Genomic DNA, 55,895 nt, shown 5'->3' with positions numbered 1-55,895 from the left:
GCGCACAAACATCCTTGCGTCCGGCTTCTTACACCCACAGAGCAGCCAATACTTATTGTGATGCAACGTTGCAAGAAGCTCTTGCGTCTCAAGGCTATCGCGGTTGTCCGGATGCAGGATTATAGACTTCTCGAGACGTCTAATGGGCTGAAGCGTCCCCCCCTTTACAATCCAAACACCCGCCATAAAAACCCCCCTCAAAATTGACAGCCGTTTATTCGTTCTCAGTTGCTAGATAATGCCACAAAACTTAAAGGGGGGTGTTGTGTTGGTTAAAGAGAAAGCGGTGAACCCTTGGGGTGAGTTATACGAATTTCTGACCGGGAAGGACAAACTCAACTTTGCTCTTGAGCCAGAGATGAGAGTCCTTTACACAGCGATCAGAGATTTCTCCGCCCACTGTGCAATTTTTGACTCAGCAACGCCCAGCTCTATGGCCCCCAAAAATGAACTTCCGTTGCTGCTTGTTGCAAGCCATTTGCGTATTCCGGCGAAGTTGAACAGCCATTCCGGCCAACGTGAACACCCTGATCCTTAACGCGCTCACGTCACCCCGTTTCTAACTCGAGTGTTCAGATTGGGTCAACTCACTTCTCCTCTTTCTCATCGATTCTCCCTTCAGTGACAGCCGGTGAGCGTTGTGCATCAGCCGGTCCAGGATCGCATCTGCCAGAGTGTTGTCCCCCAAGCTCGCGTACCACTCTTCCGTTGGCAGCTGACTGACCACGACCGTCGAGTATTTCCCGTACCGATCATCCATGATCTCCAGCAGGGCGTTGCGCTGCTCGGCATTCACCGCTTCCAGTCCCCAGTCATCCAGGATCAGCAGCTCTATCCTTGCCAGTTGACCCAGCAGTCTGGCGTAACTGCCATCTACCTTGGCCTGGCTCAGCTCAAGTAGCAGACGCGGCAGCCGGTAGTAACGAGTGCTGTGCCCCTGCTGACAGGCTTGGTAGCCCAGCGCACAGGCTAGGTAGGTTTTTCCGCAGCCACAGGGGCCGGTAATGAGCAGGTTCTGGCCCCGGCGCAGCCACTCTCCTTGGGCCAGGTTTGCCACCTGTGACCGCTCCAGGTTGCGTGCAGACTGGTAGTCCACCTCTTGCACCGTGGCCTGGAGTTTGAGCCTCGCCTGCTTGACCAGCCGAGCTTGTTTACGCTGCTCCCGGCTCAGTTGTTCGTGTTCGACCAGCAGGCTTAGCCGCTCGATGAAGGGCAGCCCTTCGTAGGTACTTGCCTGTTCCAGTTGTTGTTGCACGGCATCCGCCATGCCGGTCAGTTTCAGGTGTCTCAAGCGGGTCAGCGTTTGTTGGGTCATGGGACGTATCCTCTTTAGTGGAAGCTCTGGGGGCCACGGATGTTCTCGTGCTCTTGCGGTAACTCTGGGTAGCTCAGCGGGCTTGCGGGCAGTTGGTCGCGGCCACTGGTCAGCACCGACTTGAGCTGTTTGAGTCGCACCAGACCTTCCCGGTTGGCCAACTGGCAACAGGCTTCAACCCGTGATGGCGGATACTCCCGGCTAAGACTCAGCAGCCCCAGGCAGAGTCGGTATGCCTGCTCGGCATGGGCTTTCTCTTCCAACCGTTCGCTAACCCAGCACAAGGTGCTCGGTCCGATGTCAGCAGCCCACTGTTTAAGACGCCCTGGGGTCCAGCGTTGCTGCTTGCTGTGACGTTCCGGCATGTGCTCAGGGAGCGTGCTCATCCCCGGGATGGTTTTACGTGGATGGCTCGCGACCAGCTGTTGCTGGTGATAGACCTGAAGCAGTGTGTCGCCTGCATGGAGCTCCAGTTGCTGACCCACATACTGGTGTGGCACCGAGTAATGGTGCTGCTCATAACTGACGTGATAGTCGATGTTGACCTTGACCGTTTTGATGGCGACATAGCGATAGGGATGCACCGGCAGTGGTCCCAGTGCCGGGCGGTCCAACTGCTCAAATGCGTCACGTCGGTTACCGGGCAGTTGCTTGAACGGACGCTCGTTGAGTTCGTTCAGCAAGGCACGGATGCACTGGTTGAGTTCGGCAAGCGAGAAGAAGGTCTGATGGCGTAGACGGGCCAGGATCCAGCGCTCGACGATCTGCACACCCACCTCCGCCTTGGCCTTGTCCTTGGGCTTGTAAGGACGAGCTGGCATCACCGCCACCTGATAGTGCTCGGCCAACTGCTGGTAGCTGGGGTTGAGCTCGGGATCGTATCGGCAAGCCTTGCTGACACCGCTCTTGAGGTTGTCGGGGATCAGCAGTGCCGGTGTCCCGCCGAAAAACTCAAAGGCACGGACATGGCTTTGCAGCCAGTCCGGCAGTGACTGTGACCAGGTGGCCTCGGCAAAGGTGTAGTTGGACGCACCGAGCACGGCGACAAAGACTTGTGCCTGACGGACCTCACCCGTAGTCGGCGACACGATGGGCACCGTGGGCCCGCAGTAGTCGATAAAGAGCTTTTCCCCCGCCTTGTGGATCTGGCGCATGGAGCGCTTTTGCAACTGACACCAGGACTTGTAACGGTCACAGAACTGGGAGTAGCTGTAACAGCTATTGGGATAGCGCTGGGTGTACTCCTCCCAGAGCAGCTGTTTGGAGACCCCCTTGCGCTTGAGCTCCTGATGGACAGAGGGCCAATCCGGCACAACATGGCGGGCCGAGATGGTGGTATCGGCCTGCGGATAGAACAGGGCAGCCAGTCGGCCATCATCAAGCTCGGTAGGTAAGGGCCAGGTAAGGCCGAGCGCCTGGGCACTTTTGAGGAGTTTCTGGATGGAGCCGACACTGACCTTGGTACAGATACTGATTTGGCGAACAGAGAGGTCAGCTTCCAGCCGCAGTCGCAGTACTTCACGAATTTTACGCATTGCAATCCTCTTGGCAGACATAGGCTCTTCCCTGGCAAAAGGGAGAGCGTATCAAAGGTTGTTAAATCAATGCGTTAAGGATGATTCCGGTGAATGTGAACAGTGATTCCGGGATGTTGAACACTGTTTCCGGAAAGGAGGGGCGAAGTGTTCAGGTTGAACCGGAATGAGCGTTCACATTGGTCCGGAAATGGTGTTCACGTTGAATCGGAATTGGTGTTCATGATCGGCCGGAATATGCACCATTGCCTGCAAACCGAGAAAACACCGGAAGCCGCCGCCCATATGGCAATAGCAAGCTGTTCATTAGGGAGGCTGCACTTCTACTGCCAGGGGGAAAGCTGGAACCCTGAAGATGAAGCCCTTCACTCTTTCATCGGTCGAATGTACCCAACCCAAGTCCAGAGAAAAGTGATGCCAGAGGCTGACCCCAGAGTGATCAGTGTTTGGAAGAAAATACTACAAGAAGTGAAGGAGAGGCAGGCGTGCGTAATTGGTGGTTCAAATGGACAACAAGGCAACAAGTCGGACAAATCAATAACAAATCACACGCTGAGCCCACACAGCAAGCAAATGCACTAAGCGGTAGCGCCCTCGTCGCAGAGAGCCCTGAGGCCCTGTTAAAACGCCATATGCCCCTGCTGCAGAACTTGAGTGCGTTCACGCAACTCGATGAGACCCGGTTCAATCAAATTTACATGGAGCTCTTTCGAAATCTTGCTGCCTGGTGCCAGCACCTGCCCGCAAGTGAACGACATCATCATGCTCACCTTGGTGGTCTGTTAGAGCACAGTATCGAAGTGGCTGTGTACTCAGCTCGAATCGCAGGTCGATTCTTATACATATCTGATGGAGAGGAACAGATCTCTCAATGGCAGGCCTTGTATATCTTCGCGATGACTTCAGCGGGTGCATTGCACGATATTGGCAAACTCCTCACAGATGTGGATGTTGTGGTTATGAAGGGGTCAAACATGACGCCCTGGTTGCCACACCTCGGCCCCATGGCACCGGGTACCAAGTATATCTACCGATACAATGACCGCCGCCAGCATGGCGTACACGAAGTCGCGAGTCTTCCACTGATATTCCAGATCATGCCAAAAGCAGCGCTGAGTTGGATCTGGAAAAAATCAATCATCCGCGATGAATGGCTTGCCACTATCGGCGGTAAAGCAATGGAGCTAGGGGGAAATATCGGTCGGTGCGTAATTGAGTGCGACTCGCAATCAACAGGCGACGCCATGGCAGATGCCCCAGTTGCAGTAGCCGCACAAGCCACTGTGAATAGCTCTCTTGCAAAAAGGCCGCAAATCCATGCTCTGGCCATCAAGGGAATTACACTGTCACTACGTGACTTTGAGCCGAACAAGAAAAATTCACCCTATTGGGTATCCCAACACTTCATTGCTTGTGTCGCCCCGCGGTTCGTTGAGTGTATCCGATCTGCGCTCGGTACCGAGAACCAGTTCCTGCCGGATAACACCAGCCTGATTTACGACACCATGGGTGACAACGGCATGTTGATCCTGAACGTGAATGGGAAGGCGATGCACTCGCTGATGTTCACGCCAAATCAAAAGCCACTTGCTGTTGTGCTGGTCAAACGCCAGGTACTAGACCCAGATGCAAAGCTTCCGGTCTACACCGGTAGGCTTCTGTGTCCATCTGTCGATGAACAATATCATCATCAGATCCCTGGAGAAGTTAAGCCGGCCAAAACTGGTTCATCAACAAGCGATGCGAAGCCGATTGCTAAACCTGCTCAATCACAAGTTCGTTCGGAACAGAAGGCTACTTCTACTCAGACGACGCCGAAGATCATCACTGCTCCTGATGCCAAGAATCCGAGCATGGAGTTACAGCCTCAACAGCATCATGAGCAGGTCCAGCCTAACCTCACCGGTGATCAGAGCTTCACTGAAGTTGCCGCCAAAGAAGAAGCAGGTATCGTTGAATACCCATTAACAGTCAAAACTACAAGCGACGAATTCAAAAGGTTTGTTCAAGGAACCGAGGCGCCGGGTGCAAGTCAGGAGACGCAGCAATCCGCGGCACCCTCTATTAAAAAATCGATTTCTGGTCGATCTGATACCGCACACCAATTTATTGAGTGGCTACGTGCACAGATCATGACTGGAGCACTCCAGGTAAATGCAAGAGCAGGCGTGGTACACATCGTTTCAGAACGTAGGCTCTGTTTCGTCAGTCCGGGGCTGTTCTACACCTTTCTAGATCAAAATGGCGCAAACAAGAACCTGGATCCAAAAGCGAGACGAGAAGCGGTATCTAAAGTTCAGCATGCCATTGCATCGGTACTGACGTTCGAGCGTTCTATCTTGGGTAGCACAATGATCACAGCTGAGATTGTTGGAATGCGAAAACGAGCTGATCTTCACGTGATGGTGCTAACAGCACAGGGTACTGAGCAGCTAATGCTTGACCTCGACTTTGACAATGCAAACAGATTCATAACACTAGGCGATATCAGATAGATATCGCAAAAAAAAAAGACACAAAATTTGTGGTGATTGCGGGAGGATAATCAGTGAACGGGCTTGAAGAAGAATTGGATCTTAGAAGGCTTGATGGCGGGGAGAGACTGTTAGCAATTGCAGAGCTCTACGGCAACGAGCAGCTTGAAATCCCAATTGATACACCTAGTAGTTACGAAGAGGTGATGGCCTCATCGAAGCGGTTTATTCGCGACTACCGAGCAAGCTGGAACAGCATCGTTAAGTTTGGTGCGGATAAGCTCCGGTCAGCATCTGCCATGGAAATCAAGAACGTGGCCGCTCTTCTCTCGCAGATTTGCGACGGTCCGGATATGTGGGACAACAATCCTGCAAGTCCCATCGAAGGTTACAGTGTTGGCCAAGCCATTTCACTTCTGGTCGCCAAAATGCCGGACATCACGATCACCACGGCACCAGAACATATCTCTGAAGCACAACAAGACCTCACATTTCTTGATCACGCAATCTATCTCACAGCCGAATCAATTTCCTCAACATATGGAATAAAGCTATCAACGCTCACCCATGGTGGCTTCTGTGTTGATCTGCGTAGCGTCACCACCAGAGTGCAAATGGTCAGAGCAATCCCCCTACTTCTACTCGGGGCACAATCATCACGAAGCGAATCACTGGCGGCCGGCCTGGACAAATTAGCTCTTCGAAATGGATATCGCGATGAAAACGAGATGGCAGAGTCAATTCATATGCGATTCAACCTATCACGATCGTCTTGGGCCAACGCCACAATCATCTCCATGATCGATGAATCAAACGACAACACAATTCACGCAGCTTGTGGCAGACTAATGCGGTTGATACGACGCATGTCGATCAGTGTGGCACTAAACAGCGGAGAGTGTGATGTCGAATAAACGGGACAAATTGATCGCATGCTGTGGCTCACTCCTGGCAGAGATAATCAGGCACGCCATCCTACATCGTTCATATGCGACCCCCTTTTCTCACAACCTAACGGGGTATGGGCTTGAGCAATTTTGCCAGAATGAATTCTGGATAAAGACGCTTCAATTCAAACGCCGAGTGATGGATGACATTCATGATGACCCAAGCGGATGCTTTGGGACTATCGATCTTCGCCCAGTATACAGTGCCATCGCCAATGGTATGCCTGCACGCGACGAAGATGCAAATGCTCAGTTCCCCCGAGCCCTTCTACTGCATCTGATCAGCAGCAGCTTCACAAATTGTGATTTCCTAGCTGATGTATGCCTTCTAAAAAGGGATGAACTTATGTCAGTCGTTCAATACTGCAGGATGAATCCAAGCAGGCTGGGCTCACTTGCAACATTGATACTTCCGGAGCACATAAGGTTGTCGCCAGACATCGCTATGATCATCGGGGAGACATCAGAACAGCATAACGAAGTGATCCGAACTCAACAGCTTCTGTCCATGCTAAAGATTCACAGAAAGAAGATAGGGATCATTACAGGCTCACCAATTTCAGCCATTCAGTGGATGGGGACGCAAAACACCCCCGGGCGACCAACGTCGAAAATAGACCCACGTCTTGAAGGGCTTGTGATCCATACTCTGAATCTCTTCCAACCAAATTTCGATGTTATGGACCCTCTGGATCTTTACACGCAGATCGTCAGGTTCATCGTTGAATTTTACCAAGGCGATGAGCGCGAAGAAATTTCACTAAAGCATGCAGGGCAGCATCTCGGCGTACTTATGGGTAGGATTTCAAAGTGGAATCAGGCTGACGTCAGGAGATGTACCAATGCATGTAGTGGCATGGGACTCAACATCACTATCACACCCAGCATCAAAAAAATGGCTACACAGGTATACCACGCTGTCGACATCATCATTTGATCAACAAACGGAGAAATAGAAAAATGAGCAGCAAACTGATTCTTGGAGCCCTCAGCAATGAAGAGGCCTCGAGCACACCGAACAATCGGGTAACCGAACTGGGCAGACTCAGATCACATATCAAAATCGAGATCCATACCTATGAGGGTGCCGCACTGTTCTCCGGCGTAAAGCGTGAATCGGATCAGGACGGTACTGACGACAATGGTCAGAAGAAAAAATTCACCCCACACAATCTGACCATGTTGGCGCAATCAATGATGATCCTTGAAGGGGATATCCGACTCGACAATCCCTACGCAGACTTCTGGTTTGATTCAATCTGGACAGCAATCACAGAGTTCAGAGAAGAGTTGAAAACTAAAAAGCAGTCACTGATTAGCTACATGGAAGACCGGGTACCAGAGAACTTCACCTCATCTGAATCATTTTCCGTGAAACCCATAGTCTACCAGGTTCGTAGTGGTAGCCAGCTCTACTATCAGTTCCTGTATGCAGTCCTGGAAATTGATTCCTTCATTCGTCTTGTCATGCTTGCAAGCCATGTCGCACTGCTGAGCCCGAGTGCAAGAACCACTTACATTCGGGATGTTATGCGGGGTTGCCGAGCACTCATTTCGCGCGCTGCATCCTATCGACACACCCCTGTCACACGAGATGACGTTTCAGCAAATAACGAGAAAGCTCGCATGGCTGCTGAGCGCTATGAGTCGATTGGGATCTCGCCATCGATTGGTCACATGCGTGGTGAAACCCGGCATGAATTTGCCCCTGAAATCCATAACGTTGCTGAAAGGAAAAGCAACCCTGCGGACGCGTATATCGAACCTGAAATCGTGAAGGAAACAGCAGCCGAAGAGGCATGATGAAAGGAATGGGTGGCCTCTGTCTAAACTCTTTGAAGCAGATGAGCGATGACTATATAGAGGCCGAGATTTCAAATATCGTCAATGAGCTTAATTTGAAGATTCGTAATGTTCTTCCATTAATAATAATCCCACATCGGAGTTACAACAGGATTTACCTCAGATGGAAAATTATCGATGGTAGTAACAGAAGGATATCGAATTACAGTGGTTTCGATCTCCAGCTAGATGAAACAGAGAGCACTCTGGCCATAGAAACCCAAACTCAGCTCGACTATATAAACTCTCAACTAAGCCTGTTCGCCAAGCGAACAAGAAGATAGGAAGGACCCGCAATTATTGCGGGTCTTTTTTATTAGGCGGCACAGTAACAGCACGCCGCCCACGCCATTTGGGGTCGCATGCAACTGAAAAAATATGTGACACAGATCACATTCATTGCACTAATAATCCCAGCCGGTGGGGGTTATCGCCACAAGACAAGCGGCCAATAGCACGGAAGTGATCATGAAGAACGGGCCGGCACACCTCCTCAAGTACGTGTTGGCCTCACAAAGTAGACCCCATTGGGGCCACACGGATTGAGCTAAGCAACCCGCCGATTCCCATTCGGAGCCATTTATTGCATATTACGGTCCGCCAGGCTTCTGGAATGGAAGATCGCCGCAAAGTCGAGAAACACGCATAAAACATTAGAATTCAATATGTTATGATAACACGGCAAGCATTGATCGGTCCGCTTACAAGTGCCGGCGGCAATACAAGCCCAATCCGCCCTGGGGATGTGCAGGCCTACGCCAGCGCATTGGTGCTGGGCCCTCTCATTTCCCCCACACCCCCTTTAATGGTTAAGGGCAGCGCAGCCTGCCCCCTTCCTTTCGCCATTCCCCTTGCTCTTTGGTGGTCGATTAGTTCCCTTGATCAGCCCGGAGTGATCCGATAGCATTGGAATCGTCATGGTGAACATGACCTCAACAACGCCGCGCAGATCGTCGGCAAAAACGATCGGCCAGTTAGTCAGAGTAAATCTGGCCCGACGAAAGGCCCAGGGGGTGCCAGAGGCCGGAATGTAAATTCCTCCCCAACATCAAATAAAATGGCCAGGAAAAGAAACCGGCTTTTTAATTTCAAGATAAACACGAATATTATTAGGGCGCCTGGTGGCGCCTTAACTTTACCTGCAATATTGTCTATCCAGCTTTCCTTCCTATATTACTTGTTTCCCCTCCGTAGAACCCATCTCTCGCAATACCCCACTCTGCTAGATGTCGCAGTTCTTTCCGTCAAGGTTCCTCGTATAGCTCATTGCCTATTGCTGAAAAAATCACTGCCAAAACTGCACCCATTTTCCGGTATCACGTCATGGTAAAATTGGCGACTAAAATCAACCATGGACGCATTGAGATGCAGACAGTAAAAAGTGCGCTGGCAGTAGCGACAATCTGGATGATGATTGCGCAGGGTGTCACCGCGGCAACACAAGAAGATCGGTATGCAATTTCGCGTTACACCACTATCGACACCACTCCTGAAGTGCGCCAATCCAATCCGCTTCTTACCGTTGTGAGCTTTTCATTTCCGCCCACCGTTGAGACAGTAGGGCAAGCAATTAACTACACTATTCAGCAGACCGGGTACACGCTGGCCGAGATGTCTAATCTGCCGGAAAGCACGAAGGTGATGCTTACCTTACCCTTGCCAAGCGTGCAAAGAAAATTCTCATACGTCACGGTCCAAGCTGCGCTAAAGACACTTGCTGGAGATGCCTTCCTGCTTCTTGTCGACCCCGTACATCGCGTGGTCACATTTGTCCCATTACTCCATGATGCAGATCCTTCCATTATTGAAGATAACGGTGCACAACCATGAAAAAGGATAGCAATTTCCTCAGTCGAAAGAGCAGCGAGACAGATAACCTTCTTTCTTCATTTGGTGTTAAACCTACTCTTAAAAACAATCAGGACGACGACATATTGGTTAGCAACAACCAGGTTAATGACGATGCCTATCTCCAAACTGACACCGGCAAAGATAAGACAGATGATATCGATGTAGTCCATGAGATCGACCCGATGGATGTTGCCAGAGAACTTATGGGAGAAGATTCAAGTGCGGGTTGGATTGTTGGGGGAGTAGTAGAGAGCACGGAACAGACAGTCACTGATGAACACACCACAGGTACTGCACAGCATCAAGACATTCAACCTGGCAGTGACGAATTCCTTCCAGAGATTTCCCAGGATGCTTCACTCAAGAATAGTGCCGAAGAGTTAGTAGAAAGCCTTGTGCCCGTCGAACCTTCGTTGGAGTCTATTCATGCAGAGTCTAGTGATAGGCAAAAATCAAATGGCAACATCCTCCGTCGAATGAGAAAGGACAAAAAGCCTACGGTGCATCCACTCACGGAACATGAGCCTGAAAACCAATCGACTCAGGAACGTAATCAGGGACACGTACATGAGAGGTATGATGGTGACCCTATTGGTGGAAGAACCATTGCGGCGGCGTATGTCAGTTTGGCTCTTGGAATTTTCAGTTTTGGCTTAGCCAGTTACACATTTCTATCACTCCCAAAGAATCAAGACACTCAACAGATTTTCGATGATCTACGAACTGAGATGGTCGCGAGGATGGATAAAATCGAATCTAACACCGTAAAGAAAACCAATGAAACAGATGCGGTTGTAGGTGAAATTTCGCGGCATGTGCAGCAACAGGCAGCAGATTTGTCAGCTCTTAACTCAGAGCTTAACTCACTAAAGTCATCTACCGAAAAATTGTCAACGGACACCGATCTTAGTTTGACCTGGGCCAGACAGACTCGTCAGATGGTGGACAATATTCAGGAGTCTGTTGATGCATTGAGGGTTAGTCAGGAGGCCTCTCAGGCAGCCATCAATAAGATTAAGAGTGCCGGTAACCAGACTTTACCTCAAGCAGCACGAGCTGCAGAGTCACATCATACCGCCACAAAACTCCAACCAGTCAGCAAACCTGAAGTAGTCAAGGTCATCGATGGCCACACGCTCTTCGATGTTGATGATTGGGGTGGAATCCTGCTTGTCACCATGATGAATGGTGACGAAGTTAAGCGCCTTCAAATTGGTGATGAAATAGGAATGTGGCGTTTGGAGAGCGCTGAACGTCAATCGAGACAGGCTGTATTTATCCAGGGGGATAAGGTTCTCACGATCGTGGCCAGTGGGGGCTACTGATGCCAAAATGGATTTTACTTTCTGCGACAGTCTTGTTGCTGAGTGGGTGCAGCACTATCCAGAACCTTTCAAGTTCGCTAGCAAAAAGCTTCGAAGAGAAGGCTCCTGAGCCGAAGAAAGTAGCTACCGTCCCCGCTTGCTCACCACAAGACATTGCTGGCCTCCGTTCGCTTTATATTGACTCATCAAGGCCCTACTACTCTGGCGGAGCAATCTTCATTTATGGCCGGGATGGCTCGCGCTGCCTTCTACCACTGAGGTACTTACGATGAAATTTAAGCATGCAATCTTATCCGCCACTTTTGCAGGAACACTCAGCATCTCAGCACAAGCCGTAGAACTGAGGTCAGGAGCAAATTCCAATCTCACAACCATTGGCCAATCTACAACACAGCGGGATTCCGTGCCTGCAGTTAACGAAGTGCCGTCGTATCTGCAGTGGACGAATGAGGATCTGCGGCAATCAAAGGCTTGGGGGATGAAACAATCAGAATGGATGGAGTACAAGGAGTTGATGTCCACCGGACCGAATGCTGCCTATTACGCCAATAAGCCAGAACTGACTCCACCCATGGTCATGGGGATCAACGCCAAGACTGATTATGATCGCACCCGATATGCCAAGCTTTCAGTCGAAATGGAACGCGCCCGCCTGGCAAGGGAGGTTCAGTTTGATGAAGCAGTTAATCAATACATTAAGACGCTGATCCCGAACCACCCGGTTTGGATGTCTGATTTGGAGAGAAGAGCTTGGGCCAAACGTAATGCTGAATCTGGGGTGGACAGCGCCAAGGCCGCGGGCTTAAGCAACAACAGTGTAGCGGTACCGATCAAAGACACGAGAACAGTTGCCTATGCTGACGCAGAAAACTGCGATGTCAGGTGCACCGGATTCATCAAGAATCTTGCCACCCGTTCGAGCAAGCTCAACCGCCTTGATCTTTTCGTCATCAACGCCAGATCCGATGAAAATCTGTTGTCCTTCTCTCGTGCTGTCGGGATCTCAACTCAGATGCTGGCTGATGGTAAAGCGACCGTAAACTATGACAGTGGATACTACGCTCGCCTTAAACCCGCCCCAGGGTTGCCGGTGGCATATAGGGTCCAACTCAACAACACGGTTGAGTTGAAGCCATGAGGACTAGGACGATCAGTGCAACAGTCATGCTGGCCATACTCACCTTTGCCAGCCCCTCACAGGGTAGCGCCTCAACCGATGTTCAAGGCCGCCATGCAACGAAACTGGTAAAGGGAACAAAGCCCCAAGTAGCTCCAATTCCACCAGCCTACTATGAAGTAGCCATGATTAAGCGTGTGCCGGCGGATCTTCTGTATTCAATCTCATTGGCCGAAAGCAAGTTGTCGACAAACAAGGGGCGGATCGTGCCTTGGCCATGGACGGCAAACTTCAAGGGGAAAGGGTATAGGTTCAAAACTCGCGTTGCGCTGTATCAGTTTTGCAAACAGCTAATTGACCAGGGACACCGATCCGTAGACATCGGCATTGCCCAGGTGAATTGGCGTTGGCACTCTGGAAGGTTTGGCGGTGACCTTTGGGCGGCCACGGATCCATGGACGAACCTCAACGCGGCTGCTGAGTACCTATCAGAGCATTACCAAAAATCCCGAAACTGGTGGCAGGCAACCGGCCAGTATCACAATCCAAAGGATGCGGCGAAAGCCGCAGCCTATCGCAATTCGGTGTATAAACAATGGCAATATGTAAAGCAAACCATGCAATAACCGTTGTGGGGATCATGCTGGCGATGATCGCTGGCAGTGCACATGCAGAGGTGCCATCTCCAGGGGTTGTGATCTACCAGAATGAGAGTGCCTTCCCTATCAAGAATTGGGTTGATGATCAGTTTTACTCCGACTTGAAGAAACCGGACTCTCTGGATCAAATCAAGTCTAACCTCAAAACTGCCATGGAGAATTTCAAACCCTCATCTGCAGCACTGCCAAGGATCTTCCCTATTGAACCAAAACTCATAAAGCCGGTAGTTCTTCCCGGTACCCAGATGATCAAAGAGTTGCCGGACCTCCCCCAACCACTGTTCGTCATCGGCACCGACGAGTACAGCATTCGCTGGTTCCAGGCAAACCGAAAGGTGTTGGAGCAGTATGGTTCGTCAGGTGTGTTGACGAAGGTAAGGAACCAAACAGAGTGGGAGTACATGCAAAAGCTGGTGGCTCCCATGCAACTCTGGCCAATGAATGCTGATGCACTGGCCGATCAGCTAGGCGCCCCAGGCTACCCGCTTATGATCACCAAGTCTGGTTTTTTTCAGTAGCTAGTCCGAGATGGCAACCCCCCATCTGCCGCCACCATGCCGGAGCCCCTTGCTCACCGGCGGGATCCCCTCCCCCGATATCTCATATATGGAATGCATCCATGACTGCCAAATTTGAAATCGAATCCCTGCTACGCCCGCCTGTTGAGCTCTATAGCTCTGCGATCATGTCCGGGGGAGCAGCACTGTGCATGTGGGCGCCTCACACTCTCATGATGACGCCATCGGTCAGCTATGCCTGTGGCAGCATATTGGCGGCCGGGGCCCTCAGCAGGTTTCACGACGGATGGACCGTCAGCAAGTATCATCGCAACCTTACGCGCCTCAGTTACTACGAGATGAAGCCCCAGGACGTTCCATGTTCGCAACGTCTCAACTGGATCGGCCGCGGTTTTGAGTGGAAGCCCATTCACACACAACGGATGATTGAGGCGCAATCCATCAAGGCGATGAAGTACCTGGAGCCCAGCAATCTAAGTAAGCTGGCCCGCCGGGCAGAAATTACCTTGGAGGGGAAAGGGCTGTTGGCAGAGTCGATCGCCAAAGCGCTTCGCAAAGACAGTCCATGGAACCCTGTCCGCCCCCTCCCCCCCGTTGGGGGATCGCCGATCATGCATGCAGTTGAGCCTCATGAAAGGGATGTCTACGAAGACCTTGGAGAACGGGTTGCTCACAAAATCGTGATTGGTACAACGCGTGTAGGGAAAACCCGAGCCGCCGAGATATATGTCGCATCAGATATTGCCCGCGGCGACGGCTGCACGGTCTTCATGGACCCCAAATCTGACGCAGGCATCCTTAAGCGCCTCTATACGGAAGCCAAGAGGCATAACCGCCCGTTCTACATCTTCCACTTAGGGTTCCCCGACATCAGCTGCCGCTATAACGCCGTGGGCTCATTCGCCAGGATTTCAGAAGTGGCCACCCGAGCCACCAGCCAACTAGCCAGTGAGGGAAACAGTGCTGCATTTGCGGAGTTCTCTTGGCGATTCGTAAACATCGTTGCACAAGCCAGGGTTGCAATGGGTAGTCGGCCGAGTTATGTGCAGATCCAAGGCGATATTGCTGACATGGAGCCGCTATTCAACGACTACAGCGAGTATTACTTCGAGAAGCACCGGATTGCTCGCTGGCGTGAGGATGTGAGCACTATTGAGTTGAACATGAAGGCTCCACCCCGGCACATGCAAAGCCGGACCAAGCGAACAGCAGCCCTGGAAGCCTACATAAAGGGGAAACGTATCTTTGATCCTGTGCTGCTGGCCCTGCTATCCGCAATTCAGTACGACAAGACCTACTTTGACAAGCTGACTGCATCCTTGCTGCCGTTCGTAGAGAAGGTCACATCTGGCCGGCTGGTTGAGCTGGTGGCCCCAACATACGACGCTAAAGACTCTCGACCCATCATCGACTGGATGACCATCATGCGGCAAAAGGCAGTGGTCTATATCGGTTTGGATGCCATGACAGATAAGACCGTAGCTGAAGCCATTGGCGGTTCCATGCTGTCCGACCTGCTCTCTACCTGTGGCTATCTGTATAAATACGGGATGGAGAAGGGGCTTGTGGACGCAAAAAATGGCGTGTTGCCGAAGGTTTACCTCCACTGCGATGAATTCAATGAATTGGCGACAGACTTCGCTATCCCGATTCTCAACAAGTCCGGTGGCTCTGGCGTGAGGTTTACAGCCTACACCCAGTCAGTGTTCGACCTAGAGGCCAAACTAGGCGATGCTGCCAAAGCCCAGCAAATGCTGTCAAACTTCAATGCGATCATCATGCTGCGTGTCAAGACAATAGAAACAGCTGAGCTTCTCACCAACCAGTTGCCAGAGGTCACGATCAGCGAGTTGGGCGCATTGAGCTCTGCACGTGATAACTCCGACGTGACCAGTACCATTCACTTCGAGTCGAACAACTCGGACACCATCGCTACACGCCAGGTTCCACTACTACAACCCTCCGACATTATTCGCCTGCCCAAGGGGCAGGCCTTCGCTCTACTCGATGGCGCCAAGCTCTACAAGCTGCGTTTCCCGCTGATGGATGACAAGAAAGACAACATACCGATCCCGAAAGACGTGGAAGAGATCTGTGCATTGATGGAATCGAACTATCAGACCTCGGATAGCTGGTATAACAACTTGAGATCCTGGAAGAGCATAGACAGGCCAACCGCGGCCAATAACCCGTTTGGTCAGACTGCAGCTGGCCTCCCCGATGAACTGGCTGCGAGGGTTGCCTGATGGCCACACCGAATGAACGGATCGATATCCTCTCGTTTGTCATCATCTCCATCGGAATGGTGGTAGGGGCCACCGTCACCGGCGTCATTATTGAATGGTGCGGCATGATATGGTTCTGGCCTGAGCAAGGAGCCCAGCACGCCCTCAAAATGGTGATCGATGAGGCGGGATATCTGAATGAAGACTTCGTTAATGCAGCGCTGTTTGGTTGGACACCGACTGAGGCTATCCATTACATCACACAGGCCGTAACCGGTTCCCCTATGGGCCCCGATGTTTTAGACCCCGCGAGGTACCGATGGCTCACCTCTTGGTCTGCTTCGATTGCTGTTTTCGAACAGTACCTGCTCGCGGCCATCTACATCACAATCGTCTGCCTAATCCGTGCGGTGATCTTGCTGTTTACGTTGCCACTGTATGGGCTATTCATGTTTGTGGCCTTCTTTGATGGGTTGATGCTCAGGGATCTACGCAAATACGGAGGTGCCCGGGAGTCTGGGTTAAGGCACCACTACGCCAAGCGTATGATTTTACCGTGCATGTGGTGTGGGTGGGGGCTGTACTTGGCCATTCCATTCACAATCCACCCCAACTGGATATTGGTACCGAGTGCAGTGCTGTCCTCTGTATCCCTCTGGTTGGCTGTAAGGTTCTTCAAAAAGCATCTGTAATGGAGGTACCCATGACCAGATCCCAGGTCGTAGCCATCCTATCCAGGGTGAGCAGTCTGGAGACATCGCAAGCATTGGAGTTGCTTGCTGATAGCCACGAATCATCCCTCAGCATGAAAGAGTTGTTGTTTGTCTGGGACCGAATATCTACGTGCCTTGATCATCAGCATGCAGGGAACGACTCGGATGCCCTTCTGCGGCTAGAGCAACTAGAGCAAGAGTTGGCCGCCATCGGTACCTACCAAATCCTGGACGCCGGCGAATAGCGCGATCCGAAACTCACTGCGGGGCAAAATGCCCCGCCTTCTTCTCACATACGGTGCTTGATAGGGGGGGGGCCTGCCTTTCGTCAACCACCCACCAATGGTGTTACCATGATTGTTCTTCCTTCCCTACCCTCATTCACTGAGCCGCTTTCCTCTCTTCTTCTACACCTGCAGGCCTGGCCGATTCTGGTTCTACTTGTACTGCTCGTCATGCTCGCATTTGTAAACCCAACCCGCAGGCCAAGGGGTAAAAAAGGAAGACATGAGGTACGGATAGAGCAATCGGGTTCTGTACTGGCAAAAATTCGGGGATTATCGACGTGGCAGGCCCAGATAGCCTACCTCCGCAAGATCGACCCATACACATTTGAGGAGCTCATTCTGAGCGCATTGGAACTGAAGGGAATGATGATCATCCGAAACAAAAGCTATTCCCGAGATGGGGGGGTTGATGGAAAGGCGGTCATAAGCGGTGAACTGGTACTAATCCAGGCAAAACGCTACCAAAAATTCATCAGCACAGACCATGTGAGAGCATTTGCTGAGCAATGCCGGCAGCAGGAATGTAAAGGCCTGTTCATTCACACTGGACGAACGCCGAAATCAGCTTGGCACGCGGTCAAGGGATCCCCTGTCACTATCATCAGCGGCCCACAACTCATCGAGTTTCTCACATAACTGCCGGTGATCCATCAACTGAGAGAGCCAGGGATGGTCCACCAGCCCCCCCTTCTTGCTAGACCTCTTGGGGTTGCGTTGTCCAGCATCATGGTAGGTTCATCCCATCGAAATCAGCCTAGAAGAGGTCGGAGATCATGAGACATGGACCAACGAGTAAAGACATCGCGAAAGCGCATGTAGATGTGATTCCCGGGTGGGTCATTACCATCTCTATCTGTATGGCTGCGGCCATAGTTCGTCTTGCCTGTGGCTTGGATGATGTTTGGCAACATGAAGATTTCGTTGGATACTTTTCTCTCTGGTCAATTCCGTGGCTAATAGCTGCGGTTGGGATCTTGGCGAGCTTGTCACACAACGGAGAAATCAATAAGCGGGCCCGGGAAATTTACCGACATAGAAAGGGCCAGGAATTCGCCGCTCGCTATTAATTGTTGACATCGGAGCTGCGTGCTCTGGCGTGTCCCAGCGCAGCGCAAAGCCCCCATCGTAGGGGCTCGCGCCACCGAGACTTTAGGATGGCCACCCATTAGTGGCCCCCCCAACTATCCTTACTCCCCCCCCGACATGATCACGACAGCAGATCCTCATTCGTGATTGCGACCTGTCATTCCTAGATTAACCAAGCCGGGAGCGCACCAGGAGTTGCGTCATTCAGCAATATGGTACATTCAACTAATCGAAATATTATCTATCCGACCAAAGAGAGAACATCATGAGCATCAAAGGAATTCCCAAAGTACGAATGCAAGCAAAGGGTCTGTACCATTCCGGAAATGTCGACGCAGCCCAGACCCTGACTGACATGGCCGATGCTTATGAATACCTGGCAGCTGAGTATGGACGGGTCATGGTGCAGGCCGGGTACAGCGCGTCTCGCGAAGAATGCAAGAATGAAGCTCTGGCTTGGCTAGATCCGACAAAGCGCCCGGTAGTTGAAGAAGGTGGTATCTGAATGGCCACAAAGAACGCTCCGTTTTACAGCCTGCGAGCAGGCAAAGACCGTGATATAAAAAGCCACCGAACCCGTGATGCAGCAATTAATGCCGCTAAGGAACATGGACAAATCTGGATAACTCAAACAGGGACTCAGCGGCAAGTTCACGAAATTTCTGGCGGGGGGTGGAGGACTTTTAAGCCTGACGGCCTTGCCCCTGACCTCCGTGCAGAGCTCGAGCGCCTCGGGCTGATTTAATGAGGGGAATATCATGACTGCTGAAACGGATAAGGGGTCTGACGCTCAGTGGAACGAAAACTCACGTTAAGCAACGTTTTCTGCCTCTGACGCCTCTTTTAATGGTCTCAGATGTCCTTTGGTCACCAGTTCTGCCAGCGTGAAGGAATAATGGCCGAGCATATTGATATGTCCGTGGCAAAGCGGGGAGAGGCGTGCGATATCTTCATCATTCAGTGTTTCACCCTGCGCCCGGAGATGATCCAGGGCTGCCTGCATATAAATAGTGTTCCATAACACGACGGCGTTAGTGACCAGCCCCAGTGTGCCCAGTTGATCTTCCTGACCGTCGGTATATCGTTTTCTTATCTCACCTTTTTGACCGTGACAGATGGCTCTGGCAACGGCATGGCGACTTTCTCCCCGATTAAGCTGGGTCAGAATGCGCCGGCGGTAATCTTCATCATCAATATAATTAAGCAGATACAGCGTTTTGTTGATGCGCCCCACTTCAATGATTGCCTGAGTCAGTCCGGAAGGACGTTCACTTTTCAGCAATGAACGGACCAGCACTGAAACCTGTACTTTGCCCAGCTTCAGGGAGCCAGCGGTCCGGATCATTTCGTCCCACTGAAGGACTATTTTTCGGGGATCTGATTGCCCTCTGGCAATATCATTCAGCACGCCATAGTCGGCATCATGGTCCATTCGCCAGAAAACCGAAGCACCGGCATCAGCCAGGCGTGGAGAAAACTGGTATCCCAGCAGCCAGAAAAGGCCAAAGACAAGTTCGCTGGCACCTGCTGTATCGGTCATAATTTCGGTTGGATTCAGCCCGGTCTCCTGTTCCAGAAGACCTTCCAGCACAAAGATAGAGTCCCTCAGCGTCCCCGGTATAACGATGCCATGAAAGCCGGAATACTGATCGGACACAAAGTTGTACCAGGTGATCCCTCTGTTATTACCAAAGTATTTGCGGTTCGGTCCGGCATTGATTGTTCTGACTGGCGTAACAAAGCGCATTCCATCTGCAGATGCCACTTCTCCTCCACCCCATATCTGTGCCAGTGGCAGCGTTGCCTGAAAATCAACCAGTCTGGCATTAGCGCTGGTGATAGTTTCAGCCCGCAGATAGTTCGCTTTTGTCCAGTTCAGCCGGTGTCGGGTCAGTGCAGGAACATTTGATCTGATCAGTGGTTCCAGACCGATATTGCAGGCTTCAGCCATCAGCACGGCGCTGATGCTGACGGGCAGATCATCAACTCTGGCACTGGCTTCACTAGCATGGAAAAACTCATCAGCAAATCCGGTATGGGCGTTAATTTCGAGCAGCAACTCCGTTAAATCCACCGGAGGGAGTAGATCACTGATCATTTTGCTCAGTCGTTTCAGACTGTCCGGCTCATCAAGACTGGCGAGGGGAGAAATTGTCAACCGGGGCTTCGGGCCAGAAACATCGAGTTCGACAGCCTCATTTTCGCAAAGACGTGCAGCAACCTGTCTGTAACGACTATCAAGCTGATGACCCAGAGATTTTATTGCTTCCTGCGGGTCTGTCGGGTGCCCCAAAGAACGATAAACCTTAATCCGGTTTGCCTGCCAGTCAGCACCCTGTAGTAATCTTGCACGAGGATCTCCCCACCGGTTACTGCCGGTAACGTAGACATCCCTCCGCCTCAGACTATCCTGCAGTTTACTGAGAAAGCAGAGCGTGTATCCCCTGCGGGTGATATGTTTTTCCTTGTTAATCACCAGCCGTTTCCATGACCGACTGATAATTTCCGTTGGTGCGTCGTCAAAAAACTGCCGCCGTGAGCTGAACTCCCGGCTGAGGTAGTCACAGGCATTCAGAGTGGTAACCCCGGCAGGTGCGGATGAAAATTTAACGGTATTCAGCAGATGGGGCAGGAAACGACGAACGCGCCCGTACTGCTCCACCATTTCTTCATGAAAATTATCGTCTGAGGGCCGGGCAATTTCACGGACAAGCGTGATGATTTCAGCCAGCTTTTGCCTTGGGATGTAGCTGAACACCTCAGCACGAATCGATTCGTCCGGTGTTTCTTCTTTCAGCAGGTACGAACATGCGCTGGCGAGCGCCAATGCAGATTTATCCAGATCCTTCAGCGAGCGGAGCCGTTTTTTCTGCCCAATCTTTCTGGCGTCACGGATGATAACGGCCAGCATGGCGTCCAGAACGTCCAATGCATCATCCAGCGCCAGCGTTTCCCATGCAAGGACAAAGGCAACCAGAACCGCCATCCTTTTCTGCGGTGACATCCTGGCAATATTGAACACCGAAGTCATACCAGCATAACGTGCGAGATTTTTCAGGCGCACAGCCGGGAGTGTACTCAGGTTTTCAGCATGCAGGCCAAAATCGTTCAGAGTTTTCCAGCGTTCAATTGCTTCATTAAACGCCGGACCACTGATGGTCACAGGGCCCTTTTTCAGTGATTCCAGTAAAGACAGGCGGCTGCAATCAGTTGGCCCCAGCAGCATCTCCAGCTGTGAACGCTGTTCGGCTGACGGTATCAGTGCCAGTTTGTTCCACAGGCGCAACGTCGCCTTTTCCCTTACCTCTGAAATCAACCGGGTCAGCGTAGTGGCTCCGGGGAGAATAATACGATGTTGCATAAGCCACCCTGTCGCCAGATCGAAAAGCAGGCCAGGACGTTCGTTGCTTATCCAGCTCCGGGTATATAAAAGACGGGTAAGGCGAAATGTCCAGGGCCAGGCAAATTCACGATACTGATAGTGCTGACGTATCAGCGCTGCATGCTCACGGCGGGTATTTTCCCTCTGACCGTATTCTGCAAGAACGGTGATATCACGAATCCCGAGCTGTCTGGCGGTAAAATGCCGGACGCCGGAAGGAATATGATTCATATCGGTGAGGAAGGTGCCCAGAAAACGGACACATCCAATTTGCAGGGCAATGCCCAGACGGTTGTGATCACCTCTGCTTTTTCCGATAAATTCCTTGTCTGCTTCATCAAGGTGAAAATATCGTGCCAGCTGAAGCTCATCCGGTTCACCGGTGAATCTGCCATAGCTTTCAGTCTGCTCAGTGGTCAGAAAGTCAACGGGCATATAGGCCTCCCTGCCTTACGGGCATTTAGTAACATTTTTGCAACCGTCCGAAATGTTATAAATTATCAGACATAGTAAAACGGCTTCGTTTGAGTGTCCATTAAATCGTCATTTTGGCATAATAGACACATCGTGTCTGATATTCGATTTAAGGTACATTTTATGCGAATTTTTGGTTATGCGCGGGTCTCAACCAGCCAGCAGTCCCTCGATATTCAGATCAGAGCGCTCAAAGATGCAGGGGTAAAAGCTAACCGCATCTTTACCGACAAGGCATCCGGCAGTTCAACAGATCGGGAAGGGCTGGATTTGCTGAGGATGAAGGTGGAGGAAGGTGATGTCATTCTGGTGAAGAAGCTCGACCGTCTTGGCCGCGACACCGCCGACATGATCCAACTGATAAAAGAGTTTGATGCTCAGGGTGTCGCGGTTCGGTTTATTGACGACGGGATCAGTACCGACGGTGATATGGGGCAAATGGTGGTCACCATCCTGTCGGCTGTGGCACAAGCTGAACGCCGGAGGATCCTAGAGCGCACGAATGAGGGCCGACAGGAAGCAAAGCTGAAAGGAATCAAATTTGGCCGCAGGCGTACCGTGGACAGGAACGTCGTGCTGACGCTTCATCAGAAGGGCACTGGTGCAACGGAAATTGCTCATCAGCTCAGTATTGCCCGCTCCACGGTTTATAAAATTCTTGAAGACGAAAGGGCCTCGTGATACGCCTATTTTTATAGGTTAATGTCATGATAATAATGGTTTCTTAGACGTCAGGTGGCACTTTTCGGGGAAATGTGCGCGGAACCCCTATTTGTTTATTTTTCTAAATACATTCAAATATGTATCCGCTCATGAGACAATAACCCTGATAAATGCTTCAATAATATTGAAAAAGGAAGAGTATGAGTATTCAACATTTCCGTGTCGCCCTTATTCCCTTTTTTGCGGCATTTTGCCTTCCTGTTTTTGCTCACCCAGAAACGCTGGTGAAAGTAAAAGATGCTGAAGATCAGTTGGGTGCACGAGTGGGTTACATCGAACTGGATCTCAACAGCGGTAAGATCCTTGAGAGTTTTCGCCCCGAAGAACGTTTTCCAATGATGAGCACTTTTAAAGTTCTGCTATGTGGTGCGGTATTATCCCGTGTTGACGCCGGGCAAGAGCAACTCGGTCGCCGCATACACTATTCTCAGAATGACTTGGTTGAGTACTCACCAGTCACAGAAAAGCATCTTACGGATGGCATGACAGTAAGAGAATTATGCAGTGCTGCCATAACCATGAGTGATAACACTGCTGCCAACTTACTTCTGACAACGATCGGAGGACCGAAGGAGCTAACCGCTTTTTTGCACAACATGGGGGATCATGTAACTCGCCTTGATCGTTGGGAACCGGAGCTGAATGAAGCCATACCAAACGACGAGCGTGACACCACGATGCCTGCAGCAATGGCAACAACGTTGCGCAAACTATTAACTGGCGAACTACTTACTCTAGCTTCCCGGCAACAATTAATAGACTGGATGGAGGCGGATAAAGTTGCAGGACCACTTCTGCGCTCGGCCCTTCCGGCTGGCTGGTTTATTGCTGATAAATCTGGAGCCGGTGAGCGTGGGTCTCGCGGTATCATTGCAGCACTGGGGCCAGATGGTAAGCCCTCCCGTATCGTAGTTATCTACACGACGGGGAGTCAGGCAACTATGGATGAACGAAATAGACAGATCGCTGAGATAGGTGCCTCACTGATTAAGCATTGGTAACTGTCAGACCAAGTTTACTCATATATACTTTAGATTGATTTAAAACTTCATTTTTAATTTAAAAGGATCTAGGTGAAGATCCTTTTTGATAATCTCATGACCAAAATCCCTTAACGTGAGTTTTCGTTCCACTGAGCGTCAGACCCCTTATCTGAACATAAAACACTATCAATAAGTTGGAGTCATTACCCCCCGGACGAGTGGGAATCCATGGTAGGGATTTTTACCGAAATGGAAGAACACTATTAGGGGGCACCTCAGAAAACGGAATAAAGCACGCTAAGGCATAGCTGACCTTGCCAGGCCTGCTTCGCCCTGTAGTGACGCGATCAACGGGCAGGAAACATTCCCCTTTCGTGCATGGCAGGCGCACACGAGTTCAGACAGCACGGTTTCCATGCGCGCCAAGTCGGCCATCTTCTCGCGCACGTCCTTGAGCTTGTGTTCGGCCAGGCTGCTGGCCTCCTCGCAGTGGGTGCCATCGTCGAGCCGCAACAGCTCGGCAATCTCGTCCAGACTGAACCCCAGCCGCTGTGCCGATTTCACGAATTTCACCCGAACCACGTCCGCCTCCCCATAGCGGCGGATGCTGCCGTAAGGCTTGTCCGGTTCCCGCAACAGGCCCTTGCGCTGATAGAAGCGGATTGTCTCCACGTTGACCCCGGCCGCCTTGGCAAAAACGCCAATGGTCAGGTTTTCCAAATTATTTTCCATATCGCTTGACTCCGTACATGAGTACGGAAGTAAGGTTACGCTATCCAATCCAAATTCAAAAGGGCCAACGTATGTCTGAACCACAAAACGGGCGCGGTGCGCTCTTCGCCGGCGGGCTGGCCGCCATTCTTGCATCGACCTGCTGCCTGGGGCCGCTAGTACTGGTCGCCCTGGGCTTCTCCGGTGCTTGGATCGGCAACCTGACGGTGCTGGAACCCTATCGACCGTTGTTCATCGGCGCGGCGCTAGTGGCGCTGTTCTTCGCCTGGAAGCGGATTTACCGGCCCGTGCAGGCATGCAAGCCAGGTGAGGTCTGCGCGATTCCGCAGGTGCGCGCCACCTACAAGCTGATTTTCTGGATCGTGGCCGTGCTGGTCCTGGTCGCGCTTGGATTTCCCTATGTCGTTCCATTTTTCTATTAACCAGGAGTTCATCATGAAGAAACTGTTTGCCTCCCTTGCCCTCGCCGCCGCTGTTGCCCCGGTGTGGGCCGCTACCCAGACCGTCACGCTAGCGGTTCCCGGCATGACTTGCGCCGCCTGCCCGATCACAGTCAAGAAAGCGCTCTCCAAGGTCGAAGGCGTGAGCAAGGTCGATGTGGGCTTCGAGAAGCGCGAGGCCGTCGTCACTTTTGACGACACCAAGGCCAGCGTACAGAAGCTGACCAAGGCCACCGCAGACGCCGGCTATCCGTCCAGCGTCAAGCAGTGAGCCAGCAAGCCAACGACAACAGCGAGAGCCGCTTCATGGGACTGATGACACGCATTGCCGATAAAACCGGCGCGCTCGGCAGCGTCGTTTCCGCGATGGGCTGCGCCGCCTGCTTTCCAGCCCTCGCCAGCTTCGGCGCGGCCATCGGGCTGGGCTTCTTGAGCCAGTACGAGGGACTGTTCATCAGCCGCCTGCTGCCGCTGTTTGCCGCGCTGGCCTTCCTGGCGAACGCGCTGGGTTGGTTCAGTCATCGGCAATGGCTGCGCAGTCTGCTCGGCATGATCGGCCCGGCCATCGTGTTTGCGGCCACGGTCTGGCTGCTCGGCAACTGGTGGACGGCGAACCTGATGTACGTCGGCCTGGCCTTGATGATTGGGGTGTCGATCTGGGACTTCGTGTCGCCGGCGCATCGCCGTTGCGGACTGGACGGCTGCGAACTCCCCGCCAAGCGCTTGTGAAAGACGGCTGACCGTGCGACACGGCGGCCCACACGAATAAGGAACGATGGTATGAGCACTCTCAAAATCACCGGCATGACTTGCGACTCGTGCGCAGTGCATGTCAAGGACGCCCTGGAGAAAGTGCCCGGCGTGCAATCAGCGGATGTCTCCTACGCCAAGGGCAGCGCCAAGCTCGCCATTGAGGTCGGCACGTCACCCGACGCGCTGACGGCCGCTGTAGCTGGACTCGGTTATCGGGCCACGCTGGCCGATGCCCCCTCAGTTTCGACGCCGGGCGGATTGCTCGACAAGATGCGCGATCTGCTGGGCAGAAACGACAAGACGGGTAGCAGCGGCGCATTGCATATCGCCGTCATCGGCAGCGGCGGGGCCGCGATGGCAGCGGCGCTGAAGGCCGTCGAGCAAGGCGCACGTGTCACGCTGATCGAGCGCGGCACCATCGGCGGCACCTGCGTCAATGTCGGTTGTGTGCCGTCCAAGATCATGATCCGCGCCGCCCATATCGCCCATCTGCGCCGGGAAAGCCCGTTCGATGGCGGCATCGCCGCTACCACGCCGACCATCCAGCGCACGGCGCTGCTGGCCCAGCAGCAGGCCCGCGTCGATGAACTGCGCCACGCCAAGTACGAAGGCATCTTGGAGGGCAATCCGGCGATCACTGTGCTGCACGGCTCCGCCCGCTTTAAGGACAATCGCAACCTGATCGTGCAACTCAACGACGGCGGCGAGCGCGTGGTGGCATTCGACCGCTGCCTGATCGCCACCGGCGCGAGCCCGGCCGTGCCGCCGATTCCCGGCCTGAAAGACACTCCGTACTGGACTTCCACTGAAGCGCTGGTCAGCGAGACGATTCCTAAGCGCCTGGCCGTGATTGGCTCATCAGTGGTGGCGCTGGAGCTGGCGCAGGCGTTCGCCCGACTCGGAGCGAAGGTGACGATCCTGGCTCGCAGCACGCTGTTCTTCCGCGAAGACCCAGCTATAGGCGAAGCCGTCACGGCCGCATTCCGCATGGAGGGCATCGAGGTGAGGGAACACACCCAGGCCAGCCAGGTCGCGTATATCAATGGTGAAGGGGACGGCGAATTCGTGCTCACCACGGCGCACGGCGAACTGCGCGCCGACAAGCTGCTGGTCGCCACCGGCCGCGCGCCCAACACACGCAAGCTGGCACTGGATGCGACGGGCGTCACGCTCACCCCGCAAGGCGCTATCGTCATCGACCCCGGCATGCGTACAAGCGTGGAACACATCTACGCCGCAGGCGACTGCACCGACCAGCCGCAGTTCGTCTATGTGGCGGCAGCGGCCGGCACTCGCGCCGCGATCAACATGACCGGCGGTGACGCGGCCCTGAACCTGACCGCGATGCCGGCCGTGGTGTTCACCGACCCGCAAGTGGCGACCGTAGGCTACAGCGAGGCGGAAGCGCACCATGACGGCATCAAAACTGATAGTCGCACGCTAACGCTGGACAACGTGCCGCGCGCGCTCGCCAACTTCGACACGCGCGGCTTCATCAAACTGGTGGTTGAAGAAGGCAGCGGACGACTGATCGGCGTGCAGGCAGTGGCCCCGGAAGCGGGCGAACTGATCCAGACGGCCGCACTGGCGATTCGCAACCGGATGACGGTGCAGGAACTGGCCGACCAGTTGTTCCCCTACCTGACGATGGTCGAAGGGTTGAAGCTCGCGGCGCAGACCTTCAACAAGGATGTGAAGCAGCTTTCCTGCTGCGCCGGGTGAGGACAAGGAGGTGTGCGATGAGCGCCTACACGGTATCGCAACTGGCCCATAACGCTGGGGTGAGCGTACATATCGTGCGCGACTACCTGGTGCGCGGCTTGTTACGGCCGGTGGCCTGCACCACGGGCGGCTACGGCGTGTTCGACGATGCGGCCTTGCAACGGCTGTGCTTCGTGCGCGCGGCCTTCGAGGCGGGTATCGGCCTGGATGCCCTGGCGCGGCTGTGCCGTGCGCTCGACGCAGCGGACGGCGCACAAGCCGCAGCGCAGCTTGCCGTGCTGCGCCAGTTGGTCGAGCGGCGGCGCGCGGCGTTGGCCCATCTGGACGCGCAACTGGCCTCCATGCCAGCCGAGCGGGCGCACGAGGAGGCATTGCCGTGAACGCCCCTGACAAACTGCCGCCCGAGACGCGCCAACCCGTTTCCGGCTACCTGTGGGGTGCGCTGGCCGTGTTGACCTGCCCCTGCCATCTGCCGATTCTCGCCGCCGTGCTGGCCGGGACGACCGCCGGTGCCTTCCTTGGCGAGCATTGGGGTGTTGCCGCGCTCGCGCTGACCGGCTTGTTCGTTCTGGCCGTAACGCGGCTGCTGCGCGCCTTCCGGGGCGGATCATGACGAGTTCGCAGCCCGCCGGATGGACGGCGGCCGAGTTGGCGCAGGCGGCGGCGCGCGGACAGCTTGACCTGCATTACCAGCCGCTGGTCGATCTGCGCGATCACCGGATCGCTGGCGCGGAAGCGTTGATGCGCTGGCGGCATCCGAGGCTTGGCCTGTTGCCGCCCGGCCAGTTCCTGCCGCTGGCCGAGTCGTTCGGCCTGATGCCGGAAATAGGCGCGTGGGTGCTGGGCGAGGCCTGTCGCCAGATGCACAAGTGGCAAGGACCGGCATGGCAACCGTTCCGTCTTGCCATCAATGTGTCCGCCAGCCAGGTTGGGCCAACGTTCGACGACGAGGTAAAGCGGGTGCTGGCCGATATGGCCCTGCCCGCCGAGCTTCTGGAGATCGAACTGACCGAATCGGTCGCATTCGGCAATCCAGCCCTGTTCGCCAGTTTCGACGCCTTGCGCGCCATCGGCGTGCGCTTCGCCGCCGACGACTTCGGCACCGGCTATTCCTGCCTGCAACATCTGAAATGCTGCCCCATCACCACATTGAAAATCGACCAATCCTTTGTCGCCAGGCTCCCGGATGATGCCCGTGACCAAACTATCGTGCGGGCGGTGATCCAGCTCGCGCACGGGCTGGGCATGGATGTCATTTTCAGAAGACGACTGCACCAGTTGATTGGGCGTAATGGCTGTTGTGCAGCCAGCTCCTGACAGTTCAATATCAGAAGTGATCTGCACCAATCTCGACTATGCTCAATACTCGTGTGCACCAAAGCGAGGTGAGCATGGCGACGGACACCCCACGGATTCCAGAACAAGGCGTGGCCACTCTGCCTGATGAGGCTTGGGAGCGTGCGCGCCGTCGTGCGGAGATCATCAGTCCGTTGGCGCAGTCGGAGACGGTCGGGCACGAAGCGGCCGATATGGCGGCTCAGGCGCTGGGCTTGTCTCGGCGCCAGGTATACGTTCTGATCCGGCGTGCCCGGCAAGGCAGCGGCCTCGTGACGGATCTGGTGCCCGGCCAGTCCGGTGGAGGTAAAGGTAAGGGGCGCTTGCCGGAACCGGTCGAGCGCGTCATCCACGAGCTACTGCAAAAGCGGTTCCTGACCAAGCAGAAGCGCAGCCTAGCGGCCTTTCACCGCGAAGTCACTCAGGTGTGCAAGGCTCAAAAACTGCGAGTGCCGGCGCGCAATACCGTGGCCTTACGGATCGCTAGCCTTGACCCGCGCAAGGTCATCCGCCGGCGGGAAGGCCAGGATGCCGCTCGTGACCTACAAGGTGTGGGCGGCGAGCCTCCTGCCGTGACCGCGCCGCTGGAGCAGGTGCAGATAGACCATACGGTCATCGACCTGATCGTGGTCGATGACCGCGACCGGCAACCTATTGGCCGCCCGTACCTGACCCTCGCCATCGACGTGTTCACCCGCTGCGTGCTCGGCATGGTCGTCACGCTGGAAGCGCCGTCTGCCGTTTCGGTTGGCCTGTGCCTCGTGCATGTCGCCTGCGACAAGCGCCCTTGGCTGGAAGGACTGAACGTGGAAATGGATTGGCAGATGAGCGGCAAGCCCTTGCTGCTCTACCTAGACAACGCGGCCGAGTTCAAGAGCGAGGCCCTGCGCCGGGGTTGCGAGCAGCATGGCATCCGGCTGGACTATCGCCCGCTGGGACAGCCGCACTATGGCGGCATCGTGGAACGGATCATCGGCACGGCGATGCAGATGATTCACGACGAACTGCCGGGAACGACCTTCTCCAACCCTGACCAGCGCGGCGACTACGATTCCGAAAACAAGGCCGCCCTGACGCTGCGCGAGCTAGAGCGCTGGCTCACATTGGCGGTCGGCACCTACCACGGTTCGGTGCACAACGGCCTGCTCCAACCGCCGGCCGCGCGCTGGGCCGAGGCCGTGGCGCGTGTCGGCGTACCGGCCGTCGTCACACGCGCTACTTCGTTCCTGGTCGATTTTCTGCCGATCCTCCGGCGCACGCTGACCCGCACCGGCTTTGTCATCGACCACATCCACTACTACGCCGATGGGCACTGTTGCAAATAGTCGGTGGTGATAAACTTATCATCCCCTTTTGCTGATGGAGCTGCACATGAACCCATTCAAAGGCCGGCATTTTCAGCGTGACATCATTCTGTGGGCCGTACGCTGGTACTGCAAATACGGCATCAGTTACCGTGAGCTGCAGGAGATGCTGGCTGAACGCGGAGTGAATGTCGATCACTCCACGATTTACCGCTGGGTTCAGCGTTATGCGCCTGAAATGGAAAAACGGCTGCGCTGGTACTGGCGTAACCCTTCCGATCTTTGCCCGTGGCACATGGATGAAACCTACGTGAAGGTCAATGGCCGCTGGGCGTATCTGTACCGGGCCGTCGACAGCCGGGGCCGCACTGTCGATTTTTATCTCTCCTCCCGTCGTAACAGCAAAGCTGCATACCGGTTTCTGGGTAAAATCCTCAACAACGTGAAGAAGTGGCAGATCCCGCGATTCATCAACACGGATAAAGCGCCCGCCTATGGTCGCGCGCTTGCTCTGCTCAAACGCGAAGGCCGGTGCCCGTCTGACGTTGAACACCGACAGATTAAGTACCGGAACAACGTGATTGAATGCGATCATGGCAAACTGAAACGGATAATCGGCGCCACGCTGGGATTTAAATCCATGAAGACGGCTTACGCCACCATCAAAGGTATTGAGGTGATGCGTGCACTACGCAAAGGCCAGGCCTCAGCATTTTATTATGGTGATCCCCTGGGCGAAATGCGCCTGGTAAGCAGAGTTTTTGAAATGTAAGGCCTTTGAATAAGACAAAAGGCTGCCTCATCGCTAACTTTGCAACAGTGCCGGATTGAATATAACCGACGTGACTGTTACATTTAGGTGGCTAAACCCGTCAAGCCCTCAGGAGTGAATCATGACCGTAGTCACGACCGCCGATACCTCCCAACTGTACGCACTTGCAGCCCGACATGGGCTCAAGCTCCATGGCCCGCTGACTGTCAATGAGCTTGGGCTCGACTATAGGATCGTGATCGCCACCGTCGACGATGGACGTCGGTGGGTGCTGCGCATCCCGCGCCGAGCCGAGGTAAGCGCGAAGGTCGAACCAGAGGCGCGGGTGCTGGCAATGCTCAAGAATCGCCTGCCGTTCGCGGTGCCGGACTGGCGCGTGGCCAACGCCGAGCTCGTTGCCTATCCCATGCTCGAAGACTCGACTGCGATGGTCATCCAGCCTGGTTCGTCCACGCCCGACTGGGTCGTGCCGCAGGACTCGGAGGTCTTCGCGGAGAGCTTCGCGACCGCGCTCGCCGCCCTGCATGCCGTCCCCATTTCCGCCGCCGTGGATGCGGGGATGCTCATCCGTACACCGACGCAGGCCCGTCAGAAGGTGGCCGACGACGTTGACCGCGTCCGACGCGAGTTCGTGGTGAACGACAAGCGCCTCCACCGGTGGCAGCGCTGGCTCGACGACGATTCGTCGTGGCCAGATTTCTCCGTGGTGGTGCATGGCGATCTCTACGTGGGCCATGTGCTCATCGACAACACGGAGCGCGTCAGCGGGATGATCGACTGGAGCGAGGCCCGCGTTGATGACCCTGCCATCGACATGGCCGCGCACCTTATGGTCTTTGGTGAAGAGGGGCTCGCGAAGCTCCTCCTCACGTATGAAGCGGCCGGTGGCCGGGTGTGGCCGCGGCTCGCCCACCACATCGCGGAGCGCCTTGCGTTCGGGGCGGTCACCTACGCACTCTTCGCCCTCGACTCGGGTAACGAAGAGTACCTCGCTGCGGCGAAGGCGCAGCTCGCCGCAGCGGAATGAGCGAACGTCGATATAGCCCGCTCGCGACGCTGTTCGCGGCGACCTTTCTCTTCCGGATCGGCAACGCGGTGGCGGCCCTCGCGCTTCCATGGTTCGTCCTGTCTCATACAAAGAGCGCGGCCTGGGCGGGCGCCACGGCCGCTAGCAGCGTCATCGCGACCATCATCGGCGCGTGGGTTGGTGGTGGCCTCGTCGATCGGTTCGGGCGCGCGCCCGTCGCATTGATCTCGGGTGTGGTGGGCGGCGTGGCCATGGCGAGCATCCCACTGCTCGATGCCGTTGGCGCCCTCTCGAACACTGGGCTGATCGCTTGCGTGGTGCTCGGTGCCGCGTTCGACGCACCCGGTATGGCCGCGCAGGACAGTGAGCTGCCCAAACTCGGCCACGTCGCCGGGCTCTCCGTTGAGCGCGTCTCGTCACTGAAAGCGGTGATCGGGAACGTCGCGATTCTAGGTGGCCCGGCCCTTGGGGGGGCCGCAATCGGCCTGCTTGGCGCTGCGCCAACGCTCGGGCTGACGGCGTTCTGCTCCGTCCTTGCAGGTCTGCTCGGCGCGTGGGTGCTTCCCGCGCGTGCCGCTCGGACGATGACCACGACGGCGACTCTCTCCATGCGCGCCGGCGTCGCTTTTCTCTGGAGCGAACCCCTGCTGCGCCCTCTCTTTGGTATAGTGATGATCTTCGTGGGCATCGTTGGCGCCAACGGCAGCGTCATCATGCCTGCGCTGTTTGTAGATGCAGGACGCCAAGTAGCAGAGCTCGGGCTGTTCTCCTCAATGATGGGGGCTGGTGGTCTCCTTGGCATTGCCATTCATGCGTCGGTCGGCGCCCGGATATCAGCGCAGAACTGGCTGGCGGTGGCATTTTGTGGCTCTGCGGTGGGCTCGCTTCTGCTTTCACAGTTGCCAGGCGTGCCGGTGCTGATGTTGTTGGGCGCGCTCGTGGGACTGCTGACCGGCTCAGTCTCTCCCATTCTCAACGCTGCCATCTACAACCGCACGCCGCCAGAACTTCTCGGCCGGGTACTCGGCACGGTCTCGGCGGTGATGCTGTCAGCCTCGCCCATGGTTATGCTTGCGGCCGGCGCGTTTGTCGACCTTGCTGGTCCGCTCCCTGGCCTCGTTGTATCGGCCGTGTTTGCGGGGCTCGTGGCTCTACTCTCGCTCCGTCTTCAATTTGCTACAATGGCGGCGGCAGCCACAGCCTCCGCCCCAACCCATACAGAAGGTGAACACTGATGCCCCGCCCCAAGCTCAAGTCCGATGACGAGGTACTCGAGGCCGCCACCGTAGTGCTGAAGCGTTGCGGTCCCATAGAGTTCACGCTCAGCGGAGTAGCAAAGGAGGTGGGGCTCTCCCGCGCAGCGTTAATCCAGCGCTTCACCAACCGCGATACGCTGCTGGTGAGGATGATGGAGCGCGGCGTCGAGCAGGTGCGGCATTACCTGAATGCGATACCGATAGGCGCAGGGCCGCAAGGGCTCTGGGAATTTTTGCAGGTGCTCGTTCGGAGCATGAACACTCGCAACGACTTCTCGGTGAACTATCTCATCTCCTGGTACGAGCTCCAGGTGCCGGAGCTACGCACGCTTGCGATCCAGCGGAACCGCGCGGTGGTGGAGGGGATCCGCAAGCGACTGCCCCCAGGTGCTCCTGCGGCAGCTGAGTTGCTCCTGCACTCGGTCATCGCTGGCGCGACGATGCAGTGGGCCGTCGATCCGGATGGTGAGCTAGCTGATCATGTGCTGGCTCAGATCGCTGCCATCCTGTGTTTAATGTTTCCCGAACACGACGATTTCCAACTCCTCCAGGCACATGCGTAAACGGAGGTGTGCAGAGTCCCTGCGGCAGGCGACGAACACGACCGTCGTCGATTAGTACCGGTACGGTCGGTGGTATCGAAGTCTTGATCACCACTCAGGTCTACGGCTTACAAATGGTGACCATCCCGATACTTGCGTCAGAGCACCGGGCCGATTCTTTGACAGTGAATCACTCCCGTAAGGTTGTGCCGGTGTGGGTGTCCCGGGTCGAGACGATACTCCGCCAATGCGCCCAGCAAACAACCTGGCCATCGCAGGTGGTGGGGAGCGGTGTGGCGGATGAGTTGGACAAGTTGGTGTAGCAGCACGAGCACGGCGAGATAACATCGCAGGAGTTCGACATGCTCAAGAGACAGCTGATTGCGAATCGCGATGCAGATTCATAACCCGATTGCGGGTTGGCTTCACTCCACCATCACCGAGCAGACTAGCACGGCGGGCTCTGTTGCAAAGATTGGCGGCAGTCAGAGGTAGGCTGTCGCTCTGCGCCGATCAGGCGGCTGCTGCGAAATGGTGGTTGAGCATGCCCATGGCCTCCGTCAGCGCCGAGGGCCCAATGCCAAAAGCTCTCTCCACAAGGCGCACCTCGCCCCTGATGCCGGGCTGCAGGCACCAGGGGCGAGCCTGTCCTTTGCGCAGGGCTCGCATGACTTCGAATCCCTTGATCGTGGCATAGGCCGTGGGGATCGATTTGAAACCGCGCACCGGCTTGATCAGTATCTTGAGCTTTCCGTGATCGGCCTCGATCACGTTATTGAGATACTTCACCTGCCGGTGGGCCGTCTCCCGGTCCAGCTTTCCTTCGCGCTTCAATTCGGTGATCGCTGCACCATAGCTCGGCGCTTTGTCGGTATTGAGCGTGGCAGGCTTTTCCCAGTGCTTCAGGCCTCGCAGGGCCTTGCCCAGGAACCGCTTCGCTGCCTTGGCGCTGCGGGTCGGCGACAGGTAGAAATCGATCGTGTCGCCCCGCTTGTCGACTGCCCGGTACAGGTAGGTCCACTTGCCCCGCACCTTGACGTAGGTTTCATCCAGGCGCCAGCTCGGATCAAAGCCACGCCGCCAGAACCAGCGCAGCCGCTTCTCCATCTCCGGGGCGTAGCACTGGACCCAGCGATAGATCGTCGTATGGTCGACCGAAATGCCGCGTTCCGCCAGCATTTCCTCAAGGTCGCGATAGCTGATCGGATAGCGACAATACCAGCGCACCGCCCACAGGATCACATCACCCTGGAAATGGCGCCACTTGAAATCCGTCATCGTTCCGTCCGTCCAATCTCCGCCAAGCATGCTCAAGCTTCACGATTTTTGCAACAGAGCCCACACGAGTATTGAGCATAGTCGAGATTGGTGCAGATCACTTCTGATATTGAACTGTCAGGAGCTGGCTGCACAACAGCCATTACGCCCAATCAACTGGTGCAGTCGTCTTCTGAAAATGACATTTGGTATCTCTCATAAACGGATGTTTTTGAGAGAACTATCTTCGGCCTTCACACGCACGAAAGGCGGCGAAGCTCCGCCGTTAATCCGTCCGCCGGAGATCTCGCCCAGGCAGGCTGAAGGCCGAGCAAGCCTGACAGGCCCGAAAAGCCCGGCACGGGCGTCGGCGGCGATGACGGCGGCGGCATTATCCAGGGTTGATGATGGAAGTGGAGGATATCGACAACCTCTCGCGCAACCAAGACATCGCGGTCGGACTGCAAGTGATCTTGAAGCCACGGGCCCGTCCCACCCCGACATGGACCTCGATGCCCGAACGGACGTTAGATTTCGAGTTCTAGGCGTTCTGCGATGAAGGTTGGATCCCAGCCGGGATTGAAAGTGTCGACGTGGGTGAATCCGAGCCGCTCGTATAGGCCACGCAGGTTCGGGTGGCAGTCGAGCCGCAGCTTGGCGCACCCCTGCGTTCGCGCGGCATGGCGGCAAGCCTCGATCAGCGCGGAGCTGACACCCCGGCCCGCATGTGTCCGTCGCACCGCGAGCTTGTGCAGATATGCGGCCTCCCCCTTGAGGGCGTCGGGCCAGAACTCGGGATCCTCGGCCGACAAGGTGCAACAGCCGACGATGCCGTCGCTGCAACTCGCGACTAGGAGCTCGGATCTCAGGACGAAGGTCTCCGCGAATGTCCGGTCGATCCGCGCGACGTCCCAGGCGGGCGTTCCCTTGGCGGACATCCACGCCGCAGCGTCGTGCATCAGCCGCACAACCTCGTCGATATCACCCGAGCAGGCGACCCGAACGTTCGGAGGCTCCTCGCTGTCCATTCGCTCCCCTGGCGCGGTATGAACCGCCGCCTCATAGTGCAGTTTGATCCTGACGAGCCCAGCATGTCTGCGCCCACCTTCGCGGAACCTGACCAGGGTCCGCTAGCGGGCGGCCGGAAGGTGAATGCTAGGCATGATCTAACCCTCGGTCTCTGGCGTCGCGACTGCGAAATTTCGCGAGGGTTTCCGAGAAGGTGATTGCGCTTCGCAGATCTCCAGGCGCGTGGGTGCGGACGTAGTCAGCGCCATTGCCGATCGCGTGAAGTTCCGCCGCAAGGCTCGCTGGACCCAGATCCTTTACAGGAAGGCCAACGGTGGCGCCCAAGAAGGATTTCCGCGACACCGAGACCAATAGCGGAAGCCCCAACGCCGACTTCAGCTTTTGAAGGTTCGACAGCACGTGCAGCGATGTTTCCGGTGCGGGGCTCAAGAAAAATCCCATCCCCGGATCGAGGATGAGCCGGTCGGCAGCGACCCCGCTCCGTCGCAAGGCGGAAACCCGCGCCTCGAAGAACCGCACAATCTCGTCGAGCGCGTCTTCGGGTCGAAGGTGACCGGTGCGGGTGGCGATGCCATCCCGCTGCGCTGAGTGCATAACCACCAGCCTGCAGTCCGCCTCAGCAATATCGGGATAGAGCGCAGGGTCAGGAAATCCTTGGATATCGTTCAGGTAGCCCACGCCGCGCTTGAGCGCATAGCGCTGGGTTTCCGGTTGGAAGCTGTCGATTGAAACACGGTGCATCTGATCGGACAGGGCGTCTAAGAGCGGCGCAATACGTCTGATCTCATCGGCCGGCGATACAGGCCTCGCGTCCGGATGGCTGGCGGCCGGTCCGACATCCACGACGTCTGATCCGACTCGCAGCATTTCGATCGCCGCGGTGACAGCGCCGGCGGGGTCTAGCCGCCGGCTCTCATCGAAGAAGGAGTCCTCGGTGAGATTCAGAATGCCGAACACCGTCACCATGGCGTCGGCCTCCGCAGCGACTTCCACGATGGGGATCGGGCGAGCAAAAAGGCAGCAATTATGAGCCCCATACCTACAAAGCCCCACGCATCAAGCTTTTGCCCATGAAGCAACCAGGCAATGGCTGTAATTATGACGACGCCGAGTCCCGACCAGACTGCATAAGCAACACCGACAGGGATGGATTTCAGAACCAGAGAAAGAAAATAAAATGCGATGCCATAACCGATTATGACAACGGCGGAAGGGGCAAGCTTAGTAAAGCCCTCGCTAGATTTTAATGCGGATGTTGCGATTACTTCGCCAACTATTGCGATAACAAGAAAAAGCCAGCCTTTCATGATATATCTCCCAATTTGTGTAGGGCTTATTATGCACGCTTAAAAATAATAAAAGCAGACTTGACCTGATAGTTTGGCTGTGAGCAATTATGTGCTTAGTGCATCTAACGCCGCCATAAACGGCGACAGGGTGGCGCGCCTATTGCGCATAAAATGGCGAAGCCATGCGCAACAGGCGCGGAATCTCTGGCGTCCGGTTTGATGGCTTTGTTATGCAAAGGACTAGTCTTCAATGACGTGTAAACCACGGCGCTTTAAGTCCTCCAACGAATCCAACATTCCCCTTATTAATTCAACAGGATGCCCCTCCCAGTCTTCAACAACGCCAACAATTCTCAAGGGTTCGCAGGTTCTATAGGACTGTGTTGGATTACCGGGAAATCTTTTGTTCGTAAGATTCGGATCGTCTTCGAACGGTCCTGTTGGCTCAACTATGTATATGTAGCCGCGACCCTCGAGGCCAGACAGTGACATAGCAAGTTCAGCTCCCCAAACTGCTGGCTCCATCAAGGCTGAAAAGTAGATGTGCTTAAGAATACGACCGTCCTCGAAATGAGAGATGAACCCTGTGGTTAGCAAGTCACCAATCGCCAAATTGGCTTTGGTTCCATGATAGAACGGTCCTTGCACCTGCTTGTAATTATCATGAGAGATGGGAATCCAATCTTTTACCATTTTAAGACCCTTAATTGTTGGGATTTGGCTGCATAACGTTTGACATGAGGGGCGGCCAAGGGCGCCAGCCCTTGGACGTCCCCCTCGATGGAAGGGTTAGGCATCACTGCGTGTTCGCTCGAATGCCTGGCGTGTTTGAACCATGTACACGGCTGGACCATATGGGGTGGTTACGGTACCTTGCCTCTCAAACCCCGCTTTCTCGTAGCATCGGATCGCTCGCAAGTTGCTCGGCGACGGGTCCGTTTGGATCTTGGTGACCTCGGGATCATTGAACAGCAACTCAACCAGAGCTCGAACCAGCTTGGTTCCCAAGCCTTTGCCCAGTTGTGATGCATTCGCCAGTAACTGGTCTATTCCGCGTACTCCTGGATCGGTTTCTTCTTCCCACCTTCCGTCCCCGCTTCCAAGAGCAACGTACGACTGGGCATACCCAATCGGCTCTCCATTCAGCATTGCAATGTATGGAGTGACGGACTCTTGCGCTAAAACGCTTGGCAAGTACTGTTCCTGTACGTCAGCAAGTGTCGGGCGTGCTTCTTCTCCGCCCCACCACTCGACGATATGAGATCGATTTAGCCACTCATAGAGCATCGCAAGGTCATGCTCAGTCATGAGGCGCAGTGTGACGGAATCGTTGCTGTTGGTCACGATGCTGTACTTTGTGATGCCTAACTTTGTTTTTGCGTTGCTCATGATGTCTAACTCCCAATTTGTGTAGGGCTTATTATGCACGCTTAAAAATAATAAAAGCAGACTTGACCTGATAGTTTGGCTGTGAGCAATTATGTGCTTAGTGCATCTAACTTTGTTTTAGGGCGACTGCCCTGCTGCGTAACATCGTTGCTGCTCCATAACATCAAACATCGACCCACGGCGTAACGCGCTTGCTGCTTGGATGCCCGAGGCATAGACTGTACAAAAAAACAGTCATAACAAGCCATGAAAACCGCCACTGCGCCGTTACCACCGCTGCGTTCGGTCAAGGTTCTGGACCAGTTGCGTGAGCGCATACGCTACTTGCATTACAGCTTACGAACCGAACAGGCTTATGTCCACTGGGTTCGTGCCTTCATCCGTTTCCACGGTGTGCGTCACCCGGCAACCTTGGGCAGCAGCGAAGTCGAGGCATTTCTGTCCTGGCTGGCGAACGAGCGCAAGGTTTCGGTCTCCACGCATCGTCAGGCATTGGCGGCCTTGCTGTTCTTCTACGGCAAGGTGCTGTGCACGGATCTGCCCTGGCTTCAGGAGATCGGAAGACCTCGGCCGTCGCGGCGCTTGCCGGTGGTGCTGACCCCGGATGAAGTGGTTCGCATCCTCGGTTTTCTGGAAGGCGAGCATCGTTTGTTCGCCCAGCTTCTGTATGGAACGGGCATGCGGATCAGTGAGGGTTTGCAACTGCGGGTCAAGGATCTGGATTTCGATCACGGCACGATCATCGTGCGGGAGGGCAAGGGCTCCAAGGATCGGGCCTTGATGTTACCCGAGAGCTTGGCACCCAGCCTGCGCGAGCAGCTGTCGCGTGCACGGGCATGGTGGCTGAAGGACCAGGCCGAGGGCCGCAGCGGCGTTGCGCTTCCCGACGCCCTTGAGCGGAAGTATCCGCGCGCCGGGCATTCCTGGCCGTGGTTCTGGGTTTTTGCGCAGCACACGCATTCGACCGATCCACGGAGCGGTGTCGTGCGTCGCCATCACATGTATGACCAGACCTTTCAGCGCGCCTTCAAACGTGCCGTAGAACAAGCAGGCATCACGAAGCCCGCCACACCGCACACCCTCCGCCACTCGTTCGCGACGGCCTTGCTCCGCAGCGGTTACGACATTCGAACCGTGCAGGATCTGCTCGGCCATTCCGACGTCTCTACGACGATGATTTACACGCATGTGCTGAAAGTTGGCGGTGCCGGAGTGCGCTCACCGCTTGATGCGCTGCCGCCCCTCACTAGTGAGAGGTAGGGCAGCGCAAGTCAATCCTGGCGGATTCACTACCCCTGCGCGAAGGCCATCGGTGCCGCATCGAACGGCCGGTTGCGGAAAGTCCTCCCTGCGTCCGCTGATGGCCGGCAGCAGCCCGTCGTTGCCTGATGGATCCAACCCCTCCGCTGCTATAGTGCAGTCGGCTTCTGACGTTCAGTGCAGCCGTCTTCTGAAAACGACAATGGAGGTGGTAGCCGAGGGGGCACTGTTGCAAAGTTAGCGATGAGGCAGCCTTTTGTCTTATTCAAAGGCCTTACATTTCAAAAACTCTGCTTACCAGGCGCATTTCGCCCAGGGGATCACCATAATAAAATGCTGAGGCCTGGCCTTTGCGTAGTGCACGCATCACCTCAATACCTTTGATGGTGGCGTAAGCCGTCTTCATGGATTTAAATCCCAGCGTGGCGCCGATTATCCGTTTCAGTTTGCCATGATCGCATTCAATCACGTTGTTCCGGTACTTAATCTGTCGGTGTTCAACGTCAGACGGGCACCGGCCTTCGCGTTTGAGCAGAGCAAGCGCGCGACCATAGGCGGGCGCTTTATCCGTGTTGATGAATCGCGGGATCTGCCACTTCTTCACGTTGTTGAGGATTTTACCCAGAAACCGGTATGCAGCTTTGCTGTTACGACGGGAGGAGAGATAAAAATCGACAGTGCGGCCCCGGCTGTCGACGGCCCGGTACAGATACGCCCAGCGGCCATTGACCTTCACGTAGGTTTCATCCATGTGCCACGGGCAAAGATCGGAAGGGTTACGCCAGTACCAGCGCAGCCGTTTTTCCATTTCAGGCGCATAACGCTGAACCCAGCGGTAAATCGTGGAGTGATCGACATTCACTCCGCGTTCAGCCAGCATCTCCTGCAGCTCACGGTAACTGATGCCGTATTTGCAGTACCAGCGTACGGCCCACAGAATGATGTCACGCTGAAAATGCCGGCCTTTGAATGGGTTCATGTGCAGCTCCATCAGCAAAAGGGGATGATAAGTTTATCACCACCGACTATTTGCAACAGTGCCGTTTACTCATATATACTTTAGATTGATTTAAAACTTCATTTTTAATTTAAAAGGATCTAGGTGAAGATCCTTTTTGATAATCTCATGACCAAAATCCCTTAACGTGAGTTTTCGTTCCACTGAGCGTCAGACCCCGTATAGTGTTTTGCAGTTTAGAGGAGATATCGCGATGCATACGCGGAAGGCAATAACGGAGGCGCTTCAAAAACTCGGAGTCCAAACCGGTGACCTCTTGATGGTGCATGCCTCACTTAAAGCGATTGGTCCGGTCGAAGGAGGAGCGGAGACGGTCGTTGCCGCGTTACGCTCCGCGGTTGGGCCGACTGGCACTGTGATGGGATACGCGTCGTGGGACCGATCACCCTACGAGGAGACTCTGAATGGCGCTCGGCTGGATGACGAAGCCCGCCGTACCTGGCTGCCGTTCGATCCCGCAACAGCCGGGACTTACCGTGGGTTCGGCCTGCTGAATCAATTTCTGGTTCAAGCCCCCGGCGCGCGGCGCAGCGCGCACCCCGATGCATCGATGGTCGCGGTTGGTCCGCTGGCTGAAACGCTGACGGAGCCTCACGAACTCGGTCACGCCTTGGGGGAAGGATCGCCCGTCGAGCGGTTCGTTCGCCTTGGCGGGAAGGCCCTGCTGTTGGGTGCGCCGCTAAACTCCGTTACCGCATTGCACTACGCCGAGGCGGTTGCCGATATCCCCAACAAACGGTGGGTGACGTATGAGATGCCGATGCTTGGAAGAGACGGTGAAGTCGCCTGGAAAACGGCATCGGATTACGATTCAAACGGCATTCTCGATTGCTTTGCTATCGAAGGAAAGCCGGATGCGGTTGAAACTATAGCAAATGCTTACGTGAAGCTCGGTCGCCATCGAGAAGGTGTCGTGGGCTTTGCTCAGTGCTACCTGTTCGACGCGCAGGACATCGTGACGTTCGGCGTCACCTATCTTGAGAAGCATTTCGGAACCACTCCGATCGTGCCTCCGCACGAGGCCGTCGAGCGCTCTTGCGAGCCTTCAGGTTAGAGGCCGTCGACAATGATAATCTGGATCAACGGACCTTTCGGCGCCGGAAAGACGACGCTCGCTAAGCGGCTGCGCGATCGGCGTTCCAAATCGCTGATCTTTGACCCCGAGGAAATCGGGTTCGTGGTGAAAGAAACGGTCCCCATGCCAGCGAGCGGAGACTATCAGGATCTCCCCTTGTGGAGGGGACTTACGATCGCGGCGGTCAGGGAGATTCGAAGGAATTACTCGCAGGACATCATCATCCCAATGACGCTCGTGCACCCGGACTATCTGACTGAGATACTCGACGGGGTAAGGCGGATCGACGATCAGCTGCTGCACATCTTTCTGACGCTCAACGAGGACCTATTGCGTCACCGGATCGCGAACCAGACCATGCATCCTGACCCGAATCGAAATGCGGAGATTCGAGAGTGGCGATTAGCGAATGTCGCCCGATGCTTGGCCGCAAGGGAACGGCTTCCATGCACAACCCGTGTTCTCGATAGTGGTGCACACACCAGCGATGAACTCGCAGCGATGGTGCTCGACGGAATCGATGGGCGCACCTGATCGCCTTCGACGCCTGCGCAAAGCGTAGCGCGAGGGTGGCGGGCTCACGACCAAACGCCCAGAGGTCGATCATCGCAGGGATGTTTGGCTTTGTGGTGCGGACGACGGGACTCGAACCCGTACTCTCACAGAGAAGCAGATTTTCGTACCACCTCGACTTTCGCCGCCGTCTGATGACGTTCGTGGTCTGGACTGTCCCTTCGCCATTGCCCGAAGGCTTTAGGCGCCGCCCGTCCAGTCTCTACACCTTCCCCCGAAGGGGCTTGGCTCGGGATTGGCTTAGGGTATTGCCCGTTAGCGTTCCCCGACTTTGAGCGGTTCTACTCCGCGGATTTCCCCGCGGGCACTCCAATTTTAAAGTCTGCTGCGTCTACCGATTTCGCCACGTCCGCCTTTTTTCGCCGTTCCTAGCGCTCGTGCGATGCACCTATGTTGCACCTAGCGCCGAATCGTTCTTCGTCATCCTGAAAAACCACGTCTCCTAAAGCCTTGCATAGCTTATCTTTTCTCCACCACGAACTTTTTTGTGGGATGGTAGAAAAAAAGACTTTTTAAGTCCGCTGGCTTGCCAGGCCTTGTTAGCTTGTACGGTCATGGTTATCGGGTAAAGAATATTGACGGCATCGCTGGTGTCGGTGGCTGAAAAGCCGGCTCCCATCAGGGCAATAGCCATTTCAGATGCAGGCGTACAGGGCAATGGTCAACAGCTACAGCCTGTCTGACGATTCCGGCGTCATGGCTGCGGCGGCTATCACGCATTTTTTGTTCGGTCAGGCGGTGTTTTCGTACCTCAATGGTTGGAGCGTGTTGATCGGACCTGGTACAGGTTTGGACAGCACGGGCTGCAAATACGCAAGGGATTTAATGGGCCTGGTGGCGTTCACGGCTTTTATCGTGACGTTTCTGTTCAGGGGCTACTCATAATCTCGTGGCTCGGCGGTTCCCGGCACACCATGACAGTAAGGAAGGACCCTGTGTCTCAACTCTCCCAGCTTCGAAGCCCCGCCGCCGTGCAGGCTGCCATCGATGAGTTCGTGCAACTGGGCCGCACGAAATTCCTGGCGCGCCACGGCTACGGCAAGTCCCGCGACTTCCTGGTACGTGATCCGAAGACCGGCACCGATTGCGATTCCAAGGCCATCGCCGGTGTGGCCTTCGGCAAGCAATTTCCCGAGCAGGGCCCGCTCACTGCTGACAGCTTCTCCGGTGGCGAGACGACCGTCGTTCCGGCGCTGACGCGGCTCGGGTTTCGCATCATTCGCATCGGCGAAGACTGGTCCGAAGAAGAGGTCCTGGCCACGGTCGAAGACTATTTCGACATGCTGCGTGCCGAGGCGGCTGGGGAGCCGTACCACAAGTCCGAGCACAACCAGGCACTGCGCCAACTGCTGAACGGTCGCAGCAAGTCTTCAGTCGAGCTCAAGCACCAGAACATTAGCGCCGTACTCGATGCCCTGGGCCTGCCCTATATCAACGGCTACAAGCCACGCGGCAACAGCCAACTGCTGCTGCGTAAATCCGTACACGCCTACGTTCTGGAACATCAGCAGACGGTCGGCGCTCTTGTCGATGCCCTGGAGGAGGTAAAACTTCCGGGTGACAAAACCTACCGAGCGGCTTTGGTAGAACCACCCGCCCGTGAAGTGCTTGTGCGTACCCCGGCATCTCTACGGCAACGCCTACCGCGAAAGTTCGATTATGCCGCTCGCGATGAAGCCAACCGCAAGCTGGGCCGGGCAGGGGAGCAGTGGGTGATTGGCTACGAACAGCAACGCCTGACCGAGCTCGGCCACCCAGAGCTTTTTCAGCGGCTGGATTGGGTGTCCGACACCCAGGGAGACGGTGCGGGGTTCGACATCCTGTCGTTCGAAGAGGACGCCCATGAGCGCTTCATCGAGGTGAAAACCACCAATGGCGGGGTAGGCTCGTCTTTCTTGGTCAGCCACAACGAACTCGAATTCTCCAAGGAGGCGGGCGATCAATTCCATCTGTATCGCGTGTTCCAGTTTCGGGACGGTCCGCGCCTGTTCACGCTACCCGGCGACCTCAGCCAACATGTGCATCTCAAGCCGACGGACTACCGGGCGAGTTTCCGGAGTTTGGTGGGGTAAAGGCAGGGTTCTGTTGAGCCGAATGGCTGTGTGCGGCCGATTCTGTTGAAAAAGTAGCGGCCTCCCCATGCCGTTGGCAAAATTGCTTTGTCAGCGAGCGTGGGGGCGAACAGCATGATGGGACAGTTACCGGGAGGACAGCAGCGCCTGTTCTACTCGTTCAATCTGGAAGATCACGTCCCGGCCCAACATCTCCTGCGCAGCATCGACCAGTGCTTGGATCTCAGTGATCTACGTGCCTACCTGGCAGATTTCTATAGCCCCATCGGGCGTCCCTCGATTGACCCGGAGTTGATGGTGCGCATGCTGGTCGTCGGCTACTGCTATGGCATTCGTTCCGAGCGGCGATTGTGCGAAGAGGTGCACCTGAACCTGGCCTATCGCTGGTTCTGCCGGTTGGGTCTGGAAGACGAAGTCCCCAATCACTCGACCTTCTCGAAGAATCGCCATGGGCGTTTTCGTGACAGCGATCTATTCCGCTGGTTATTCAATGAGGTGCTGCGGCGCTGCATGGCAGCCGGCCTAGTCAAGGGTGAAGGTTTCGCCGTCGACGCCAGCATCATTAAGGCGGATGCCAGCCGGCAACGTGGGGTGGCGGGAGATGAGGTCGATTGGAACGATCCAAAGCTCAGCAGCCGCGCAGTGCGCGAGTACCTCGAAGCCCTTGATGAAGAGGCGCTGGCTGAGGCTCTTCCCAAGAAAATTTCGCTCACTGATCCTCAGTCCCGTTGGACAGCAGCGCCAGGTGGCCCGGCCTTTTTTGCCTACTCCACGAATTACCTGATCGACACTGAGCACGGTGTGATCATGGACGTGGAAGCTACCCCGGCGCACCGTACCGCCGAAGTCGATTCGACTAGGACGATGGTCGAGCGTGTCGAGGCGCAGTTCGATCTCACACCGGAACGCCTTATCGGCGATACCGCTTATGGCACCGCCCCGATGCTGGCCTGGATGGTCGAAGAAAAGGACATCGAACCGCATGTGCCGGTGTGGGACAAGACCGAGCGCAAGGACGACAGCCTCTCCAGTAACGACTTTCACTGGAGTCAGGACGCCAATGAATATCGCTGCCCAGCCGGCAAACCGCTACGCAGTGAATGGCGCGCCTTCACCCAGCAAAGGTCGCGGGTAACTAAGGCCAAAACCGTCATTTACCGCTCCAGCCAAACCGACTGCGCCACCTGCCCGTTGAAAGCGAAATGCTGCCCCAACACGCCGAATCGGAAGATCGTCCGCAGCATCCATGAGGCTGCCCGCGACGTGGCTCGACGCATCGCCAAGACACCGGAGTACCTCGTCTCTCGCTGCGAACGAAAGAAGGTGGAGATGCTTTTCGCCCACCTCAAACGGATCATGAAACTCGACCGTTTACGACTGCGTGGCCTAACGGGTGCCACTGACGAATTCACCTTGGCTGCGATGGTGCAGAACCTGCGCCGCATGGCCAAGCTTTTGCCTCAAGGGCCACCGCTGACGGGATAGGTATGCCTGCTACGAGCAGAAACCCTCAAATTAACCCTTAAACCTGAGCAAGGACGCTCAGTGAAACGCCGGAAGGCAACTTGAAGTGGCTTGCAGCCACTTCGACAGCAGGCACACCTGATCGGCAGGCTGCCGCTAAAGCTACTTTTTCAACAGAATCGGCCGATTTGTGCCGGTCGTCAAGGACCGCTTCGGATCACTCTCAACCGGATCGCGGGCCAGCTGATTTGCTAAAACCCGCGCCAAACTCAACGAAGGATTTCGCATGATCCGTTTTTTTTGGCGATCACGCTCGGCCTGATGGTTGGCTGCTCGTCGAGTTCAAGTTCGATCTGATCAGTGAGCGGTAGCGCAAGTGGATCGCCTCAGCCAAGCAGCGTTGTTGCCGGCGGCCGGAAGAAAGCCTTGAACTAGTAGCGGAAAGGATGAAACTTTATTTTTACGATTCTCAGCATTTTCCAAGGTTGAGCGAAAATTAGGATGATACTTTAATGATTCCGGCCTCCATCCCCACAAAACGCTTGCAGATGGCAGAATTGAAATAAGTCATTGTTTTAAATGGATTTTTGCAGGAATTGCTACGTTGCAGGGTCCTGTAGTTAGGATGACACTTTATTTTCCTCCCACAGGCCTCGTGATACGCCTATTTTTATAGGTTAATGTCATGATAATAATGGTTTCTTAGACGTCAGGTGGCACTTTTCGGGGAAATGTGCGCGGAACCCCTATTTGTTTATTTTTCTAAATACATTCAAATATGTATCCGCTCATGAGACAATAACCCTGGTAAATGCTTCAATAATATTGAAAAAGGAAGAGTATGAGTATTCAACATTTTCGTGTCGCCCTTATTCCCTTTTTTGCGGCATTTTGCCTTCCTGTTTTTGCTCACCCAGAAACGCTGGTGAAAGTAAAAGATGCTGAAGATCAGTTGGGTGCACGAGTGGGTTACATCGAACTGGATCTCAACAGCGGTAAGATCCTTGAGAGTTTTCGCCCCGAAGAACGTTTTCCAATGATGAGCACTTTTAAAGTTCTGCTATGTGGTGCGGTATTATCCCGTGTTGACGCCGGGCAAGAGCAACTCGGTCGCCGCATACACTATTCTCAGAATGACTTGGTTGAGTACTCACCAGTCACAGAAAAGCATCTTACGGATGGCATGACAGTAAGAGAATTATGCAGTGCTGCCATAACCATGAGTGATAACACTGCTGCCAACTTACTTCTGACAACGATCGGAGGACCGAAGGAGCTAACCGCTTTTTTGCACAACATGGGGGATCATGTAACTCGCCTTGATCGTTGGGAACCGGAGCTGAATGAAGCCATACCAAACGACGAGCGTGACACCACGATGCCTGCAGCAATGGCAACAACGTTGCGCAAACTATTAACTGGCGAACTACTTACTCTAGCTTCCCGGCAACAATTAATAGACTGGATGGAGGCGGATAAAGTTGCAGGACCACTTCTGCGCTCGGCCCTTCCGGCTGGCTGGTTTATTGCTGATAAATCTGGAGCCGGTGAGCGTGGGTCTCGCGGTATCATTGCAGCACTGGGGCCAGATGGTAAGCCCTCCCGTATCGTAGTTATCTACACGACGGGGAGTCAGGCAACTATGGATGAACGAAATAGACAGATCGCTGAGATAGGTGCCTCACTGATTAAGCATTGGTAACTGTCAGACCAAGTTTACTCATATATACTTTAGATTGATTTAAAACTTCATTTTTAATTTAAAAGGATCTAGGTGAAGATCCTTTTTGATAATCTCATGACCAAAATCCCTTAACGTGAGTTTTCGTTCCACTGAGCGTCAGACCCCGATAAGCACTGCCTTGCACCGAATGTTGACCATTATGAATCTGTTCAGACCATTGTCGACACTGATGGTCTGCATCTGTGTTGCGAATGCCATTCAGACGTGTCTTTCACCAGCGAACCGCTGGCTGGCGGGTTTCTCTTCGAATGCCAAGAGTGCGGTCGCTTGTACCACAGCGGGCCTACTCATAGCGACGAAGACATGGTTAGGGTGAACAAGCTTTTGGCAGCGATCAACATAGAGAAGTAAACTGGGGAACAGATATGGAAGTGCGCGACATTATCGAGCTTCTGCGTGCCGGATGGAAACTTGCCAACCGGGGGACGGGGTGGTACCTGTCCTCCCCCCATAAGCCATATCAGAAAAGCGAGCAGCATCTCATTTGCGACGAATTGGTGAATGAAATTGAAAGGGCTGGAGTGATCAAAAAAGCAATGCCGCACAACACCATTCACGCCGTTCTTGTAGATGAACAGAGTTAATCAGGGAGAATAGATTTGCCATGAAGTTCATCACTGATGTTTTACCTGGTGAATGCGTGATTCTGACCCCCTCATTAATTCACTGTCAGTTGCAGATCGTCGACCTGTTCGACAAGGCCGTAGTCATCTTTGAATACTCCCCTCCGGCGGAAGGTTGGACACATGAAAGCCTGTGTGCTCTCGATATCCCCCTGGAGCGGCTTCAGGGAGCGAATGCATACCTTGGCGATGCCTGGGTAGGTTCAACAGAGGTATAGGGAGCAAACGCTTTGCAAACACCCGGGTTTGACATTGTGTACCAGGACGAGACCATGCTGATCCTTCTGGATCTTGACCGCGGCGCAACTATCACCAACAGCGCCGAACAGGTAGTGCGCTTAGTTGATGGGTTGGTCGACGGAATTGGAAAGCGACGTCTGATTTATAGAGATACCGCAGGGCGTTATGACGAAATCCTTGTCGATAGTGGTGTGTTTCGCGGGTTCAAAGCCTGCTCTATCTCACAGCAGGACTTTCTCCGTGGACTGTTACTGAAGTCCCTATAGCATCCCGTTCGCCGAGAACCGCCGGCAGGATGAATTTGACTCCCCCCCCTCCCCGCTCTTCCCATCAATCACACAATCCCAGGCACCGGCCACCACATAGGTCCGGTGCACTCACCAAATCTTTTTGAAGCTGTCCAGGTGCTTGCCGCCCGGGGGGCCCCCCTTGCATTGCAAAAAAGCACTTTATCCTGTCACCAACTTATCAAAAACAATGGGGGGACCCTATGGACTTCAGCAAAGCAATCGCCACCACCATAGACCTGCCGGTGCAGGTTAGCGAACGGGAAAAAATTCTGAACTACGCAGAGTGCAAGCCACTGACGTTGGCTCAGCGTGATGATTTCCTATCAAAATGCCGGCACTTCCCAGGTGATATTTTCATTATCAACGACCACTGTTTCTCCATTATCTGTCATTCAGACGTGGAGTGGGTATTGGTGCCGTTGAACCAACAGGCCAGCGAGCTATACCGGCATCGATACTTGATCGACTCCAGCGAACTGCACCATCGCAGCCTTACTATTCACTAATGTTGAGAGGAATAAATGACCGCAATACACGCACTACCCAACACCACTGACCAGGGGGATTCAAGGGTCAGAGCTGGTTCCCTGTGGCTTACTAAGAACGGCTTTGTCGTCATGGTGCACAACATCATATACCTCGATGGCCGGCCGCTCGTAACTTACTCCTACTCTGACGCAGACGATGCGGAACTGAAGTCCCATCCCTTGGCCACCTGGCATAAGGAACTCATTCCTCACAGACCACTGACTGCTTGTGTACGAGCAGTTCACGCCTCGTATCAACTGATCCTGATGTCCATTGAGGAGCAAATCAAGAACGACGTGTTGCAACAACTGGGTGATCAGGGGGCTGGGTATTCCCAGGAGTTTCTGAATTCAATGCTGGAAAGAATCGAGAAAATCTCGAGTGACTTGTCCTGCCAGGCCGGTTCCGTCATTGCACCATATTTTGGCCACAACATAGGCTCAACTCTGGATGCATTTCCGGAACTGGCCTTTGAGTCCATATCGCGGCTGGCTTTGATCTACGATGCCATTCATGACGCTGCCAGGCTGCCCGATTTCAATCACTCCTTTGACATTTTATCCGCGGCGCGTAATGGCGAAAGCTGTTGCACCGAGGTGGTTGGTTTCACGGCTTTGGCTACCAACCTAATCAAGCTGCAAATAGCTCTTGGCCGGGCAGCACAATCTGAATATGAAGACCTGCTTGCGGATGTCATGACCTGGCCTCTTACCGGCTTCCCTGGTGCTAGATAACCCATATCAACGGCGCTGCAGCTAAGTGCTGCCAGTAATGCAGTCCTGGCAATGGCTGCAGCGAACTGTCCACACGTTCGCAGGATACTTATCCAGCAATTCTGTGGATAACTAACACCAGAAATAGGTCACGATTTCACCATAGGATTTACTCGGCGTCAGAGGGGTAGACTCTCTCGCGGCAATTTCAGAGGGGACCAAAGTTAATGCTCATTGCTAGGCAACCAGTGTTCGACACAGAGAAGCAGGCGATTCATGCCTATGAGTTGCTTGCGAGAAATAGTGGCCTATCAAGGTTCTCCCCTCCTACCTCCGATTACCACTCTTGGTTCGACATCGATAAAGCCGTTCTCGAGCTCGCAGACCAGCTCCTTAAGGGAGAATTAAAACTACTGGTCAATGTGAGTGAGCATACCTTGGCAATTGAGCACCAGTTCCATCAATGGCGCACTCTGATCCTCAAGCTGGCCCGCAAGCACCACATTTTGGTAGAAGTCACCGAGCTGGTCACAGCCTCTACGCTCCAAAAACGATGGGATAGCCTTAGATCGATGGGTGTCGAACTTGTCATGGATGATTTCGGCACGAAATACTCCACGCTTACACGACTGCATGATTTTGAATGGGACATAGTGAAGTTTGAGTGTGGGCAAACGCACGGCTACCCCCCCTCTATGCTGGAAGGGATTGATGCCTGTATGAAGAAGGGGATCCCCATCATCGCTGAACGCATCGAAACCTACAACCAAGCGATCTCATCTCAAATACTCGGATTCAATCTGCAGCAGGGGTATTTTTGGGCTAAACCCGAGATTGTTTTGCACTCCCAACTTCACACCCAGGTGTAGACCCCCTTACCCATGCCTAGTATGAGTTATCACAGCCGGCCTGGCTGCAACTCAAACTTGCATTCCTGAGTACCACGAGACAATGGCTACAACCCTCTCATCAGGATTGTGCATATGGCTCGCAACACAGCATATAGTCATTTTCATCCAAAGGACTGCCGGTTTTGTGGCTCTCCTCTGGAGCTCGTCAGCAAACAGGTGGTGTATCCTGCCGCTCCGGCTAAAACGATGATCTACCGTTGCAACCGTGATGCCTGCGATAGCTACATTAGCTGCAGAGAAGGGACTGACATCGCGATCGGTTCTGTTGCCAACAGAGATACCCGATTGGCTAGACGCGAGGCGCATGCCAGCATCAACACCCTGGTCGACTCCGGCAGAATGAATAAGCACGAAGCCTATGCATGGATGCAGCACCTTCTTAGCCTGCCATATACTCGTCGGGGCATCGGCTGGCTTGATGAGCACGAGTGTAAGGTTGTTGTCCGTGAAGTAAGGGAAATCCTGAGGCGGTCTCGATATGAAGCCTCCCAGAGAGGCATAGCCAGCTTGAGAGCGCTTTTTGATAAGAATAATATAGAACTGGATGACTCCTCTCAGAGCCAGGATAGCAAAGCTCAGAGATTATTGGGTCGCCTCCAGCTTCTGAACCGCTTCAGCGCTTGATTTTTACGAGGAACAAACGCCACAAATGAACAGAATGATTGCCAGACTTCGAGCCCATGGCATTGTAACTGCCAGCCACATGATCGGCATCAGCATCATGCTTCTGGTTCTTGGTCTAGCAAACTATGGGTCAAATCCATGGCTGTCTGCAGTCGTTGCCGCGGCGGGGCTTTTGTCTTCCGTCCGTATTCATATCGCTGCGGTTCGTTACCAAAACGCGATGGTTGGATATACCGCTTCCGGGTTGGATGATGAGAATCAGAGCTAATTGATCACGAATATGTACTCCTACGCCGATGCGGACGAGTTAGACCAAAGGAGTAGTGATGGCCAAGGTATTTTCTGAACATGTCGAGAAGGCGGTGACCGAGGCCAGCGCTTGCCGGGTTGCGGTTTATCCGCGCCTCCATGGCTGGGTCTCTGAGCGCATTCAGCTGGAGTTGGGTGATTCGATGGCGCAACTGGGGGAGACGACCCCTAGTCGCGGCGGTGGTCATTACCTAGTGGAGGGGATTACCGCCGAGGAAGCCGCCAAAGCGGCCAGAAAGCTGCGCGGCAAACCGGTAGAAGTAGTTCGGATGGAATAACGATGCCATCAGATAGCAAGCTGGCCACTCAATGGCGGCAGGAGCAGGGCTATACAGGCCGTGGCGGCGTGGTTGTGGTCTATCGAGGCGAGGTGCAGGGTTGGGTGAACGAGTTGCGTGATCCTGCTCATTGGGTCGCGGGCTGTGTCGCTGTTGATGAGGCTGGCCAGCAGTGGCAAGCCATCGCTTGTAACGAGGCCGCTGGTGCCATGATGTGGCAGCCCCTGGACAACCACGACAAGTAAGAGGAAAAACAGGAGGCTGAACAGAACTGAGGTTGTTGTGGGTCTCGGTTTGAGCCCCTGAATGGGCAGGATGCCGCGAGCGGTGAGACATGGGCGCCACAAAGACGCCCTTTTCTCATTCATCAAGCCCCAGCGTTCTCATTAGGGCTTCGCCGTTCTCCATGGCCTGCCGCTCCCATATGGCATACGCGCGGGTAGGCTTCTTGGCCAGCTCGATGGCTCCGGCCAGCTCATCATGGCTGCCTATGAACGTGGGACGGTCCCATGCGCCGCCATCGAGGCATCTAATCTCCCAGTGCCCTCTTTTGTTCCATTGCAAGTACGGCTGGCGCCACCAAAGTATCAGCTCTTCGGTTTCGCGCTCGTCATTCTTGATGTCTCTGGCTGGTGGATCGGCAGGATTGACCGGTATCCCGTCTATGACGCCGGACAGTTCAGTTGGTTCAATGGCCTGGGCGGCCTCAAGGGTGATCGCAGTAAAGGACATTGCTTGCCCTCCGTGTTGATTGATTAGTTCATCATTGCAGCTTGCCGCTCAGGTGTCACCAGTATCCGCCCGCGAGCTCTCATTTATCTACACCAGCAGCCTCGCTTGGCTTGCCCTCTTGTTTGCTGATAGTGGTATCTTCCCAGCGATCCTCTGGGAGAGTCACCTTAAAGCCCGGACTATCAACTGGTGTGCCAGGTGGAGTGTAGTTGGGGTCTGGCTTCCCAAACAGGACTCCAAGCCCATGGGCTGGCTCACTGATCACCTGTTCTTCTGGAGGCTTGCGGTGCTGCTGCTTCTCCTGGGCATCTCCACAAGCCACCAGCGTGATGGAAAGGGCTATGGCAATCGCTATTCGCTTCATCGTGTCACTTCCCCGGTGATTGCTGGTAGATGCGACGAACCCGGCCAGGGGCGGGGGCGTTCACGTAGAGGGGGCCGACCGGCGTCCAGTTATCGGAGCAGTGAACATACTCCGTCATCAGCAGCTCGGTTTGTTCCTTGGATAGGGTGATGTCACCGCTCCCATGCCACAGATCAAGGTACTTGCTGAACAGAAAGGCCAGTTCCCCAGGTACCGGGTCTGATAGAGGGGAAAGCGGCGCTCCGCTCTCCTGCGCTATGGTCTGCATGAGGTGGCCGGCAAGAAGCTGCAGATCCGGTTTGACTGTGCGAGTCATGATCGCATTGGCTACATAGCCCACCATTGGCGCATCGCTCTTGGAGACAACGGAGAAAGTGCCGATGGTCGGCTTGATCTGGCTGCTGTCTTTCACGTACTCCATGTATTGGGCAGCAGCATCTTGGAGCCTAGCATTGGCTGCTGCCTCGAATCTCTTGTAGGCCACATCGTCCCCAAACTTTAGGACGGCATCGAGGGGGCGCATGATCGGCGTCTTTTCGACTTGGGCCAGGTAGCCGCCACCAATATCGCTATGGGTACCGAAAAGCGTGAGTTCCGTGTGCTCTGGCTGTACAGAGTTAAGCGCAAAGTTGAGCCGGTACTCGTCCTTGGCTGCCAACTGGACAACCCTCTCCGCCGCCCCTGGGGCAATGTAGAGGCGAACCGGCGCATTGTCGTCATCAGTGGTGTCCAGGCCAATTGCTGCCACGGTATCGAAGAGGCCGACGAAGGCGACGCGCACCTCGCGCCCCTGGTTGGATTCCAGAAGGATGTTGACGAAGTGCCGAGCTGCGGCAGCACCCCGGCTAAAGCCGAAAACATCCACCGCCACCGGGCCGGACGAGAGGCCGGCGATCATGGTGCTGATCTTGGCCAGGCCTTCCTCTGACCTGGATATGACGCCAGTTGCGCCAGTGCCGAAGGCCATGTCTAAATTCGAGTCGGCTTTGCCGGTACTGGTGCCGATCCCCTCGATGTAGATTGCTGAGCCGCTATAGACCTGATGCAGACGGGCTACGTTGGTGGCGCCGCCGTCGTATGACGATCCCTTGCCTATCAGCTTCTCTATTGATTGGCAGGCCGCGGTGCTTGCCTCTTCACACTGCTCCCTGAGCTTGCTGTTGTACCGGTTGTTCTGGGTGCCATCAAAGAAGATGCCGATCCGATGTTCCGTGGGGTCAACCAGCGGGACAAGAGGGGTCGCCGGCGAACTGGTGGGAGCTGGTGCCGATGGTTCTGCGGGGACGCTGGCTGCTCCCGCTCGGGGCCCTTGATTGTCGCCGACGGTCGTCCCCTGGGCGGGGAGTATGGTGTTGCTCATTGGTGGACAGCTGCAGGCGACATAATCACCCTGCAGCGCTACCGGCCCGCCCGGGCCGATGATGGAGCGGGGGCCAACGGCGACGATAGGGCCCTGTCCGACTTTGCAAGCAGGGCAGTTCGCCATCATCCCGATATATGTGGTTGGGGAGCCTTCGCTGATCCAGCTGCTGTCCCCGTCTTGGATCTCGCCACCAGTGCTGGTGGGATCGCCTTTCCTTGCTACGTTTCTCATAACATGCCTCCGCACCGAAAGTTGTATGTTAACCCCATCGGATCTTACGAATGCTGAATGAGACCAAGTTTTGAACTTAGGGCGCCTGTTTTTGTCGCTCCAGATCGTCGAGCTTTGTCATACCCTGTCAAGGATCGAACCCAGAGTATTGGATTTACGTGTCTTGGATCCATTTCGGGTGGTTTTAACTCAACGATTAGCAATTGGTTATTGATGAGATGAGATAAACAAGGCCTGTTAAAAAACGGATCAACCATAGATCCAGTGGATCCATTTGGTGGATCCAATAGGATGGGACTGTTTTTTAAGCAGATTTGCACCTATCCATAAAATCGCAGGAATGGCGGTTTTTAGGGCGTTCGTAGCCGGGGTATGCCAAGGCATTGCCTCAGGCCCAACCCTCCACCAGAGCGCTGTATAGGGGCTAATTTTAGCTCGCTTGGGGGCTGCAACCCGATTCTGAGTCCGAAAAATGACTCCATCGAGAAGAGAACGATAGCACCTTATTATAGATCATTGATCTCTTTCTTTATGATCTCTTGATCTAGTGATCTTTTAATATCTTTGATCTGTTTAAGATCTTTAAAGATGGGGGTTGGCATAACATCATGATGTAATTAGATTTTTTTTGCTCTATGTTATATGCCGTTAACTCGTATGTTATATGCCGTGTTCTCCTATCTACTATGCCGTGTTCTCCTATCTACTATGCCGTGATGCTCTATGTTATATGCCGTGATATGCTATCTACTATGCCGTGGTCTCTTATCTACTATGCCGTAAAGCCTCTAATGAGGCTGAAATTGTAGATAGCAACAGCTTACGAACAGCTTTTAAACAGGTTGTGCTCAGCATATGCACAGGTGAGGGTGACAGACATGAGTGTTGATAAAATTGGCTGCGCAAACGCGATTTTAGGGGCGTATTTAACCAAGCAGGGCTTCCCTGCTGACGTTATTAAAGTGATGGCTCCCCCGCTTTTACCAAAAATTAACAAATCGGCGGTGTCAATGCTGCTGAATTTCGTGTCGACGGCACCGGAACTGTCAGTAGAGCAAGCCCTGGAGATCATTTGGCCGGCAATGGACAAAATGACGTTGCTGGTGGATGAGGCCAATGAATCGACTGTGGGGGGGGCTGAAGAAAAGGGACCGCCTGAAGTCACTGTCGTGGCGAACTC

The 55,895-nt window shown here is 54.7% G+C and carries 62 protein-coding genes and 2 pseudogenes (2 of these 64 running past the window's edge); 47 read left to right on the top strand and 17 right to left on the bottom strand.

The window, feature by feature from the left end; all coding sequences use genetic code 11:
• On the bottom strand, positions 1–12 hold the 5' portion of the coding sequence (locus ACPW75_RS25225; RefSeq protein ID WP_210538252.1) for a hypothetical protein. It extends 1,383 nt beyond the left edge of the window; 12 of the gene's 1,395 nt are visible here — the first part of the coding sequence; the start codon lies at positions 10–12; the stop codon falls past the left edge of the window.
• Positions 13–265: 253 nt separating this feature from the next.
• Between ACPW75_RS25225 and ACPW75_RS25220 the strand changes: the two genes are divergently transcribed.
• Positions 266–538 (top strand): hypothetical protein, encoded by a 273-nt coding sequence (locus ACPW75_RS25220; protein WP_425904478.1) that lies wholly within the window; start codon positions 266–268, stop codon positions 536–538.
• Positions 539–559: 21 nt separating this feature from the next.
• Here the strand turns inward: ACPW75_RS25220 and istB are convergent, their stop codons facing one another.
• Complete coding sequence (gene istB, locus ACPW75_RS25215; RefSeq protein WP_000194037.1) at positions 560–1,315, bottom strand: IS21-like element ISAs29 family helper ATPase IstB; 756 nt, start codon at positions 1,313–1,315, stop codon at positions 560–562.
• Positions 1,316–1,329: 14 nt separating this feature from the next.
• Positions 1,330–2,871 carry an IS21-like element ISAs29 family transposase gene (gene istA, locus ACPW75_RS25210; RefSeq protein ID WP_001274811.1) on the bottom strand — a complete coding sequence of 514 codons (1,542 nt, stop codon included), beginning with the start codon at positions 2,869–2,871 and terminating at the stop codon, positions 1,330–1,332.
• Between the two features lie 464 nt (positions 2,872–3,335).
• Here istA and ACPW75_RS25205 point away from each other — a divergent pair, with 464 nt between their 5' ends.
• The 14 genes from ACPW75_RS25205 to ACPW75_RS25140 all read left to right on the top strand — a co-directional run bounded on the left by ACPW75_RS25205 (position 3,336) and on the right by ACPW75_RS25140 (position 18,399).
• On the top strand, positions 3,336–5,345 hold the full coding sequence (locus tag ACPW75_RS25205; protein ID WP_210538254.1) for a TraI domain-containing protein: 2,010 nt from the start codon (positions 3,336–3,338) through the stop codon (positions 5,343–5,345).
• Positions 5,346–5,398: 53 nt separating this feature from the next.
• A complete protein-coding gene (locus ACPW75_RS25200; RefSeq protein WP_210538255.1) occupies positions 5,399–6,238 on the top strand; it encodes a hypothetical protein in 840 nt (279 codons plus the stop codon).
• Between the two features lie 379 nt (positions 6,239–6,617).
• On the top strand, positions 6,618–7,208 hold the full coding sequence (locus tag ACPW75_RS25195) for a hypothetical protein (RefSeq protein ID WP_210538256.1): 591 nt from the start codon (positions 6,618–6,620) through the stop codon (positions 7,206–7,208).
• A 23-nt stretch (positions 7,209–7,231) separates the two neighbouring features.
• Positions 7,232–8,074: a PFL_4669 family integrating conjugative element protein gene (locus tag ACPW75_RS25190; protein ID WP_210538257.1), complete on the top strand. Its 843-nt coding sequence runs from the start codon at positions 7,232–7,234 to the stop codon at positions 8,072–8,074.
• Positions 8,075–9,478: 1,404 nt separating this feature from the next.
• Positions 9,479–9,943: a hypothetical protein gene (locus tag ACPW75_RS25185; protein WP_210538258.1), complete on the top strand. Its 465-nt coding sequence runs from the start codon at positions 9,479–9,481 to the stop codon at positions 9,941–9,943.
• Positions 9,940–11,289 (top strand): hypothetical protein, encoded by a 1,350-nt coding sequence (locus ACPW75_RS25180; RefSeq protein ID WP_210538259.1) that lies wholly within the window; start codon positions 9,940–9,942, stop codon positions 11,287–11,289. Before ACPW75_RS25185 ends, ACPW75_RS25180 begins: the two co-directional genes overlap by 4 nt.
• A gap of 268 nt (positions 11,290–11,557) precedes the next feature.
• Positions 11,558–12,427 carry a hypothetical protein gene (locus tag ACPW75_RS25175; protein ID WP_210538260.1) on the top strand — a complete coding sequence of 290 codons (870 nt, stop codon included), beginning with the start codon at positions 11,558–11,560 and terminating at the stop codon, positions 12,425–12,427.
• Between the two features lie 26 nt (positions 12,428–12,453).
• On the top strand, positions 12,454–13,032 hold the full coding sequence (locus ACPW75_RS25170) for a transglycosylase SLT domain-containing protein (RefSeq protein WP_210538261.1): 579 nt from the start codon (positions 12,454–12,456) through the stop codon (positions 13,030–13,032).
• Between the two features lie 14 nt (positions 13,033–13,046).
• Positions 13,047–13,583 carry a PFL_4695 family integrating conjugative element protein gene (locus ACPW75_RS25165; protein WP_210538262.1) on the top strand — a complete coding sequence of 179 codons (537 nt, stop codon included), beginning with the start codon at positions 13,047–13,049 and terminating at the stop codon, positions 13,581–13,583.
• Between the two features lie 101 nt (positions 13,584–13,684).
• Positions 13,685–15,829 carry a type IV conjugative transfer system coupling protein TraD gene (gene traD, locus ACPW75_RS25160; protein WP_210538263.1) on the top strand — a complete coding sequence of 715 codons (2,145 nt, stop codon included), beginning with the start codon at positions 13,685–13,687 and terminating at the stop codon, positions 15,827–15,829.
• On the top strand, positions 15,829–16,500 hold the full coding sequence (locus tag ACPW75_RS25155; protein WP_210538264.1) for a DUF4400 domain-containing protein: 672 nt from the start codon (positions 15,829–15,831) through the stop codon (positions 16,498–16,500). The genes traD and ACPW75_RS25155 overlap by 1 nt, the downstream gene beginning before the upstream one ends.
• An 11-nt stretch (positions 16,501–16,511) precedes the next feature.
• On the top strand, positions 16,512–16,766 hold the full coding sequence (locus tag ACPW75_RS25150; RefSeq protein ID WP_270703502.1) for a hypothetical protein: 255 nt from the start codon (positions 16,512–16,514) through the stop codon (positions 16,764–16,766).
• 108 nt (positions 16,767–16,874) lie between these two features.
• The gene (locus ACPW75_RS25145) at positions 16,875–17,444 is read left to right on the top strand and encodes a restriction endonuclease (protein WP_210538265.1); all 570 of its coding nucleotides are present in this window, start codon (positions 16,875–16,877) and stop codon (positions 17,442–17,444) included.
• 715 nt (positions 17,445–18,159) lie between these two features.
• Complete coding sequence (locus ACPW75_RS25140) at positions 18,160–18,399, top strand: hypothetical protein (RefSeq protein WP_160838349.1); 240 nt, start codon at positions 18,160–18,162, stop codon at positions 18,397–18,399.
• A 306-nt stretch (positions 18,400–18,705) separates the two neighbouring features.
• On the opposite strand, the gene ACPW75_RS25135 is transcribed toward ACPW75_RS25140, so the two are convergent.
• Complete coding sequence (locus ACPW75_RS25135; protein ID WP_001143760.1) at positions 18,706–21,711, bottom strand: Tn3-like element Tn3 family transposase; 3,006 nt, start codon at positions 21,709–21,711, stop codon at positions 18,706–18,708.
• Between the two features lie 162 nt (positions 21,712–21,873).
• On the opposite strand from ACPW75_RS25135, the gene ACPW75_RS25130 reads away from it, so the two are divergent.
• Positions 21,874–22,431 (top strand): recombinase family protein, encoded by a 558-nt coding sequence (locus tag ACPW75_RS25130; protein WP_001217881.1) that lies wholly within the window; start codon positions 21,874–21,876, stop codon positions 22,429–22,431.
• 182 nt (positions 22,432–22,613) lie between these two features.
• Positions 22,614–23,474, top strand: coding sequence for a broad-spectrum class A beta-lactamase TEM-1 (locus ACPW75_RS25125; protein ID WP_000027057.1), 861 nt, complete (start codon positions 22,614–22,616; stop codon positions 23,472–23,474).
• A gap of 279 nt (positions 23,475–23,753) precedes the next feature.
• Here the strand turns inward: ACPW75_RS25125 and merR are convergent, their stop codons facing one another.
• Positions 23,754–24,188: an Hg(II)-responsive transcriptional regulator gene (gene merR, locus ACPW75_RS25120; RefSeq protein WP_000429836.1), complete on the bottom strand. Its 435-nt coding sequence runs from the start codon at positions 24,186–24,188 to the stop codon at positions 23,754–23,756.
• Between the two features lie 71 nt (positions 24,189–24,259).
• Between merR and ACPW75_RS25115 the strand changes: the two genes are divergently transcribed.
• The 12 genes and pseudogenes from ACPW75_RS25115 (at position 24,260) to mphR(A) (ending at position 33,360) form a co-directional block, all read left to right on the top strand.
• Complete coding sequence (locus ACPW75_RS25115) at positions 24,260–24,610, top strand: mercuric transport protein MerT (protein ID WP_001294663.1); 351 nt, start codon at positions 24,260–24,262, stop codon at positions 24,608–24,610.
• Positions 24,611–24,623: 13 nt separating this feature from the next.
• A complete protein-coding gene (gene merP, locus ACPW75_RS25110; RefSeq protein ID WP_000732292.1) occupies positions 24,624–24,899 on the top strand; it encodes a mercury resistance system periplasmic binding protein MerP in 276 nt (91 codons plus the stop codon).
• A gap of 35 nt (positions 24,900–24,934) precedes the next feature.
• The gene (gene merC / locus ACPW75_RS25105) at positions 24,935–25,357 is read left to right on the top strand and encodes an organomercurial transporter MerC (RefSeq protein ID WP_001447540.1); all 423 of its coding nucleotides are present in this window, start codon (positions 24,935–24,937) and stop codon (positions 25,355–25,357) included.
• A gap of 51 nt (positions 25,358–25,408) precedes the next feature.
• On the top strand, positions 25,409–27,103 hold the full coding sequence (gene merA, locus ACPW75_RS25100) for a mercury(II) reductase (protein WP_000105636.1): 1,695 nt from the start codon (positions 25,409–25,411) through the stop codon (positions 27,101–27,103).
• A 17-nt stretch (positions 27,104–27,120) separates the two neighbouring features.
• The gene (gene merD, locus ACPW75_RS25095; protein WP_001277456.1) at positions 27,121–27,483 is read left to right on the top strand and encodes a mercury resistance co-regulator MerD; all 363 of its coding nucleotides are present in this window, start codon (positions 27,121–27,123) and stop codon (positions 27,481–27,483) included.
• Positions 27,480–27,716 carry a broad-spectrum mercury transporter MerE gene (gene merE / locus ACPW75_RS25090; protein ID WP_000993386.1) on the top strand — a complete coding sequence of 79 codons (237 nt, stop codon included), beginning with the start codon at positions 27,480–27,482 and terminating at the stop codon, positions 27,714–27,716. Before merD ends, merE begins: the two co-directional genes overlap by 4 nt.
• 35 nt (positions 27,717–27,751) lie before the next feature.
• Positions 27,752–28,420: an EAL domain-containing protein gene (locus tag ACPW75_RS25085; RefSeq protein WP_001300294.1), complete on the top strand. Its 669-nt coding sequence runs from the start codon at positions 27,752–27,754 to the stop codon at positions 28,418–28,420.
• A gap of 74 nt (positions 28,421–28,494) precedes the next feature.
• A pseudogene (locus ACPW75_RS25080) lies at positions 28,495–29,745 on the top strand (transposase); the annotation flags it as partial.
• Between the two features lie 64 nt (positions 29,746–29,809).
• Complete coding sequence (locus tag ACPW75_RS25075) at positions 29,810–30,514, top strand: IS6-like element IS26 family transposase (RefSeq protein ID WP_001067855.1); 705 nt, start codon at positions 29,810–29,812, stop codon at positions 30,512–30,514.
• Between the two features lie 121 nt (positions 30,515–30,635).
• On the top strand, positions 30,636–31,541 hold the full coding sequence (locus tag ACPW75_RS25070; RefSeq protein WP_000219391.1) for an Mph(A) family macrolide 2'-phosphotransferase: 906 nt from the start codon (positions 30,636–30,638) through the stop codon (positions 31,539–31,541).
• A complete protein-coding gene (mrx(A), locus tag ACPW75_RS25065; RefSeq protein ID WP_000004159.1) occupies positions 31,538–32,776 on the top strand; it encodes a macrolide resistance MFS transporter Mrx(A) in 1,239 nt (412 codons plus the stop codon). The genes ACPW75_RS25070 and mrx(A) overlap by 4 nt, the downstream gene beginning before the upstream one ends.
• Complete coding sequence (gene mphR(A) / locus ACPW75_RS25060) at positions 32,776–33,360, top strand: macrolide-binding transcriptional repressor MphR(A) (protein WP_001137892.1); 585 nt, start codon at positions 32,776–32,778, stop codon at positions 33,358–33,360. Before mrx(A) ends, mphR(A) begins: the two co-directional genes overlap by 1 nt.
• A 492-nt stretch (positions 33,361–33,852) precedes the next feature.
• Here mphR(A) and ACPW75_RS25055 read toward each other — a convergent pair whose 3' ends face one another.
• From ACPW75_RS25055 to ACPW75_RS25025, 7 genes and pseudogenes are all read right to left on the bottom strand, one after another.
• Positions 33,853–34,617, bottom strand: a complete 765-nt coding sequence (locus ACPW75_RS25055) for an IS6-like element IS6100 family transposase (RefSeq protein WP_001389365.1) — start codon at positions 34,615–34,617, stop codon at positions 33,853–33,855.
• Between the two features lie 117 nt (positions 34,618–34,734).
• Positions 34,735–34,803, bottom strand: a pseudogene (locus ACPW75_RS25050) (hypothetical protein); the annotation flags it as partial.
• A gap of 320 nt (positions 34,804–35,123) precedes the next feature.
• Complete coding sequence (locus ACPW75_RS25045) at positions 35,124–35,624, bottom strand: GNAT family N-acetyltransferase (RefSeq protein WP_000376623.1); 501 nt, start codon at positions 35,622–35,624, stop codon at positions 35,124–35,126.
• A gap of 127 nt (positions 35,625–35,751) precedes the next feature.
• Positions 35,752–36,591: a sulfonamide-resistant dihydropteroate synthase Sul1 gene (sul1, locus tag ACPW75_RS25040; protein WP_000259031.1), complete on the bottom strand. Its 840-nt coding sequence runs from the start codon at positions 36,589–36,591 to the stop codon at positions 35,752–35,754.
• The gene (locus ACPW75_RS25035) at positions 36,585–36,932 is read right to left on the bottom strand and encodes a quaternary ammonium compound efflux SMR transporter QacE delta 1 (protein ID WP_000679427.1); all 348 of its coding nucleotides are present in this window, start codon (positions 36,930–36,932) and stop codon (positions 36,585–36,587) included. Before ACPW75_RS25035 ends, sul1 begins: the two co-directional genes overlap by 7 nt.
• Positions 36,933–37,154: 222 nt before the next feature.
• Positions 37,155–37,607: an NAD(+)--rifampin ADP-ribosyltransferase Arr-3 gene (locus tag ACPW75_RS25030; protein ID WP_001749986.1), complete on the bottom strand. Its 453-nt coding sequence runs from the start codon at positions 37,605–37,607 to the stop codon at positions 37,155–37,157.
• A gap of 96 nt (positions 37,608–37,703) precedes the next feature.
• Positions 37,704–38,258, bottom strand: coding sequence for a fluoroquinolone-acetylating aminoglycoside 6'-N-acetyltransferase AAC(6')-Ib-cr5 (locus tag ACPW75_RS25025; protein WP_063840321.1), 555 nt, complete (start codon positions 38,256–38,258; stop codon positions 37,704–37,706).
• Between the two features lie 291 nt (positions 38,259–38,549).
• On the opposite strand from ACPW75_RS25025, the gene intI1 reads away from it, so the two are divergent.
• Positions 38,550–39,563 (top strand): class 1 integron integrase IntI1, encoded by a 1,014-nt coding sequence (intI1, locus tag ACPW75_RS25020; protein ID WP_000845048.1) that lies wholly within the window; start codon positions 38,550–38,552, stop codon positions 39,561–39,563.
• Positions 39,564–39,837: 274 nt separating this feature from the next.
• Here the strand turns inward: intI1 and ACPW75_RS25015 are convergent, their stop codons facing one another.
• On the bottom strand, positions 39,838–40,542 hold the full coding sequence (locus ACPW75_RS25015; RefSeq protein WP_001067855.1) for an IS6-like element IS26 family transposase: 705 nt from the start codon (positions 40,540–40,542) through the stop codon (positions 39,838–39,840).
• 232 nt (positions 40,543–40,774) lie between these two features.
• On the opposite strand from ACPW75_RS25015, the gene aac(3)-IId reads away from it, so the two are divergent.
• Together aac(3)-IId and ACPW75_RS25005 are read left to right on the top strand one after the other, a co-directional pair.
• Positions 40,775–41,635: an aminoglycoside N-acetyltransferase AAC(3)-IId gene (gene aac(3)-IId / locus ACPW75_RS25010; RefSeq protein ID WP_000557454.1), complete on the top strand. Its 861-nt coding sequence runs from the start codon at positions 40,775–40,777 to the stop codon at positions 41,633–41,635.
• 12 nt (positions 41,636–41,647) lie between these two features.
• A complete protein-coding gene (locus ACPW75_RS25005; RefSeq protein ID WP_000587837.1) occupies positions 41,648–42,190 on the top strand; it encodes an AAA family ATPase in 543 nt (180 codons plus the stop codon).
• 481 nt (positions 42,191–42,671) lie between these two features.
• On the opposite strand, the gene ACPW75_RS25000 is transcribed toward ACPW75_RS25005, so the two are convergent.
• Complete coding sequence (locus ACPW75_RS25000; RefSeq protein ID WP_000951934.1) at positions 42,672–42,863, bottom strand: hypothetical protein; 192 nt, start codon at positions 42,861–42,863, stop codon at positions 42,672–42,674.
• Positions 42,864–42,886: 23 nt separating this feature from the next.
• Here ACPW75_RS25000 and ACPW75_RS24995 point away from each other — a divergent pair, with 23 nt between their 5' ends.
• From ACPW75_RS24995 to ACPW75_RS24930, 14 genes are all read left to right on the top strand, one after another.
• On the top strand, positions 42,887–43,114 hold the full coding sequence (locus ACPW75_RS24995) for a hypothetical protein (RefSeq protein ID WP_000248278.1): 228 nt from the start codon (positions 42,887–42,889) through the stop codon (positions 43,112–43,114).
• A gap of 50 nt (positions 43,115–43,164) precedes the next feature.
• Complete coding sequence (locus ACPW75_RS24990; protein WP_000080861.1) at positions 43,165–44,301, top strand: DUF3883 domain-containing protein; 1,137 nt, start codon at positions 43,165–43,167, stop codon at positions 44,299–44,301.
• A 114-nt stretch (positions 44,302–44,415) separates the two neighbouring features.
• Positions 44,416–45,786: an IS1182-like element ISCfr1 family transposase gene (locus tag ACPW75_RS24985; RefSeq protein WP_000971921.1), complete on the top strand. Its 1,371-nt coding sequence runs from the start codon at positions 44,416–44,418 to the stop codon at positions 45,784–45,786.
• Positions 45,787–46,606: 820 nt separating this feature from the next.
• Positions 46,607–47,467 (top strand): broad-spectrum class A beta-lactamase TEM-1, encoded by an 861-nt coding sequence (locus tag ACPW75_RS24980; RefSeq protein WP_000027057.1) that lies wholly within the window; start codon positions 46,607–46,609, stop codon positions 47,465–47,467.
• A 407-nt stretch (positions 47,468–47,874) separates the two neighbouring features.
• Positions 47,875–48,093, top strand: a complete 219-nt coding sequence (locus tag ACPW75_RS24975) for a hypothetical protein (RefSeq protein ID WP_210538266.1) — start codon at positions 47,875–47,877, stop codon at positions 48,091–48,093.
• Between the two features lie 20 nt (positions 48,094–48,113).
• Complete coding sequence (locus ACPW75_RS24970) at positions 48,114–48,350, top strand: hypothetical protein (protein ID WP_210538267.1); 237 nt, start codon at positions 48,114–48,116, stop codon at positions 48,348–48,350.
• Positions 48,351–48,404: 54 nt separating this feature from the next.
• Positions 48,405–48,638, top strand: a complete 234-nt coding sequence (locus ACPW75_RS24965; RefSeq protein ID WP_210538268.1) for a hypothetical protein — start codon at positions 48,405–48,407, stop codon at positions 48,636–48,638.
• 224 nt (positions 48,639–48,862) lie between these two features.
• Positions 48,863–49,168, top strand: a complete 306-nt coding sequence (locus tag ACPW75_RS24960; RefSeq protein ID WP_210538269.1) for a hypothetical protein — start codon at positions 48,863–48,865, stop codon at positions 49,166–49,168.
• A 15-nt stretch (positions 49,169–49,183) separates the two neighbouring features.
• A complete protein-coding gene (locus ACPW75_RS24955; protein WP_210538270.1) occupies positions 49,184–49,924 on the top strand; it encodes a hypothetical protein in 741 nt (246 codons plus the stop codon).
• Between the two features lie 206 nt (positions 49,925–50,130).
• Positions 50,131–50,772 (top strand): EAL domain-containing protein, encoded by a 642-nt coding sequence (locus ACPW75_RS24950; RefSeq protein WP_210538271.1) that lies wholly within the window; start codon positions 50,131–50,133, stop codon positions 50,770–50,772.
• Positions 50,773–50,886: 114 nt separating this feature from the next.
• Positions 50,887–51,438, top strand: coding sequence for a zinc-finger-containing protein (locus tag ACPW75_RS24945; protein WP_210538272.1), 552 nt, complete (start codon positions 50,887–50,889; stop codon positions 51,436–51,438).
• A 25-nt stretch (positions 51,439–51,463) separates the two neighbouring features.
• On the top strand, positions 51,464–51,706 hold the full coding sequence (locus tag ACPW75_RS24940; protein ID WP_210538273.1) for a hypothetical protein: 243 nt from the start codon (positions 51,464–51,466) through the stop codon (positions 51,704–51,706).
• Between the two features lie 58 nt (positions 51,707–51,764).
• Positions 51,765–52,025: a hypothetical protein gene (locus tag ACPW75_RS24935; RefSeq protein ID WP_210538274.1), complete on the top strand. Its 261-nt coding sequence runs from the start codon at positions 51,765–51,767 to the stop codon at positions 52,023–52,025.
• A gap of 2 nt (positions 52,026–52,027) precedes the next feature.
• The gene (locus ACPW75_RS24930) at positions 52,028–52,270 is read left to right on the top strand and encodes a hypothetical protein (RefSeq protein ID WP_210538275.1); all 243 of its coding nucleotides are present in this window, start codon (positions 52,028–52,030) and stop codon (positions 52,268–52,270) included.
• Positions 52,271–52,385: 115 nt separating this feature from the next.
• On the opposite strand, the gene ACPW75_RS24925 is transcribed toward ACPW75_RS24930, so the two are convergent.
• From ACPW75_RS24925 to ACPW75_RS24915, 3 genes are all read right to left on the bottom strand, one after another.
• A complete protein-coding gene (locus ACPW75_RS24925) occupies positions 52,386–52,757 on the bottom strand; it encodes a hypothetical protein (protein ID WP_210538276.1) in 372 nt (123 codons plus the stop codon).
• Positions 52,758–52,836: 79 nt separating this feature from the next.
• Entirely contained in the window at positions 52,837–53,121 is a 285-nt protein-coding gene (locus ACPW75_RS24920; protein WP_210538277.1) for a hypothetical protein, read from the bottom strand.
• A gap of 4 nt (positions 53,122–53,125) precedes the next feature.
• Positions 53,126–54,715: a PAAR domain-containing protein gene (locus tag ACPW75_RS24915; RefSeq protein ID WP_210538278.1), complete on the bottom strand. Its 1,590-nt coding sequence runs from the start codon at positions 54,713–54,715 to the stop codon at positions 53,126–53,128.
• Between the two features lie 878 nt (positions 54,716–55,593).
• Between ACPW75_RS24915 and ACPW75_RS24910 the strand changes: the two genes are divergently transcribed.
• On the top strand, positions 55,594–55,895 hold the 5' end (the start) of the coding sequence (locus ACPW75_RS24910; RefSeq protein WP_210538279.1) for a hypothetical protein. The gene runs 1,672 nt beyond the window's last position; 302 of the gene's 1,974 nt are visible here — the first part of the coding sequence; it begins with the start codon at positions 55,594–55,596; its stop codon lies beyond the right edge, outside the window.

Origin of the sequence: Aeromonas sp. FL131 (assembly GCF_049860615.1) — a bacterium.
Lineage (GTDB): Bacteria > Pseudomonadota > Gammaproteobacteria > Enterobacterales > Aeromonadaceae > Aeromonas > Aeromonas hydrophila.
This window is presented reverse-complemented; position numbering and strand designations above follow the sequence as displayed.

Excerpts from the sequence above, each read along its gene's own strand:
- istB (WP_000194037.1), bottom strand. The coding sequence starts at position 1,315 with ATGACCCAACAAACGCTGACCCGCTTGAGACACCTGAAACTGACCGGC.
- istA (WP_001274811.1), bottom strand. The coding sequence starts at position 2,871 with ATGTCTGCCAAGAGGATTGCAATGCGTAAAATTCGTGAAGTACTGCGA.
- ACPW75_RS25195 (WP_210538256.1), top strand. The coding sequence starts at position 6,618 with ATGTCAGTCGTTCAATACTGCAGGATGAATCCAAGCAGGCTGGGCTCA.
- ACPW75_RS25190 (WP_210538257.1), top strand. The coding sequence starts at position 7,232 with ATGAGCAGCAAACTGATTCTTGGAGCCCTCAGCAATGAAGAGGCCTCG.
- ACPW75_RS25185 (WP_210538258.1), top strand. The coding sequence starts at position 9,479 with ATGCAGACAGTAAAAAGTGCGCTGGCAGTAGCGACAATCTGGATGATG.
- ACPW75_RS25180 (WP_210538259.1), top strand. The coding sequence starts at position 9,940 with ATGAAAAAGGATAGCAATTTCCTCAGTCGAAAGAGCAGCGAGACAGAT.
- ACPW75_RS25175 (WP_210538260.1), top strand. The coding sequence starts at position 11,558 with ATGAAATTTAAGCATGCAATCTTATCCGCCACTTTTGCAGGAACACTC.
- ACPW75_RS25170 (WP_210538261.1), top strand. The coding sequence starts at position 12,454 with ATGCTGGCCATACTCACCTTTGCCAGCCCCTCACAGGGTAGCGCCTCA.
- ACPW75_RS25165 (WP_210538262.1), top strand. The coding sequence starts at position 13,047 with ATGCTGGCGATGATCGCTGGCAGTGCACATGCAGAGGTGCCATCTCCA.
- traD (WP_210538263.1), top strand. The coding sequence starts at position 13,685 with ATGACTGCCAAATTTGAAATCGAATCCCTGCTACGCCCGCCTGTTGAG.
- ACPW75_RS25155 (WP_210538264.1), top strand. The coding sequence starts at position 15,829 with ATGGCCACACCGAATGAACGGATCGATATCCTCTCGTTTGTCATCATC.
- ACPW75_RS25150 (WP_270703502.1), top strand. The coding sequence starts at position 16,512 with ATGACCAGATCCCAGGTCGTAGCCATCCTATCCAGGGTGAGCAGTCTG.
- ACPW75_RS25145 (WP_210538265.1), top strand. The coding sequence starts at position 16,875 with ATGATTGTTCTTCCTTCCCTACCCTCATTCACTGAGCCGCTTTCCTCT.
- ACPW75_RS25140 (WP_160838349.1), top strand. The coding sequence starts at position 18,160 with ATGAGCATCAAAGGAATTCCCAAAGTACGAATGCAAGCAAAGGGTCTG.
- ACPW75_RS25135 (WP_001143760.1), bottom strand. The coding sequence starts at position 21,711 with ATGCCCGTTGACTTTCTGACCACTGAGCAGACTGAAAGCTATGGCAGA.
- ACPW75_RS25130 (WP_001217881.1), top strand. The coding sequence starts at position 21,874 with ATGCGAATTTTTGGTTATGCGCGGGTCTCAACCAGCCAGCAGTCCCTC.
- ACPW75_RS25125 (WP_000027057.1), top strand. The coding sequence starts at position 22,614 with ATGAGTATTCAACATTTCCGTGTCGCCCTTATTCCCTTTTTTGCGGCA.
- merR (WP_000429836.1), bottom strand. The coding sequence starts at position 24,188 with ATGGAAAATAATTTGGAAAACCTGACCATTGGCGTTTTTGCCAAGGCG.
- ACPW75_RS25115 (WP_001294663.1), top strand. The coding sequence starts at position 24,260 with ATGTCTGAACCACAAAACGGGCGCGGTGCGCTCTTCGCCGGCGGGCTG.
- merP (WP_000732292.1), top strand. The coding sequence starts at position 24,624 with ATGAAGAAACTGTTTGCCTCCCTTGCCCTCGCCGCCGCTGTTGCCCCG.
- merC (WP_001447540.1), top strand. The coding sequence starts at position 24,935 with ATGGGACTGATGACACGCATTGCCGATAAAACCGGCGCGCTCGGCAGC.
- merA (WP_000105636.1), top strand. The coding sequence starts at position 25,409 with ATGAGCACTCTCAAAATCACCGGCATGACTTGCGACTCGTGCGCAGTG.
- merD (WP_001277456.1), top strand. The coding sequence starts at position 27,121 with ATGAGCGCCTACACGGTATCGCAACTGGCCCATAACGCTGGGGTGAGC.
- ACPW75_RS25075 (WP_001067855.1), top strand. The coding sequence starts at position 29,810 with ATGAACCCATTCAAAGGCCGGCATTTTCAGCGTGACATCATTCTGTGG.
- ACPW75_RS25070 (WP_000219391.1), top strand. The coding sequence starts at position 30,636 with ATGACCGTAGTCACGACCGCCGATACCTCCCAACTGTACGCACTTGCA.
- ACPW75_RS25055 (WP_001389365.1), bottom strand. The coding sequence starts at position 34,617 with ATGACGGATTTCAAGTGGCGCCATTTCCAGGGTGATGTGATCCTGTGG.
- ACPW75_RS25045 (WP_000376623.1), bottom strand. The coding sequence starts at position 35,624 with ATGGACAGCGAGGAGCCTCCGAACGTTCGGGTCGCCTGCTCGGGTGAT.
- sul1 (WP_000259031.1), bottom strand. The coding sequence starts at position 36,591 with ATGGTGACGGTGTTCGGCATTCTGAATCTCACCGAGGACTCCTTCTTC.
- ACPW75_RS25035 (WP_000679427.1), bottom strand. The coding sequence starts at position 36,932 with ATGAAAGGCTGGCTTTTTCTTGTTATCGCAATAGTTGGCGAAGTAATC.
- ACPW75_RS25030 (WP_001749986.1), bottom strand. The coding sequence starts at position 37,607 with ATGGTAAAAGATTGGATTCCCATCTCTCATGATAATTACAAGCAGGTG.
- intI1 (WP_000845048.1), top strand. The coding sequence starts at position 38,550 with ATGAAAACCGCCACTGCGCCGTTACCACCGCTGCGTTCGGTCAAGGTT.
- ACPW75_RS25015 (WP_001067855.1), bottom strand. The coding sequence starts at position 40,542 with ATGAACCCATTCAAAGGCCGGCATTTTCAGCGTGACATCATTCTGTGG.
- ACPW75_RS25005 (WP_000587837.1), top strand. The coding sequence starts at position 41,648 with ATGATAATCTGGATCAACGGACCTTTCGGCGCCGGAAAGACGACGCTC.
- ACPW75_RS25000 (WP_000951934.1), bottom strand. The coding sequence starts at position 42,863 with ATGGCTATTGCCCTGATGGGAGCCGGCTTTTCAGCCACCGACACCAGC.
- ACPW75_RS24995 (WP_000248278.1), top strand. The coding sequence starts at position 42,887 with ATGGTCAACAGCTACAGCCTGTCTGACGATTCCGGCGTCATGGCTGCG.
- ACPW75_RS24985 (WP_000971921.1), top strand. The coding sequence starts at position 44,416 with ATGATGGGACAGTTACCGGGAGGACAGCAGCGCCTGTTCTACTCGTTC.
- ACPW75_RS24980 (WP_000027057.1), top strand. The coding sequence starts at position 46,607 with ATGAGTATTCAACATTTTCGTGTCGCCCTTATTCCCTTTTTTGCGGCA.
- ACPW75_RS24975 (WP_210538266.1), top strand. The coding sequence starts at position 47,875 with ATGGAAGTGCGCGACATTATCGAGCTTCTGCGTGCCGGATGGAAACTT.
- ACPW75_RS24970 (WP_210538267.1), top strand. The coding sequence starts at position 48,114 with ATGAAGTTCATCACTGATGTTTTACCTGGTGAATGCGTGATTCTGACC.
- ACPW75_RS24965 (WP_210538268.1), top strand. The coding sequence starts at position 48,405 with ATGCTGATCCTTCTGGATCTTGACCGCGGCGCAACTATCACCAACAGC.
- ACPW75_RS24960 (WP_210538269.1), top strand. The coding sequence starts at position 48,863 with ATGGACTTCAGCAAAGCAATCGCCACCACCATAGACCTGCCGGTGCAG.
- ACPW75_RS24955 (WP_210538270.1), top strand. The coding sequence starts at position 49,184 with ATGACCGCAATACACGCACTACCCAACACCACTGACCAGGGGGATTCA.
- ACPW75_RS24950 (WP_210538271.1), top strand. The coding sequence starts at position 50,131 with ATGCTCATTGCTAGGCAACCAGTGTTCGACACAGAGAAGCAGGCGATT.
- ACPW75_RS24945 (WP_210538272.1), top strand. The coding sequence starts at position 50,887 with ATGGCTCGCAACACAGCATATAGTCATTTTCATCCAAAGGACTGCCGG.
- ACPW75_RS24940 (WP_210538273.1), top strand. The coding sequence starts at position 51,464 with ATGAACAGAATGATTGCCAGACTTCGAGCCCATGGCATTGTAACTGCC.
- ACPW75_RS24935 (WP_210538274.1), top strand. The coding sequence starts at position 51,765 with ATGGCCAAGGTATTTTCTGAACATGTCGAGAAGGCGGTGACCGAGGCC.
- ACPW75_RS24930 (WP_210538275.1), top strand. The coding sequence starts at position 52,028 with ATGCCATCAGATAGCAAGCTGGCCACTCAATGGCGGCAGGAGCAGGGC.
- ACPW75_RS24925 (WP_210538276.1), bottom strand. The coding sequence starts at position 52,757 with ATGTCCTTTACTGCGATCACCCTTGAGGCCGCCCAGGCCATTGAACCA.
- ACPW75_RS24920 (WP_210538277.1), bottom strand. The coding sequence starts at position 53,121 with ATGAAGCGAATAGCGATTGCCATAGCCCTTTCCATCACGCTGGTGGCT.
- ACPW75_RS24915 (WP_210538278.1), bottom strand. The coding sequence starts at position 54,715 with ATGAGAAACGTAGCAAGGAAAGGCGATCCCACCAGCACTGGTGGCGAG.